The organism is Pseudomonas rubra (genome assembly GCF_028656935.1).
Classification (GTDB): Bacteria; Pseudomonadota; Gammaproteobacteria; order Pseudomonadales; family Pseudomonadaceae; genus Aquipseudomonas; species Aquipseudomonas rubra.
In genome coordinates this window covers 1-57,671 of the sequence record NZ_JAMDGZ010000033.1, presented here as the reverse complement: position 1 = coordinate 57,671, position 57,671 = coordinate 1, and the positions used below count along the sequence as shown (strand labels likewise).

At 63.1% G+C, this 57,671-nt stretch carries 48 protein-coding genes (1 of these 48 running past the window's edge); 25 read left to right on the top strand and 23 right to left on the bottom strand.

Features of this window, described 5'->3' with window-relative positions; translation table 11 throughout:
- On the bottom strand, window positions 1–572 hold the start of the coding sequence (locus M5G17_RS15905) for a hypothetical protein (RefSeq protein ID WP_273893853.1). The gene continues 2,209 nt to the left of window position 1, outside the view; 572 of the gene's 2,781 nt are visible here — the first part of the coding sequence; it begins with the start codon at window positions 570–572; the stop codon falls past the left edge of the window.
- A 189-nt stretch (window positions 573–761) separates the two neighbouring features.
- Between M5G17_RS15905 and nhaB the strand changes: the two genes are divergently transcribed.
- Window positions 762–2,264, top strand: a complete 1,503-nt coding sequence (gene nhaB / locus M5G17_RS15900; RefSeq protein ID WP_273893852.1) for a sodium/proton antiporter NhaB — start codon at window positions 762–764, stop codon at window positions 2,262–2,264.
- Window positions 2,265–2,285: 21 nt separating this feature from the next.
- Here nhaB and zwf read toward each other — a convergent pair whose 3' ends face one another.
- Window positions 2,286–3,788 (bottom strand): glucose-6-phosphate dehydrogenase, encoded by a 1,503-nt coding sequence (gene zwf, locus M5G17_RS15895; RefSeq protein ID WP_273893851.1) that lies wholly within the window; start codon window positions 3,786–3,788, stop codon window positions 2,286–2,288.
- A complete protein-coding gene (gene gnd, locus M5G17_RS15890) occupies window positions 3,785–4,768 on the bottom strand; it encodes a phosphogluconate dehydrogenase (NAD(+)-dependent, decarboxylating) (protein ID WP_420793349.1) in 984 nt (327 codons plus the stop codon). Before gnd ends, zwf begins: the two co-directional genes overlap by 4 nt.
- Before the next feature lie 195 nt (window positions 4,769–4,963).
- On the opposite strand from gnd, the gene M5G17_RS15885 reads away from it, so the two are divergent.
- From M5G17_RS15885 to M5G17_RS15845, 9 genes are all read left to right on the top strand, one after another.
- The gene (locus M5G17_RS15885) at window positions 4,964–5,131 is read left to right on the top strand and encodes a DUF6026 family protein (protein WP_273893850.1); all 168 of its coding nucleotides are present in this window, start codon (window positions 4,964–4,966) and stop codon (window positions 5,129–5,131) included.
- A gap of 106 nt (window positions 5,132–5,237) precedes the next feature.
- Window positions 5,238–5,696, top strand: a complete 459-nt coding sequence (locus M5G17_RS15880; protein WP_273893849.1) for a DUF4440 domain-containing protein — start codon at window positions 5,238–5,240, stop codon at window positions 5,694–5,696.
- Between the two features lie 371 nt (window positions 5,697–6,067).
- Window positions 6,068–7,618, top strand: a complete 1,551-nt coding sequence (gene glgA, locus M5G17_RS15875) for a glycogen synthase GlgA (RefSeq protein WP_273893848.1) — start codon at window positions 6,068–6,070, stop codon at window positions 7,616–7,618.
- Between the two features lie 16 nt (window positions 7,619–7,634).
- On the top strand, window positions 7,635–9,413 hold the full coding sequence (gene treZ, locus M5G17_RS15870) for a malto-oligosyltrehalose trehalohydrolase (RefSeq protein WP_337993340.1): 1,779 nt from the start codon (window positions 7,635–7,637) through the stop codon (window positions 9,411–9,413).
- Window positions 9,406–11,478, top strand: a complete 2,073-nt coding sequence (malQ, locus tag M5G17_RS15865; protein ID WP_273893846.1) for a 4-alpha-glucanotransferase — start codon at window positions 9,406–9,408, stop codon at window positions 11,476–11,478. Before treZ ends, malQ begins: the two co-directional genes overlap by 8 nt.
- Complete coding sequence (locus M5G17_RS15860) at window positions 11,475–14,240, top strand: malto-oligosyltrehalose synthase (RefSeq protein ID WP_273893845.1); 2,766 nt, start codon at window positions 11,475–11,477, stop codon at window positions 14,238–14,240. The genes malQ and M5G17_RS15860 overlap by 4 nt, the downstream gene beginning before the upstream one ends.
- 18 nt (window positions 14,241–14,258) lie before the next feature.
- A complete protein-coding gene (locus M5G17_RS15855; RefSeq protein WP_273893844.1) occupies window positions 14,259–14,489 on the top strand; it encodes a DUF2934 domain-containing protein in 231 nt (76 codons plus the stop codon).
- Between the two features lie 105 nt (window positions 14,490–14,594).
- Complete coding sequence (glgX, locus tag M5G17_RS15850) at window positions 14,595–16,751, top strand: glycogen debranching protein GlgX (protein ID WP_273893843.1); 2,157 nt, start codon at window positions 14,595–14,597, stop codon at window positions 16,749–16,751.
- Between the two features lie 347 nt (window positions 16,752–17,098).
- On the top strand, window positions 17,099–18,169 hold the full coding sequence (locus M5G17_RS15845) for an autotransporter domain-containing protein (protein ID WP_273893842.1): 1,071 nt from the start codon (window positions 17,099–17,101) through the stop codon (window positions 18,167–18,169).
- Window positions 18,170–18,265: 96 nt separating this feature from the next.
- Here M5G17_RS15845 and glgB read toward each other — a convergent pair whose 3' ends face one another.
- From glgB to M5G17_RS15825, 4 genes are all read right to left on the bottom strand, one after another.
- Window positions 18,266–20,476 carry a 1,4-alpha-glucan branching protein GlgB gene (gene glgB / locus M5G17_RS15840; protein WP_273893841.1) on the bottom strand — a complete coding sequence of 737 codons (2,211 nt, stop codon included), beginning with the start codon at window positions 20,474–20,476 and terminating at the stop codon, window positions 18,266–18,268.
- On the bottom strand, window positions 20,477–23,788 hold the full coding sequence (gene treS, locus M5G17_RS15835) for a maltose alpha-D-glucosyltransferase (protein WP_273893840.1): 3,312 nt from the start codon (window positions 23,786–23,788) through the stop codon (window positions 20,477–20,479). It lies immediately after the preceding gene.
- Window positions 23,789–23,801: 13 nt separating this feature from the next.
- On the bottom strand, window positions 23,802–25,805 hold the full coding sequence (locus M5G17_RS15830; protein WP_273893839.1) for an alpha-1,4-glucan--maltose-1-phosphate maltosyltransferase: 2,004 nt from the start codon (window positions 25,803–25,805) through the stop codon (window positions 23,802–23,804).
- Between the two features lie 208 nt (window positions 25,806–26,013).
- Entirely contained in the window at window positions 26,014–27,687 is a 1,674-nt protein-coding gene (locus M5G17_RS15825; protein ID WP_273893838.1) for an AMP-binding protein, read from the bottom strand.
- Window positions 27,688–27,943: 256 nt separating this feature from the next.
- On the opposite strand from M5G17_RS15825, the gene M5G17_RS15820 reads away from it, so the two are divergent.
- From M5G17_RS15820 to M5G17_RS15805, 4 genes are read left to right on the top strand one after another with little or no spacing between them, the layout of a single operon-like run.
- Window positions 27,944–29,107 carry an isovaleryl-CoA dehydrogenase gene (locus M5G17_RS15820; protein ID WP_273893837.1) on the top strand — a complete coding sequence of 388 codons (1,164 nt, stop codon included), beginning with the start codon at window positions 27,944–27,946 and terminating at the stop codon, window positions 29,105–29,107.
- 17 nt (window positions 29,108–29,124) lie between these two features.
- On the top strand, window positions 29,125–30,732 hold the full coding sequence (locus tag M5G17_RS15815; protein WP_273893836.1) for a carboxyl transferase domain-containing protein: 1,608 nt from the start codon (window positions 29,125–29,127) through the stop codon (window positions 30,730–30,732).
- Between the two features lie 2 nt (window positions 30,733–30,734).
- Window positions 30,735–31,553 (top strand): gamma-carboxygeranoyl-CoA hydratase, encoded by an 819-nt coding sequence (locus tag M5G17_RS15810; protein WP_273893835.1) that lies wholly within the window; start codon window positions 30,735–30,737, stop codon window positions 31,551–31,553.
- Window positions 31,550–33,505 (top strand): acetyl/propionyl/methylcrotonyl-CoA carboxylase subunit alpha, encoded by a 1,956-nt coding sequence (locus M5G17_RS15805; protein WP_273893834.1) that lies wholly within the window; start codon window positions 31,550–31,552, stop codon window positions 33,503–33,505. The genes M5G17_RS15810 and M5G17_RS15805 overlap by 4 nt, the downstream gene beginning before the upstream one ends.
- A 113-nt stretch (window positions 33,506–33,618) precedes the next feature.
- Here M5G17_RS15805 and M5G17_RS15800 read toward each other — a convergent pair whose 3' ends face one another.
- Window positions 33,619–34,272, bottom strand: coding sequence for a LexA family protein (locus M5G17_RS15800; protein WP_273893833.1), 654 nt, complete (start codon window positions 34,270–34,272; stop codon window positions 33,619–33,621).
- 130 nt (window positions 34,273–34,402) lie between these two features.
- Between M5G17_RS15800 and M5G17_RS15795 the strand changes: the two genes are divergently transcribed.
- The 4 genes from M5G17_RS15795 (at window position 34,403) to M5G17_RS15780 (ending at window position 38,327) form a co-directional block, all read left to right on the top strand.
- Entirely contained in the window at window positions 34,403–34,735 is a 333-nt protein-coding gene (locus M5G17_RS15795) for a DUF6124 family protein (RefSeq protein ID WP_273893832.1), read from the top strand.
- A gap of 456 nt (window positions 34,736–35,191) precedes the next feature.
- Window positions 35,192–35,704, top strand: coding sequence for a sigma factor-like helix-turn-helix DNA-binding protein (locus M5G17_RS15790; protein WP_273893830.1), 513 nt, complete (start codon window positions 35,192–35,194; stop codon window positions 35,702–35,704).
- A 49-nt stretch (window positions 35,705–35,753) separates the two neighbouring features.
- Window positions 35,754–36,902: a M14 family metallopeptidase gene (locus M5G17_RS15785; RefSeq protein ID WP_273893829.1), complete on the top strand. Its 1,149-nt coding sequence runs from the start codon at window positions 35,754–35,756 to the stop codon at window positions 36,900–36,902.
- A 108-nt stretch (window positions 36,903–37,010) separates the two neighbouring features.
- Complete coding sequence (locus M5G17_RS15780; RefSeq protein WP_273893828.1) at window positions 37,011–38,327, top strand: alginate export family protein; 1,317 nt, start codon at window positions 37,011–37,013, stop codon at window positions 38,325–38,327.
- Here the strand turns inward: M5G17_RS15780 and M5G17_RS15775 are convergent.
- Both M5G17_RS15775 and M5G17_RS15770 read right to left on the bottom strand, forming a co-directional pair.
- Entirely contained in the window at window positions 38,324–38,821 is a 498-nt protein-coding gene (locus M5G17_RS15775) for a PaaI family thioesterase (protein WP_273893827.1), read from the bottom strand. The genes M5G17_RS15780 and M5G17_RS15775 overlap by 4 nt on opposite strands.
- A 64-nt stretch (window positions 38,822–38,885) precedes the next feature.
- A complete protein-coding gene (locus M5G17_RS15770) occupies window positions 38,886–39,527 on the bottom strand; it encodes an ArsR/SmtB family transcription factor (protein ID WP_273893826.1) in 642 nt (213 codons plus the stop codon).
- Window positions 39,528–39,602: 75 nt separating this feature from the next.
- Here M5G17_RS15770 and M5G17_RS15765 point away from each other — a divergent pair, with 75 nt between their 5' ends.
- The gene (locus M5G17_RS15765) at window positions 39,603–40,097 is read left to right on the top strand and encodes a DUF2938 domain-containing protein (RefSeq protein ID WP_273893825.1); all 495 of its coding nucleotides are present in this window, start codon (window positions 39,603–39,605) and stop codon (window positions 40,095–40,097) included.
- Between the two features lie 3 nt (window positions 40,098–40,100).
- Here M5G17_RS15765 and M5G17_RS15760 read toward each other — a convergent pair whose 3' ends face one another.
- The 4 genes from M5G17_RS15760 to M5G17_RS15745 form a co-directional block, all read right to left on the bottom strand.
- Complete coding sequence (locus M5G17_RS15760; protein WP_273893824.1) at window positions 40,101–40,805, bottom strand: anti-sigma factor; 705 nt, start codon at window positions 40,803–40,805, stop codon at window positions 40,101–40,103.
- The gene (locus M5G17_RS15755; RefSeq protein WP_420793348.1) at window positions 40,802–41,329 is read right to left on the bottom strand and encodes a sigma-70 family RNA polymerase sigma factor; all 528 of its coding nucleotides are present in this window, start codon (window positions 41,327–41,329) and stop codon (window positions 40,802–40,804) included. Before M5G17_RS15755 ends, M5G17_RS15760 begins: the two co-directional genes overlap by 4 nt.
- A 56-nt stretch (window positions 41,330–41,385) precedes the next feature.
- Window positions 41,386–41,919 (bottom strand): DUF3455 domain-containing protein, encoded by a 534-nt coding sequence (locus M5G17_RS15750; RefSeq protein ID WP_273893873.1) that lies wholly within the window; start codon window positions 41,917–41,919, stop codon window positions 41,386–41,388.
- Between the two features lie 108 nt (window positions 41,920–42,027).
- On the bottom strand, window positions 42,028–42,315 hold the full coding sequence (locus tag M5G17_RS15745) for a hypothetical protein (protein ID WP_273893823.1): 288 nt from the start codon (window positions 42,313–42,315) through the stop codon (window positions 42,028–42,030).
- A gap of 166 nt (window positions 42,316–42,481) precedes the next feature.
- Here M5G17_RS15745 and M5G17_RS15740 point away from each other — a divergent pair, with 166 nt between their 5' ends.
- Entirely contained in the window at window positions 42,482–42,919 is a 438-nt protein-coding gene (locus tag M5G17_RS15740; protein ID WP_273893822.1) for a hypothetical protein, read from the top strand.
- An 86-nt stretch (window positions 42,920–43,005) separates the two neighbouring features.
- Here the strand turns inward: M5G17_RS15740 and dsdC are convergent, their stop codons facing one another.
- The gene (dsdC, locus tag M5G17_RS15735; RefSeq protein WP_273893821.1) at window positions 43,006–43,938 is read right to left on the bottom strand and encodes a DNA-binding transcriptional regulator DsdC; all 933 of its coding nucleotides are present in this window, start codon (window positions 43,936–43,938) and stop codon (window positions 43,006–43,008) included.
- A gap of 2 nt (window positions 43,939–43,940) precedes the next feature.
- Window positions 43,941–45,293: a D-serine ammonia-lyase gene (locus tag M5G17_RS15730; protein WP_273893820.1), complete on the bottom strand. Its 1,353-nt coding sequence runs from the start codon at window positions 45,291–45,293 to the stop codon at window positions 43,941–43,943.
- A gap of 177 nt (window positions 45,294–45,470) precedes the next feature.
- Here M5G17_RS15730 and fusA point away from each other — a divergent pair, with 177 nt between their 5' ends.
- Window positions 45,471–47,576 carry an elongation factor G gene (gene fusA, locus M5G17_RS15725; RefSeq protein ID WP_273893819.1) on the top strand — a complete coding sequence of 702 codons (2,106 nt, stop codon included), beginning with the start codon at window positions 45,471–45,473 and terminating at the stop codon, window positions 47,574–47,576.
- 4 nt (window positions 47,577–47,580) lie between these two features.
- Here fusA and M5G17_RS15720 read toward each other — a convergent pair whose 3' ends face one another.
- Window positions 47,581–48,489: a LysR family transcriptional regulator gene (locus M5G17_RS15720; RefSeq protein WP_273893818.1), complete on the bottom strand. Its 909-nt coding sequence runs from the start codon at window positions 48,487–48,489 to the stop codon at window positions 47,581–47,583.
- 113 nt (window positions 48,490–48,602) lie between these two features.
- Between M5G17_RS15720 and M5G17_RS15715 the strand changes: the two genes are divergently transcribed.
- Both M5G17_RS15715 and M5G17_RS15710 read left to right on the top strand, forming a co-directional pair.
- Complete coding sequence (locus tag M5G17_RS15715) at window positions 48,603–49,799, top strand: MFS transporter (protein ID WP_273893817.1); 1,197 nt, start codon at window positions 48,603–48,605, stop codon at window positions 49,797–49,799.
- A 9-nt stretch (window positions 49,800–49,808) separates the two neighbouring features.
- Complete coding sequence (locus tag M5G17_RS15710; protein WP_273893816.1) at window positions 49,809–50,204, top strand: nuclear transport factor 2 family protein; 396 nt, start codon at window positions 49,809–49,811, stop codon at window positions 50,202–50,204.
- Between the two features lie 350 nt (window positions 50,205–50,554).
- On the opposite strand, the gene M5G17_RS15705 is transcribed toward M5G17_RS15710, so the two are convergent.
- Window positions 50,555–50,827 carry a DUF1652 domain-containing protein gene (locus M5G17_RS15705; protein ID WP_273893815.1) on the bottom strand — a complete coding sequence of 91 codons (273 nt, stop codon included), beginning with the start codon at window positions 50,825–50,827 and terminating at the stop codon, window positions 50,555–50,557.
- A gap of 224 nt (window positions 50,828–51,051) precedes the next feature.
- Between M5G17_RS15705 and M5G17_RS15700 the strand changes: the two genes are divergently transcribed.
- Complete coding sequence (locus M5G17_RS15700; protein WP_273893814.1) at window positions 51,052–51,279, top strand: DUF6555 family protein; 228 nt, start codon at window positions 51,052–51,054, stop codon at window positions 51,277–51,279.
- Here M5G17_RS15700 and M5G17_RS15695 read toward each other — a convergent pair whose 3' ends face one another.
- The 4 genes from M5G17_RS15695 to M5G17_RS15680 all read right to left on the bottom strand — a co-directional run bounded on the left by M5G17_RS15695 (window position 51,280) and on the right by M5G17_RS15680 (window position 54,590).
- Complete coding sequence (locus M5G17_RS15695) at window positions 51,280–52,197, bottom strand: DNA-3-methyladenine glycosylase family protein (RefSeq protein ID WP_273893813.1); 918 nt, start codon at window positions 52,195–52,197, stop codon at window positions 51,280–51,282.
- 108 nt (window positions 52,198–52,305) lie between these two features.
- Window positions 52,306–52,932 (bottom strand): isochorismate family cysteine hydrolase YcaC, encoded by a 627-nt coding sequence (gene ycaC / locus M5G17_RS15690; RefSeq protein ID WP_130264931.1) that lies wholly within the window; start codon window positions 52,930–52,932, stop codon window positions 52,306–52,308.
- 53 nt (window positions 52,933–52,985) lie between these two features.
- Window positions 52,986–53,672 (bottom strand): hydrolase, encoded by a 687-nt coding sequence (locus M5G17_RS15685; RefSeq protein ID WP_273893812.1) that lies wholly within the window; start codon window positions 53,670–53,672, stop codon window positions 52,986–52,988.
- 27 nt (window positions 53,673–53,699) lie between these two features.
- Window positions 53,700–54,590, bottom strand: coding sequence for a pirin family protein (locus M5G17_RS15680; RefSeq protein WP_273893811.1), 891 nt, complete (start codon window positions 54,588–54,590; stop codon window positions 53,700–53,702).
- A 96-nt stretch (window positions 54,591–54,686) separates the two neighbouring features.
- On the opposite strand from M5G17_RS15680, the gene M5G17_RS15675 reads away from it, so the two are divergent.
- Window positions 54,687–55,595: a LysR family transcriptional regulator gene (locus M5G17_RS15675; protein WP_273893871.1), complete on the top strand. Its 909-nt coding sequence runs from the start codon at window positions 54,687–54,689 to the stop codon at window positions 55,593–55,595.
- A 12-nt stretch (window positions 55,596–55,607) separates the two neighbouring features.
- Here the strand turns inward: M5G17_RS15675 and M5G17_RS15670 are convergent.
- The coding region (locus tag M5G17_RS15670) for a tetratricopeptide repeat protein (RefSeq protein ID WP_273893810.1) at window positions 55,608–57,671 on the bottom strand (2,064 nt) is incomplete at its 5' end.

Here is a 57,671-nt window from a genome sequence, read left to right as displayed (position 1 = left end):
TCCACAATGTCGCCACCCGCCATGCCCAGATAAGGCTCGACGATCGCCATGACCCCGTAGTCGCTGACCTCAAGGGCGGCGATGTTCAGCCCGCCATCACCTCCCGCCACTGGCTGTGCCAGGTTGGGAATGCGCAGTTGGGTCAGGGCCAGGGGCTTGACCACGTGCGGTTCGGGTGCGGCTTCAAGTGCCTGGTACAACGTGACCTGGCAAGGGGGAAATTCGGTGGCTGTACTTTCATCGTCGGTGCCATCGAAACTAACCGCAAGCATCAGGCTGAGCGCGCTCTCGTGGCCAAGGCCTTCCAGTTGCGGACGCGGAACAAACAGGCGCAGGCCGAACTGCACCTGCTGGCGGCTTACCGGTTCGGCTTCGCAGACATACCATTGCACTGGCTCGCCGTCGGGGTCATGACCGAGGCAGCGAAGCCAGAACTTCTGCCCCTCCTCGATACCCGGCCAGGGCACCACCAGCACCGCAATATCGTCGGGAAAAGTATCCAGGTACAGCGCATCACCTAGGGCTTGGGGTAACTCCGGGGGAAGCAGATCAGTTGCAATGAAGCCAGTCATCTTGGACCTCCAGTCACGTACTTCACGAGAAGCGACCGGCCTACCCGGCGCACTGGCGGTTATTGAGCGACAGAAACGGGTGAAGCGAAACTGACAAAAATACTAGGGCCGCCTAACGAAATCGGGCCTTGATCTTGCTGGCCACATGCGGCACTTTGCCCGGCTGTTGAATCATAAGGATACATTTTCATGTCCCGCTCCCTGGCCGGCGCCCTGGCCCACAATTTTCTCGGGCAGTCGCCGCGCTGGTACAAGGCCACCTTGTGCCTGTTCCTGCTGCTTAACCCCCTGCTGCTGTCCACCCTTGGCCCGGTGGTGGCCGGCTGGGTGCTGGTGATCGAGTTCATCTTCACCCTCGGCATGGCGCTCAAATGCTACCCGCTGATGCCGGGCGGCTTGTTGATGGTCGAAGCCCTGCTGCTGGGCATGACCACGCCGCAAGCGCTGTACGAAGAGTTGCAACACAACTTCCCGGTGATCCTGCTGCTGATGTTCATGGTTGCCGGCATCTACTTCATGAAGGACCTGTTGCTGTTCGTATTTTCGCGCATCCTCCTCGGGGTGCGCTCCAAGGCCCTGCTGGCCTTGCTGTTCTGCTTTCTCTCGGCCTTCCTCTCGGCGTTTCTCGATGCCCTGACGGTTACCGCAGTGATCATCAGCGCAGCGGTGGGTTTCTATTCGGTGTATCACCGGGTCGCCTCAGGCGGCAACCCGCGCGAAGACTCGGACCTGGACAGCGACCAGCACATTGCCCACCTGCACCGCGAAGACCTGCAGCAGTTCCGCGCCTTTTTGCGCAGCCTGCTCATGCATGGCGCCGTGGGTACCGCATTGGGCGGCGTGTGCACCCTGGTGGGGGAACCGCAGAACCTGCTGATCGGCCATGAGATGGGTTGGCATTTTGCCGATTTCTTCCTCGAGGTCGCGCCAGTGTCGTTGCCGGTGCTGGTGGCCGGGCTGGTCACCTGTGTACTGCTGGAGAAGTTGCGCTGGTTCGGTTACGGCACCCTGTTGCCGGACAGCGTGCGCCAGGTGCTGGCTGCCTACGCCGCCGAAGACGACGCCCAGCGCACCACCCAGCAACGGGCCGCGCTGCTGGTGCAGGGCCTGGCGGCGCTGATCCTGATCATTTGTCTGGGCCTGCACGTGGCCGAAGTCGGCCTGGTCGGTTTGCTGGTCATCGTGCTGATCACCGCCTTTACCGGTATCACCGACGAGCACCGCCTGGGCCGCGCCTTCCAGGACGCCATGCCGTTCACCTCGCTGTTGGTGGTGTTCTTTGCCGTGGTGGCGGTGATTCACCAGCAGCAGTTGTTTACCCCGCTGATCCAGTGGGTGCTGGCGCTGCCGGCCGATCAGCAACCGGGCATGCTGTTCATCGCCAACGGCCTGTTGTCGGCGATCAGCGACAACGTGTTCGTCGCCACGATCTACATCACCGAGGTGAAACAGGCGTTTATCAACGGTGGCATGAGCCGCGAGCACTTCGAGACCCTGGCGGTGGCAATCAACACCGGCACCAACCTGCCGAGCGTGGCCACGCCCAATGGCCAGGCGGCGTTCCTGTTCCTGCTGACCTCGGCGATTGCACCGCTGATTCGCCTGTCGTACGGGCGCATGGTGTGGATGGCGCTGCCCTATACCGTGGTCATGGGTGGGCTGGGCTGGTGGGCGGTGACTTACTGGTTGTAGTGCCCACAGCCTGATCGCCCCTCACCCAATCGGGTGCCACACCCGCCTGTCGCGGGTCAGCAGTTCATCCGCCGCCGCCGGGCCGTCCTCGCCGGCGACGTAGGGTTGCACCTCGCCTGCGTCCTTCCAGGCATCGAGAAACGGCTGCACCGCCCGCCAGCCGTTCTCGATGTTGTCGGCACGCTGGAACAGGGTCTGGTCACCCGTCAGGCAGTCATAGATCAGCGTCTCGTAACCGGTAGAGGGCTGCATCTTGAAAAAGTCCTTGTAGGCAAACCCCAGTTCGACGTTCTCCATGGCCAGGGCCGGCCCCGGGCGCTTGGCTTGCAGGTCGAACCACATGCCTTCGTTGGGCTGGATCTGGATCTTCAGGTAGTTGGGCTTGAGCCGTTCGACCTCGGTGTCGCGAAACTGCGCATAGGGCGCCGGCTTGAAGCAGATGGCGATCTCGGTGTCGCGCACGCTCATGCGCTTGCCGGTGCGCAGGTAGAACGGCACCCCCACCCAACGCCAGTTGTCGATCATCACCTTGAGGGCAACAAAGGTTTCGGTCTGGCTGTCGAGATCGACCCGTGGCTCGTCGCGATAGCCGGGCACTTTCTTGCGTCCCTGCTTACCCGCTGTGTACTGGCCACGCACCGAGTTCTTCAGGGCCATGTTCTTCGACCAGGGCCGGATCGCACCGATGACCTTGGCCTTCTCGCTGCGCACCGCATCGGCTCCAAAGGCCGCCGGCGGCTCCATGGCAACCATGGCCAGCAACTGGAACAGGTGGTTGGGCACCATGTCACGCAAGGCGCCGGTGCCGTCGTAGAAGGCGCCGCGGCTCTCGACGCCGACAGTCTCGGCGGCGGTGATCTGCACATGATCGATGTAATGGTTGTTCCAGAACGCTTCGAACAGGCCGTTGGAAAAGCGGCTGACGAGAATGTTCTGTACCGTCTCTTTGCCCAGGTAATGGTCGATGCGGTAGATCTGTTTCTCGCTCATGACCTTGAGCAGGCAGGCATTGAGCGCCTCGGCGCTGGCCAGGTCCGAGCCAAAGGGCTTTTCCACCACCACCCGGCGAAAACCGTCGGTTTCGTCGAGCAGGCCGGCGGCGCCCAGGCACTGCACCACTTCGCTGAAAAAGCGTGGCGAGGTGGCCAGGTAGAACACCGCGTTGGCGCTGGGGTTGCTGCGGATACGCTCGGCAATGGCCTGGTAAGTGGCCTCGTCAAGAAAATCGCCAGTCAGGTAGCCGATGCGCTTGGCCAGCCGTGCCCAGAGTTTGTCGTCCAGGCATTTGCTGGCGCCTTGGCTGGCAGCATCGCGCTCGCGCATGAAGGCTTCCAGGCGCGCGGCGAACTCACTGTCGCTGGCCGCATTGTGATCGACGCCGATGATGCGCAAGCCCTTGTCGAGCAAGCCGTCGCGGTTAAGGTTGTACAGCGCCGGCATCAACAGGCGCTTGACCAGGTCGCCATTGGCGCCAAACAGAAACAGGTTGCAAGGCGGTGCCGCTTCGATCTGAGGTGTGCTCATTCGGCTTTCTTCTCGACGTGGCCACCAAAGCCGAAGCGCATGGCCGAGAGCATGCGGTCAGCGTAAGTACCCTGCTGCTGGCGCGAGCGGAAACGGGCAAACAGCGCACTGGACAACACCGGTACCGGCACGGCCTGCTCCACCGCTGCGTCGATGGTCCAGCGCCCCTCGCCGCTGTCGGCGACCGAACCGCTGTAGCCACCCAGTTGCGGATCCGCCACCAGCGCATCGGCGGTGAGGTCAAGCAACCAGGAGGTGACCACGCTGCCACGGCGCCACACCTCGGCGATCTCGGCCAGGTTCAGGTCAAACCGCTGTTCGACCGGCAAGGCGTCGCTGGCCTTGCTCTTGAGCAGGTCGAAACCTTCGGCGTAGGCCTGCATCAGGCCGTACTCGATGCCATTGTGGATCATCTTCACGTAATGCCCGGCGCCGGCGGGGCCGGCATGGATGTAGCCCTGTTCGGCGCGCTCGGCCGGGCCCTGGCGCCCGCGAGTACGGGGGATGTCGCCGACCCCGGGAGCGAGAGTTGCGAACAGCGGATCCAGGCGCTCGACCACGGCTTTTTCGCCACCGATCATCATGCAGTAACCGCGTTCTAGGCCCCAGACGCCACCCGAGGTGCCGACATCGATGTAGTGCAGGTCGCGCTTGCCCAGCTCGCTGGCGCGGCGCATGTCATCCTTGTAGAAGGTGTTGCCGCCGTCGATGATCACGTCGTCGGCATCGAGCAGGTCGGCCAGCTGGGCGATGGTCTGCTCGGTCGGCTCACCCGCCGGCAACATGACCCATACCGCGCGCGGCTTCTCAAGCTTTTGGACCAATGCACCGAGGTCATGGGCGCCATTGGCGCCTTCCTTGACCAGGGCTTCTACCGCCTGGCGGTCACGGTCATGCACCACCGTGCGGTGTCCGCCACGCATCAGGCGCCGCGCAATATTGCCGCCCATGCGGCCCAGACCCACGATTCCCAATTGCATGTGCGATGCTCCCCTTGGAATAAAACTAGGCTCAGGCCTTGAAGATTAGTCCAGGCCGTGCCCACTTGGTTCAGCGACCAACGGCAAGACCGCCAGAAACAAAAAAGTTCCCATGACCGCTAAAAGAATTCAGAATCGCCGCCGATCAAGCAACTACGCTGTTAGAAATACGACCTACCCTATGCGAGGTGTGCAATGGGAACCCTTCTGCCGAAAATGCCTGCCCAGACCCTCTACGTGACGGTTCACCGCGATGAACTGCGCCGCCTCAAAGAGGAGCGCGACCAATTGCAACAGCAAGTTGCCCAACTCAGTCTGCTGCTGCAACAGGCGCAGAATCCCGAGGCACCGGCCCACGTCTGATCGGGGCTATTTGCAGGGGAATCATTGCCTGCTGACCTTGCACGACGGCGCCTTTCTAGACTGCGCCGTCCGACGCTCGATGCGTCTCCTACCTGCAAGGAACCCCATGAAAAAACTCTTTGTGCTCTCGGCCTGGGTGTTGTTCGGCTGCCTGTCAACGGCGGTCAACGCCGAAGAGGTTCAATGCAAGTCCAGCAGCGAAGCAGAGATCCTCGCTCAATTCGAGCGCTGGAACCAGAGCCTGCGCAGCGGCGACCCCGAACAGGTGGCGGCGCTTTACAGCGAAGATGCCATCCTGTTGCCCACACTCTCCAACCAGGCGCGGCTGACCACCGCGCAACGCATTCAGTACTTCAAGTACTTCCTCGGCAACCAGCCTTCCGGGCACCTGGACAGCCATCATCTGGACCTGGGGTGCAACACCGCCGTGCTCTCGGGCCTGTACACCTTCACCTTCGCCAGCAACGGCGAGAGCGCTGCAGCGCGCTACACCTATGCCTATCGCTGGGATGGCCAGCAATGGCTGATTACCAGCCACCACTCCTCGCTGCTGCCCAGCAGCTGAATCCCGTGGCCTGCAGCCTCAGCGCTGCAGGTCATCGCCGATAAAGTGACCGGCGGGTCACACCCTCGCGGTTTTCTCTCCTACACTCGGTACTCGGCCAGACATCGCCCGGAAAACTCGACCGAAAAAAGTCGAAACTTCTGGATTCGCGCCAGGTCAGGAATTAAGTAGGCCATCGATTCCGCTTCAACGGACGCGGCCCACCCACCCTAAATCGTCAACACGCCGTCGGCAGGACGCCGGCTTGCGTAGCGCTTGTGCGCTTGGCTTCGGGGCATGGAACGCAAGGCAAGACCACTCACAGAGAGATGTACTCGCACAGACACAACAACGGGCGCCCACGCCCGCACACCATAGGGACGGAGAGAAGTATGATCAGTGCCGCTGTCGAACCCCATGTAGAGCAATTCAGCCCGGAACATCGTGAGCCGCTTGCGGCGGACTTCACCCCGACAGCCAAAACACTGGGTACCGATCCTAAAAATAAGCGCAAGGTCTTGTTCGTGACCTCGGAAATCGCCGACCTGGTCAAGACCGGCGGCCTGGGCGATGTCTCGGCGGCATTGCCGCGGGCCATGCGCCACTTGCACGATGTCCGCGTATTGATACCCGGCTATCCGCAGGTACTGGAGAGCGACAACCCGATCCACCTGGTCGGTGAGCTGGGCGGCCATGCCGCGCTGCCACCGTGCAAGATCGGACGCATGGACCTGGCAGATGGCCTGGTCATCTACGTGCTGATCTGCCCCGAGCTGTACCAGCGCGAAGGCACCCCCTATGGCGCCAACAACGGCCGCGACTGGCCCGACAATCACATTCGCTTCGCCCGCCTGGGCCTGGCTGCGGCGGAGATCGCCGCCGGCGAAGGCATGGTCCACTGGAAGCCCGACCTGGTCCACGCCCATGACTGGCCCGCCGGCCTGTCCCCGGCCTACATGCACTGGCGCGGCCTGCGCACCCCGACCCTGTTCACCATTCACAACCTGGCCTACCAGGGTGTGGTCAGCCGCGCCTGCTGCCCGGAACTGGCGATCCCTGAACATGCCCTGCAGCAGGAGGGCATGGAGTTCTACGGCAAGCTGTCGTTCCTCAAGGCGGGCCTGGCCTACGCAAGCCACATCACCACGGTCAGCGCCACCTATGCGCGGGAAATCACCACGCCGTCGTTCGGTTGCGGCCTGGATGGCTTTCTGGCCAGCAAGGCCCAGCAAGGCTTGCTCAGCGGCATTCCAAACGGCATCGACGAGAGCTGGGACTCGGCCAGCGACCCGCACCTGGCGCACCCCTTCAGCCTCAACGACTGGCAAGGCAAGGCCGCCAACGCCCGGCAGGTACGCGCACTGTTCGCCCTTGAGCCCTCCAGCGGCCCGCTGTTCGCCGTGGTCTCGCGCCTGGTCTACCAGAAAGGCCTGGACCTGACCCTTGGGGTGGCCGAGTACATCGTTCGCCAGGGCGGCCAGATTGCGATCATCGGCCGGGGCGAACCGGAAGAGGAGCAGGCCATGCGTGAACTGGCCCTGCGCCATCCCGGGCAGATTGGCGTACGTATCGGCTTCAATGAGACCGATGCCCGGCGTATGTTCGCCGGCAGCGATTTTCTCCTGATGCCCTCGCGCTACGAGCCTTGCGGGCTGAGCCAGATGTACGCCCAGCGCTTCGGCTCATTGCCGGTGGCGCGCAATACCGGCGGCCTGGCCGACACTATCGAGAATGGGGTTACCGGCTTTTTGTTCGACGAGTCCACCCTCGAGAGCTACCGCGAAGCCCTGGGCCGGGCGTTCTACGTGTACGACAAACCGAACCTGCTCAACGCCATGCGCTGCCTCGCCATGACCCAGCCCTTCAACTGGTGCCAGGCCGTCGAGCCGTATGCCCGTCTCTACGAGGAACTGGTCGAAAACGCCCGTGTAACCCCACGCTGAATGCGAGGTGGCAGGTATGCCCTTGAGGTCACAGGAACCAGCGACCCACGGGGCCGTAATGATCGACAGCAACAGCGCCCGGTTTGCCCTCTGGGCACCGGACGCGCAGCGGGTAGACGTCGAGTTCACCACCGGCCGGCGTCAACCGTTGCCGGCGCAGGCTGACGGCTGGTTCGTCGGCAAGCTGCCGTGCACAGCCTGCGAGCGTTACCGCTACCGCCTAGACGGAAAACTTGTGGTCGCCGACCCGGCGTCGCGCTACCAGCCTGAAGGCGTGCACGGCCCCAGCGCGCTGGTCGACCCTGCCGCTTACCGCTGGCAGCAGCCGAACTGGCAAGGACGCCCCTGGCACCAGGCAGTCATCTACGAGTTGCATGTCGGCCTGTGCGGCGGCTATACCAGGGTGATCGAACGCTTGCCGGCGCTGGCCGAACTGGGTATCACCGCGATCGAGTTGATGCCCATCGGGCAGTTCCCGGGGACGCGTAACTGGGGCTACGACGGGGTGCTGCCGTTCGCCCCGCAACACAGCTATGGCACCCCGGAGCAGTTGTGCGAACTGGTTGACCAAGCTCACGGCCATGGCCTGATGGTGCTGCTGGATGTGGTCTACAACCACTTCGGCCCGGATGGCAATTATCTCGGCCAGTACGCCAGCGGCTTTTTCCGTGAGGATCGCCGGACGCCCTGGGGCGCGGCGATCGATTTTCGCCGCCGCCAGGTACGCGAGTTCTTCATCGAGAACGCCCTGATGTGGCTGCAGGACTACCGCTTTGACGGCCTGCGCCTGGACGCCGCGCATGCCATCGATGACCCCGATTTTGTCGCCGAGTTGGCACATCGGGTGCGCAGCGAAATCGCCCCGGGTCGCCAGGTATGGTTGAGCGTTGAGAACGAACACAACCAGGCGCACTTGCTCGAGCAAGGCTTCGATGGGCAGTGGAACGACGACGGCCACAATGCCCTGCACGTGCTGCTCACCGGCGAGCGAGAGGCGTATTACGCCGACTACAGCGAATCGACCATCGACAAACTGGCGCGCTGCCTGAGCCAGGGGTTCATCTTTCAGGGCCAGCCCGACCGCAACGGCCGCCCCCGTGGCGAACCCAGCGCTCACTTGCCACCCACCGCCTTCGTGCTGTTCCTGCAGAACCACGACCAGATCGGCAACCGCGCCTTCGGCGAGCGACTTAACCAATTGTGCCCGCCCCAGGCCCTGCGCGCCGCAACCACCCTGCTGTTGCTGGCACCGATGATCCCGTTGCTGTTCATGGGTGATGAGTGGGGGTGTGAGCAACCGTTCGTGTTCTTTACCGATCATCACGATGAACTGGCCGATGCCGTGCGTGAAGGCCGGCGCGCCGAATTTGCCGGTTTCAGCGCCTTTGCCGATGCTGCCTCCCGAGCCCAGATTGCCGACCCCAATGCCGTCAATACCTTCAATGCTTCACGGCCATTGGCGCCCCTCACGCACCAGCAGCCCTGGCGGCTGTTCTACCGGCAATTGCTGGCCCTGCGCGAGCGGCATATCGTCCCGCACCTGCCAGGTATTCGCGCCCTCGGCGCCCAGGTGCTGGGGCCCCAGGCCCTGAGTGCGCGCTGGCAACTGGAGAACGGTGGCGAGCTGCGTATCGACCTTAACCTGGGACCGACGGCGGCAGCGGTCGATCTGCCCGCCAGCAGTGCGCGGCTGTTCAGTTGCAGCCAGGTCAGCATAAGCAGCCAGCAACTGCCGCCCTACAGCGCCCTGGTCAGCCTGACTTCCATCCCCTCCACGGAGCCTGCCCATGACTGACCCACGCTTGCAGCACCTGGCGCAACTGGCGGGCCTTGCGGTGGACTGGATCGACGCCAACGGCCGCGCCCAGCGCGTCAGTGACCCGGCACTGCAACGGGTGCTGGCCGGGCTTGGCCACCCGGCTGGCAGCAGCGATGCGATCGAGGCCAGCATCCAGGCCCTGCTCGACGCCGGCGATGCCCGCCACCTGCCGCCGCTGCTGACCGTCGAGCAGGACCTGGCGCTGGAGCTCTCGAGCTACTTCACGGCTTTTACGCCGTGCACGGTGCGACGCGAAGATGGCGGCGAACAGCTACTACAACTGGATGAGCAGGCCAGGCTCGTCGCAGGTTTGCCGATTGGCTATCACCAGGTGCTGATCGACCAGCGCCAGTTCACCCTGGCCGTCGCGCCCGCGCGCTGCTACAGCGTGGCCGATGCCCTCGGCACGCCAACCCCGCGCTGCTGGGGCCTGAGCGCCCAGCTGTACAGCCTGCGACGCCCCAACGATGGCGGCTATGGCGATTGCCTGGCCCTTGAAGCCCTGGTGCGCAGCGCCGCCGAGCGCGGCGCCGATGCCCTGGCCATCAGCCCGTTGCACGCCATGTTCGCCGGCGACACCCAGCGCTACAGCCCCTACTCGCCATCGAGCCGGCTGTTTCTCAACAGCCTGTATGCCAGCCCCGCCGCATTGCTCGGTGACCGCGCCGTGCGCATGGCCATCGAAGCCTGCCAACTGCACGGCCCCCTTGAGCAGCTTGAACAACTGCCACTGATCGACTGGCCCCAGGCAGCGGCGTTTCGCCAGCGCCTGCTGCGGGCCCTGTACCGTGACTTCATCGCCGGCGAACACCCGTTGTTCGCCGACTTCGACAGCTACCGCCAGCATGCCGGCGCCGCCCTGGAACGCCATTGCCGCTTCGAAGTGCTGCTCGAGCATGCCCTCAAGCATGACCTGGGCCAGGACTGGCGCGACTGGCCCAGCGCCTGGCATGACCCGCACAGCCCGCAGGTCAACGCCTTTGCCCGCCAGCACAGTGACGAGGTGGGCTTTCATGCCTTCTGCCAATGGCTGATCGAGCGCAGCCTGCAACGCGCCCAGGACGCAGCGCGCGGCAATGGCATGCGCATTGGCCTGATTGCCGACCTTGCGGTGGGCGCCGACGGCGCCGGTAGCCAGGCCTGGAGCCGTCAGGACGAACTGCTGGCAGGCCTCAACGTCGGTGCACCGCCAGACATCCTCAACCGCACCGGGCAAAACTGGGGCATCTGCGCCTTTTCGCCCGAAGGCTTGCGGCGCAACGGTTACCGCGCCTTTATCGAAATGCTGCGGACCAACTTCGCCCATGCCGGTGGCTTGCGCATCGACCATGTCATGGGCCTGCAACGCCTGTGGCTGATACCACAGGGCGCCAGCGCGGCCGAAGGTGCCTACCTGCAGTACCCGCTCGATGACCTGCTGCGCCTGCTGTGCCTGGAGTCGGTGCGGCACCGGGCGATCGTGCTCGGCGAAGACCTCGGCACCGTCCCCGAAGGCCTGCGCGAAAAACTCGCCGCCCGAGCGATCCTCGGCATGCGCGTGCTGCTGTTCGAGCAGGACCCACCCGGCCACTTCAAGCCGATTCTCGACTGGCCCGATAACGCCCTGGCCACCACCAGCACCCATGACCTGCCGCCTCTGGCCGGTTGGCTGCAGGCCCGCGATATCGACTGGAACCTGCGCCTGGCCCTGATCGACGGCATCACCGAACGCCACTGGCGCGAAACCCGCCAGCATGAGTGCCAGGGCCTCAAGCGCATCCTTGCGCAGAACTACGGCCAGGCCCTGACAGACAACGACGCGCTGATCGATGCCAGCATCCGTTACCTGGGTCATACCCGCGCGCCACTGGTACTGGTGCCGCTGGAAGATGTACTGGGCATCGACGAACAACCCAACCTGCCCGGCACCGTCGACAGCCACCCGAACTGGCGCCGGCGCTTTGCCCTGCCGGCCACTGCCCTGCTTGACGACACCGATGCGGCGCGGCGCCTGGAGCTGCTGGCGCAAGCCCGCGAACAAGCCTGGGAGCGCGACCGATGAAAGCCCTGAGCGCGACCCTGCGCCTGCAGTTGCATGCCGACTTCAACCTCGACCAGGCTGCGGCATTGGTGCCCTACTTTGCCCGCCTGGGCATCAGTCACCTGTATGCCTCGCCGCTGCTGCGGGCGCGCCCCGGATCCGGCCACGGCTACGATGTGGTCGACCCCGGCCAGGTCAACCCGGTGCTGGGCGGCGAGGCCGCGCTGGAGCGCCTGGTGGCGGCACTGCGCCTGCATGGCATGGGCCTGATCGTCGATGTGGTCCCCAACCATATGGCCGTGGGCAGCACCAACCCCTGGTGGCAGGACCTGCTGGCCTGGGGGCGGCGCAGCCGCTACGCCGAGTTCTTCGACATCCAGTGGCACTCTCCCGACCCGCTGCTCGATGGCCAACTGCTGCTGCCGTTTCTGGCGGCTGACTACGGCGCGATGCTGCAAAGCGGCGAAATCCCCCTGCGTTTTGATGCCGCTAGCGGTCAGTTTCACATCCAGCACCATGAACAGCGCTTTGCGATCTGCCCGGCCGACTATGGCGAGATACTTGCCCATGGCAACGCCGCCCTGCAGTCATTGGCCACACGCTTGAGTGGCTTGCGCAGCGGCGACGATCCCGCCACGCGTGCCAAGCCGCTGCTGGCCGAGCTTGCGGCGCTGTCCAGGCGCCAGCCACTGGACGCGGTGCTCAACGCCTTCGACAGCCGCACGCCCGAGGGCTTCCAGCGCCTGCATGCGCTACTCGAACGCCAGCCTTACCGCCTGGCCAGCTGGCGTACCGCCGCCGACGATATCAACTGGCGGCGCTTCTTCGACGTCAACGAACTGGGTGGCTTGCGGGTCGAGCGTGCACAGGTGTTCGAGGCCACCCACGGCAAGCTCTTCGAGCTGATCGGCCGTGGCCTGATCGACGGCCTGCGCATCGACCATGTTGACGGCCTGGCCGACCCCCGTGGCTACTGCCGCAAGTTGCGTCGGCGGGTCGACGCTCTGCTGGCCCAGCGCCCACTGGAGGCTGCGCTGGAACACGTGCCGATCTATGTCGAGAAGATCCTCGGCGCCGATGAGCACTTGCACCGCGACTGGAACGTCGACGGCACCACCGGCTACGAGTTCATGAACCAGGTCTCGCTGCTGCAGCATGACCCGGCCGGTGAAGCGGAACTGGCAGCGCTGTGGAGCGCACTCAGCGAACGCCCGGAGTTCAGTGAAGAGGTGCGCCTGGCCCGCCAGCAGGTCCTCAATGGCAGCCTGGCCGGCGATTTCGAGTCCGTGGCCCAGGCCTTGCTGCAGGTGGCCCGCGACGACCTGATGAGCCGCGACCTGACCCTGGGGGCGATTCGCCGGTCCCTGCAGGCACTGATCGAGCACTACCCGGTGTACCGCACCTACATCAATGCCTGCGGGCGCCCGGCCGAGGACGAAGGGTTCTTCCAGCAAGCCTTGCGCGGTGCCCGTCAGTGCCTGAGCGAGGCCGATTGGCCAGTGCTCGATTACCTGCAACGCTGGTTGGGTGGTGAACCCTGGCGGCGCTTGCCGCCAGGGCGGGCGCGCAAGCACCTGCGCCACGCTTGTGTGCGTTTTCAGCAACTGACCTCGCCCACCGCGGCCAAGGCGGTGGAAGACACCGCCTTCTACCGTTCGGCGCTGTTGTTATCACGCAACGACGTCGGCTTTGACGCCGAGCGTTTCAGCGCGCCGCGTACAGCCTTCGATCAACAATGCAGCATGCGCCTGGAGCAGTTCCCCGACAACCTGCTGACCACCGCCACTCACGACCACAAGCGCGGCGAAGACAGCCGTGCGCGCCTGGCAGTGCTCAGTGAACGCAGCAGCTGGTTTGCCAGCCGGGTCGAACACTGGCGCGAACTCGCCAGCCCCCTGCGTTGCACCCTGGCCGATGGCGAGGCGCCGGGCGCTGCGGATGAACTGCTGCTGTACCAGAGCCTGCTCGGCAGTTGGCCGCTGACCCTCAGCGAGAACGATCCGCTGGCGCTTGAGGCCTATGCCGAACGCCTGCGCCAATGGCAACGCAAGGCCTTGCGTGAAGCCAAGTTGCGCAGCAGTTGGAGCGTGCCCAACCCGGATTATGAGCAGGCCTGCCTGGACTTCATCGACAGCCTGCTGCTGGAGCGCTCCAGCCAGCAACTGCGCCACTCCCTGGCCGAAGCAGTGCAGGCCATTGCCTGCCCGGGCGCCCTCAACAGCCTGGCCCAGTGCCTGCTGCGCATGACGGTACCGGGGGTTCCCGACCTCTACCAGGGTAATGAGTACTGGGACTTCAGCCTGGTCGACCCGGACAACCGCCGCCCGGTGGATTTCACCTGCCGTCGCCAGACCCTGGGCGACAGCACCCCAATGGCGCAGTTGCTCCAGGATTGGCGCAGTGGCCGGGTCAAGCAGGCACTGATCAACCAGGTGCTGGAGCGGCGCCAGCAATACCCGCAACTGTTCCTGCGCGGCCAGTACCTGCCTGTTCAGGTGCAGGGCAGACACGCCGACCGGGTCCTGGCGTTTGCCCGCCTGACGGCCACAGAGCGCGCCATTGTGGTAGTGCCACGCCTGGCCTGGAGCTTGCTTGCCCAATCACCCATACCCCTGATCCCGGCACAGAACTGGGACGATACCCGGCTGATCCTGCCGTTTGCCTTGTCGCCTGCCAACTGCTCGGGACTTTTTGCCACGGGCGCAGTCACAGCCTCAAAGGCGCTGTGGCTGAGCACCGCCCTCAAAGAGTTTCCGGTCAATCTGTTCATCGAACATGTTTAAGTCCAGAGGAGCGTCGAGATGAGTGTTGAAGAAAAACGAATTCGTGAATTCGCCTACCAGATCTGGGAGTCGGAAGGTCAGCCCGAAGGCCAGCAACAGCGGCACTGGGAGATGGCACGCAAGCTCGCTGAGGCAGAAGCCCTGGCGCCCAGGGTCACACCGCGCAAACCCAGCGCCAAGGCCAAGCCGGCCAGTGCTGCGGCGGCGCCGAAAAAGCCCAGGGCAGCCAAGAAGCCACCGACTGCGTGAATCTGATCGCGGGGCAAGCCCGCTCCCACAGGCTGCACAGCTTTTTAAAAGCTGGCGAGATCCTGTGGGAGCGGGCTTGCCCCGCGATAGCGTCCAAGGAGCCCCATGACCAAGCCAAAGCCCACTGCCGAAGTCCACCTGGAACCCTCGCGCATCCGCGAAGGCCTACCCTTTCCTCTAGGCGCCAGCTGGGATGGACTGGGGGTCAATTTCGCGCTGTTCTCGGCCAACGCCACTAAAGTCGAGCTGTGCCTGTTCGATGCCAGTGGCGAGGTCGAGCTCGAACGCATCGAGCTGCCCGAGTACACCGACGAGATCTTCCACGGCTACCTGCCCGACGCCCACCCCGGGCAAATTTACGGTTACCGGGTGCACGGCCCGTACGACCCGGAAAACGGCCACCGCTTCAACCCCAACAAGCTGCTGATCGACCCGTACGCCAAGCAACTGGTCGGCAGCCTGAAATGGTCCGAAGCGCTGTTCGGCTACACCATCGGCCACCCCGACGGCGACCTCAGCTTCGATGAACGCGACAGCGCGCCCTTCGTCCCCAAGTGCAAAGTCATCGACCCGGCCTACACCTGGGGCCGCGACCAGCGCGTGGGCATTCCCTGGGAGCGCACGATCCTCTACGAAGCCCACGTGCGTGGCATCAGCATGCGCCACCCCGCAGTGCCGCAGGCAGACCGCGGGACTTTCGCGGGGCTTATGTGCGACGAGCTGCTGGGCCACATCAAGCAGCTTGGGGTGTCGTCGATCGAACTGCTGCCGATTCACGCCTTCGTCAACGACCAGCACCTGCTGCAAAAAGGCCTGAACAACTACTGGGGTTACAACAGCATCGCCTTTTTTGCCCCGCACCCACGCTACCTGGCCAATGGCAAGATCGCCGAATTCAAGGAGATGGTCGCGCACCTGCACGATGCAGGCCTGGAGGTGATTCTTGACGTGGTCTACAACCACACCGCCGAGGGCAACGAGCTGGGGCCGACCCTGTCCATGCGCGGCATCGACAACGCCTCCTACTACCGCCTGATGCCGGATGACAAGCGCTTCTACATCAACGATTCCGGCACCGGCAACACCCTTGACCTGAGCCACCCCTGCGTGTTGCAACTGGTCACTGACTCGCTGCGTTACTGGGCCGGAGAAATGCACGTAGACGGCTTTCGCTTCGACCTGGCAACCATCCTCGGTCGCTACCACGAGGGCTTCAACGAGCGTCACAGCTTTCTCGTCGCCTGCCGCCAGGACCCGTTGCTCAGCCAGGTCAAACTGATCGCCGAGCCCTGGGACTGCGGCCCCGGCGGTTACCAGGTGGGCAATTTCGCCCCTGGCTGGGCCGAATGGAACGATCGCTTTCGCGACACCGTGCGCGCCTTCTGGAAAGGTGACGAAGGCCAACTGGCCGACTTTGCCGCACGCATGACCGCCTCCGGCGAGCTGTTCAACCGGCGTGGACGCAGGCCGTATGCGTCGGTCAATTTCATCACCGCCCATGACGGCTTCACCCTGCGCGACCTGGTCTCGTACAACGACAAGCACAACCAGGACAATGACGAGGACAACCAGGACGGCAGCAACAATAACCTGTCGTGGAACCACGGTGTCGAAGGCCCCACTGCCGACCCCGAGATCAACGCTTTGCGCCTGCGTCAGATGCGCAACTTCTTCGCCACCCTGCTGTTGGCCCAGGGCACACCGATGATCGTCGCCGGTGACGAGTTCAGCCGCACCCAGCACGGCAACAACAATGCTTACTGCCAGGACAGCGAAATCGGCTGGGTCAACTGGGCACTGGACGACGATGGTGCGGCGCTGCTCAAGTTCGTCAAGCGCCTGACCAAGCTGCGCCTGGCCTACCCGGTGCTGCGCCGCTCACGCTTTCTGGTGGGTGACTACAATGAGGTAATCGGCGTCAAGGACGTCACTTGGCTCGCGCCGGATGCCAGCGAAATGACCATCGAGCAGTGGCAGCACGCCCACGGGCGCTGCCTGGGCATGTTGCTCGACGGTCGCGCCCAGGTCAGTGGCATTTTGCGCCCCGGCGCCGATGCCACCTTGCTGCTGATCGTCAACGCCCATCACGACACGGTCGCCTTCACCCTGCCCCAGGTGCCCGAAGGCGAACATTGGAATTGCCTGCTCGACACCGACCGCCCCCTCCTACGCAAAGGCGAGCAGCACGACTTTGCCAGCCAGCTCCAGGCCAGCGGGCGTTCCCTGCTGTTGCTTGAGCTGTACCGCGACGACGATGCCTGAGGCCATCGGCCCTTGGCCGTTGAAGTGCAGCTTTAGCAATCATTCGGCATAGCCGCGAACGTGGAAAGAGCGGTTGCGGCTATCAAAGATGAATTTTTGTTTAATTTCAGACGATTGCTTTATCCAATAGCTTGATAACGGTTGATTCACGCTTTCTTGACGCCCGACCGCTCCTCTCCTTAGCTAGAAGTAATGCAGCAACTGCAGATTCCATTCCGAGCCTCTAGCTCGCGCGTTTCAGCGCGTGGCCGGGACCGGTTTGCTGGTTTGGGTCGCCCTCTGGTTTTGCATTACAGCCCGTGACGTCAGGCCAGATCCCTGGCTAGTGAAAACAGAGGAGAACCGCCATGAAAAAAACTGCAAATCCCACGGGCTTTGAGTACGTTTTCTATGCGGTTTCCACGTCGCTGCTTTTGGCAACCCCGTTGGAAACCCATGCATTGGGCCTGGAGGATAACAACCCGCTAAACAACCTGGTGCAGGCTCAACCTGCCCTCTCGCTCATCCCGGTCAGCACCAGTGGCCTGGGCCTGAGCACCCTGGGCGCATTTTCCGAGCGCCTGGCCGAGCGCAACGCCCCGGTCGCGAGCGACACCATTGCCAGCCAGTGGGCGCAGTTTTTCCCGACCCCAGTGCGCACCCCGAGCCCGGAAGCCGACAACCTCAGTGCACCAAACCGCAGCCTGCAGATCAGCCCTGATCTGTTCGTTCGTGAAACCAGTGGCGGCAACGTTCACCGTGCCGGTTTCTTCGTCGGCCACAGCAACCTGCAAAGCGGCTTTGACGGCCTGCGCAAACCTCAGGTCGGCGACCGCAAGACCGCGGTCAATCTCGACGGCGAGAGCCTGGGTGTGTACTGGAGCATGAGCCATGACCAGGGCTGGCACCTGGATGCGGTAGCCATGGGTACCCGCTTCGACATCAATGGCCGCAGCGAAACCGGTCAGCGCCTGGATGGCAACGGTCATGCCCTGACCCTGTCGGTGGAAGGCGGTTACCCCATCAGCCTGGGCAATAACTGGACCCTGGAGCCGCAGGCCCAGTTGATCAACCAGCAGTACTTTCCCGGCAGCCAGACCCAGACCGACACCCAGCAAGCCTTCGATGAACAACCGAACTGGACCGGCCGGGTCGGTGCCAAGTTGTCTGCGCGCTACAATGTGCGCGGCATGCCGATCGAGCCTTTTGTGCGGACCAACGTCTGGTACGACTTCTCCAACGCCGACACGGTGAGCCTGGACAAGGTCGACAAGATCAGCAGCGGGCGTAACTCGGCCACCGTCGAACTGGGCCTGGGCCTGGTGGCGCGGGTCACGCCGAAAGTGGCGCTGTTTGTCAGCGCCGACTACAGCAGCGACATGGATGACAATGACATTAACGGCCTGATTGGCAACCTGGGGATCAGGGTGCGCTGGTGATGCGAGCGCTTCGCACTCGATCGCTGGCAAAGCCAGCTCCCACAAGTTCGGTGTATGCAGGTCACTTGTGGGAGCCGGCCTTGCCGGCGATGGATATCACTGCGGCCGCAAGATCAGCACCCCCAACGGCGGCAAGTTCAACGCCAGCGACAACGGTTGCCCATGGCTGGGCAACGCCTGGCTGGGCACTTCGCCGAGGTTGCCATAATTGGTACCGGCGTAGCCCTCGGCGTCACTGTTGAGCACCTCCACCCAGCGCTCACCGAACGGTACGCCGATGCGATAGCCCTCACGCGGCACCGGGGTGAAGTTGGCCACCACCAGCAACGGCTCGCCACTCGCGCTCCAGCGTAGCCAGGCGTAAACGCTGTTGTGCGCATCGTCGCCGATCAGCCACTGAAAGCCCTGGGGCTGGCAATCCTGCTCATGCAAGGCACGCTCATCGCGATACAGGCGGTTGAGGTCGGCCACCAGCCGTTGCACGCCCAGGTGTTCAGGATATTTGAGCAGGTACCAGTCCAGTTCGCTGTCGTGGTTCCACTCACGCCACTGGCCAAACTCGCAGCCCATGAACAGCAGCTTCTTGCCCGGATGGGTCCACATGAACGTCAGGTAAGCACGCAGGTTGGCGAACTTTTGCCAGCGGTCACCGGGCATCTTGTCGATCAGCGAATGCTTGCCGTGCACCACTTCGTCATGGGAGATCGGCAGGATGAAATGCTCGGAATAGGCATAGATCAGGCCGAAGCTCATTTCGTTATGGTGATAGGTGCGGTGGATCGGGTCGTTCTGGATGTAGTGCAAGGTGTCGTGCATCCAGCCCATGTTCCACTTGTAGGCAAAGCCCAGGCCACCCTGCTGGGTCGGTTGGCTGACGCCCGGCCAGGCCGTGGACTCTTCGGCGATCACCAGCGCACCGGGGGCTTCCAGCGCCACCACATCGTTGAGATGACGCAAGAAGTCGATGGCTTCGAGGTTCTCGCGCCCGCCATGACGGTTGGGTACCCACTCGCCGGCCTTGCGTGAGTAGTCGCGATAGAGCATCGAGGCCACGGCATCGACACGCAGGCCATCGATATGAAAATGCTTGAGCCAGTGCAGCGCCGAGGCCAGCATGAAGCCGTGCACTTCGGTACGGCCCAGGTTGTAGATCAGCGTGTCCCAGTCCTGGTGGAAGCCTTCGAGCGGGTTGTCGTACTCATACAGCGCAGTGCCGTCGAAGCGCACCAGGCCATGGCTGTCGGTGGGGAAATGCGCCGGTACCCAGTCGAGAATCACGCCGATGCGCGCCTGGTGGCAGGCGTCGATAAAGGCGGCAAAATCCTCGGCCGTGCCGTAACGTGCGGTCGGGGCGAACATCGACAGCGGCTGATAGCCCCAGGAACCGCCAAAGGGGTGCTCCATGATCGGCATCAGTTCGATATGGGTAAATCCCAGGTGCTGGACATAAGGCACCAACCGCTCGGCCAGTTCACGCCAGTTGTAAAAGCGCGCGACTTCGCCGTTGTCGTCCAGTTCGCACTGCCAGGAGCCGGCGTGCAGTTCGTAGATCGACAGCGGCGCGTTGTTGGCCTGGCGCTCACCGCGCACCTGCATCCAGCCCTGGTCCTGCCAGTCATGGTTCAGGGGCCCGGCAACCTTCGAGGCGGTGCTGGGCGGCAACTCGGTGGCGCGGGCCAGCGGGTCGGCTTTGAGCGGCAGAATGCCTTCACGGCCGAGCACTTCATACTTGTAGGCCTCGCCGGCCTGCAGGCGCGGCACGAACAGTTCCCAGACCCCGGACGGGTGGCGCAGGCGCATGGGGTGGCGGCGGCCGTCCCAGTTGTTGAAGTCGCCGACCACCGAGATCCGCCGGGCATTGGGCGCCCAGACGGAGAAACGTACCCCGTCGACGCCCTCGACGGTGAGCGGTTGCGCGCCCATGGCCGCGGACAGGTCACGGTGATTGCCTTCGGCGAACAGGTACAGGTCCATATCGCCTAGCAACGGACCAAAGCTGTAAGGGTCTTCGCTGATCTGCTCAGCACCGGCCCAGTTGATCTGCAACAGGTACGGTTGTTGCTCTGCTAAATGCGTGATGAACAGCCCCGGCACCGGGCCCTGTTCCAACTCTGCCAGCACACGACTGTCACTGCGGGCCAACAGCCTCACGTTCAGGGCATTGGGCAGGTAGGCGCGGACAAACAGGCCACCTGCACCATCCGGGTGCGGGCCGAGCACCGCGAACGGGTCGGTGTGTTCGGCTCTGACCAGGGCATCGATATCTCGTTGCCCCAACCCTCCTTCCTCGCGCTTGCGTTGAGTCATCTACTGCTCTCCCCAGGTACTGATCAGACCATGCAGGCCATGCAAAGGCACGGCCAGCCAATGCGGACGGTTTTCGGCTTCGTAGAGGATTTCGTAGGCGGCTTTCTCGAGACTGAACAACGCCAGGGCCGCCTGTTCGCCGCTGCCTTGCTCCCAGGCATGGGGCATGGCCGCACTGGCCAGGCCATAGGCCTCGACAAAGGCATGCCGGGCCTGGTGCAGGTAACGGCGGGCGACGCGTTGACGCGCCTTGTGGGCAGCCTCGCAAAGATCGACACCAGAAGCACTGCGCAGCACCATCGCAGCAGCATAGTCGAAGGAACGCAGCACGCCGCTGACATCCTTGTACGGGCTGTGTTTGGCCCGCCGCTGGTCCAGCGGCCGCGCCGGTTCGCCCTCGAAATCAATCAGGTAGGCATCACCCTGCACCACCAGTACCTGACCCAGGTGCAGGTCGCCGTGCACGCGCATCAGCAGCCCGCCAACTGCCTGTTTGCTCAACTCGCCGACATGCTTGAGCAGGCTCTTGCGTTGCTGTTGCAGGTCGTCGACCAGGGCCTGGCTGTCGCTGTCGAGGCTGGCGCGGTGTTCCTGTAGCAGGTCGAGGGCGCGGCTCAGTTGGGCACCGATCTGCGTTTTCCAGGCCTGGCTGTCGCGGTGGGTGCTGGCCTGCGGCTGGAACGCAGGGTCAGCGCTCGGTGCAGCCAGCAGCAAGTGCATCTCGCCCAGGCGCTGGCCGAGCAAGGCGGCAAAGTCAGCCAGCTCCTGCAACGCGTCAGTGTGCACATCCTGATCCTTGCTCGACGGTTCCATTTCGTCACGGATGGCCCGTTCGAGGGTGTTCTGGGTCCAGTCCCAGGCGTCGCCCTGGTTGCTCAGGTAGCCCTGGGCGATCATCAGCAGGTGCGGCTGCGCCTGGGCGTCGACACGGCTGACCCAGCCCAGCAACGGCGAGATATTGGCAAAGCCGGCAGCCGTCAGGTAGGCGCTCATTTCCAGCTCCGGGTGCACCCCGGGGTTGACCCTGCGAATCAGCTTGAGCACCAGACTGCCACCGACCACCACCGAGCTGTTGGACTGCTCGGCGCTCAGGTAGCGGATTTCAGCATCGTCGCCCAGGTTCAGCGCCACCAGTTGTTCAGTGGCCTCAAAACACAGTTCACCCTCGCTGCACGGCAGGCGCAGGCCGTCCCGGCAACCACTGAGCACGGCGCGGACAAAGCTTTCGAGGACAAAACCATCGGTGATCAAACCCACCTGGCGACCGCGTCGGACCCGGGCCAGGGCCAGTTGCTGCGGCGCAGGGCTAGTAAGGTGGTCTTCACTGATCAAGCCAAATGGCAACTGGTAACGGCTGCGCTGGCCAGCGCTCTGCACGTCGATCTCGCTGAGCAGTACCGGGCTTGTGGCAGCACCAAAGCGCACGCCGTAGACGATCTGCACCTGTTCGATGCCGCTTTGCTTGCCAGCGAACCAGCGTCGCTTGGGCAGGTACTGGGGCAGGATGCTGTCTTGCAAGGTGGCCCGTGCCGGCGCCTCGAGCAGCTCTTCCATACGTTTTTTCAGCACCAGGGTGGTGAACTCCGGCAGGCTCTGGGCCGGCTCCCTGTGCCAGCTGGGCATCTGGTCCTTGTCGGCCAGCAGGAACCAGTAAAACCCATAGGGCGGCAAGGTCAGCAGAAACGGCAACTGGCCGATCGGCGGGAACGCGCTGCCGCCGAGCATCTCCACCGGCACCTTGTCGGCATACTGCTGCAGTTCAAGCTCCGCCGCTTGCGCCGCACGTGAGACGTTGGCCACGCAGAGGATGATCTCGCTGTTGCCATCGCTGCCGGTGTACTCGCGAATATAAGCCAGGATCCGTCGGTTGCTCGGGCTGAGCATCTTCAGCGTGCCGCGACCGAAGGCCTTCTGCTGCTTGCGCACGGTCAACAGGCGCCGGTTCCAGTTCAGCAGCGAGTGCGGATCAAAGGCCTGGGCTTCGACGTTGACCGCCTGGAAGCCGTACAACGGGTCCATGATCGGCGGCAGCACCAGACGCGCAGGGTCGGCACGGGAGAAACCGCCGTTGCGGTCGATCGACCACTGCATGGGTGTACGTACGCCATCGCGGTCTCCCAGGTAGATGTTGTCGCCCATACCGATCTCGTCGCCGTAGTACAGGGTCGGCGTCCCGGGCATCGACAGCAGCAGGCTGCACAGCAACTCGACCCGCCGCCGATCACGCTGCAGCAATGGCGCCAGGCGCCGGCGAATGCCGAGGTTGATGCGCGCCCGGCGGTCTTCGGCATAGTAGTTCCATAGGTAGTCGCGCTCGCGGTCGGTGACCATCTCCAGGGTCAGTTCATCGTGGTTGCGCAAGAAGATCGCCCACTGGCAATTGGCCGGAATCTCCGGGGTCTGGCGCAGGATGTCGGTGATCGGAAAACGGTCTTCCTGGGCCACGGCCATGTACATGCGCGGCATCAATGGGAAGTGAAAAGCCATGTGGCATTCATCGCCCTGGCCCTGGCCAAAATACAGCTGGGTATCTTCCGGCCACTGGTTGGCTTCGGCCAGGAGCATGCGGTCGGGGTAATGGGCGTCGATTTCGGCGCGGATCCTCTTCAGCACCTCATGGGTTTCGGGCAGGTTCTCATTGTTGGTGCCGTCACGCTCGATCAGGTAAGGGATGGCGTCCAGGCGCAGGCCGTCGACGCCCAGGTCGAGCCAATAGCGCATGACGTCGAGCACGGCCTTGAGCACCTGCGGGTTGTCGAAGTTGAGGTCCGGCTGGTGCGAGTAGAAGCGGTGCCAGAAGTACTGGCCGGCGACCGGGTCCCAGGTCCAGTTGGACTTCTCGGTGTCGAGGAAGATAATCCGCGTGCCGTCGTACTTCTGGTCGCTGTCGGACCACACGTAAAAGTCCCGCGCCTTGCTACCCGGTTTGGCACGCCGGGCCTTCTGGAACCAGGGGTGCTGGTCGGAGGTGTGGTTGATGACCAGTTCGGTGATCACCCGCAGGCCGCGCTGGTGCGCCTGGGCGATGAAGCGCTTGACGTCGGCCAGCGTGCCATAGTCGGGGTGCACCGCCTTGTACTCGGCAATGTCGTAGCCGTCGTCGCGGCGTGGCGAGGGGTAGAACGGCAACAGCCACAAGGTATTGACCCCAAGCTCGGCGATGTAGTCGAGCTTGGCGATCAGCCCGGGAAAATCGCCGATGCCGTCATTGTTGGAATCGAAGAAGGATTTGACGTGTACCTGGTAGATGATCGCGTCTTTGTACCACAGGGGATCATCGATAAAGGCCGCTGGGCGGGCGCGCTTGGCCATGCTCGACTCCTTTCTAGAGGGCTTTTTCGATACGCCAGATCGCAAATGGCAGGTGCCAGGGCTCGATGCGCATCCATTGGGTCTTGCCGTGCCAGGTCCAGCGATGGCCGCTCATCAGGTCTTCGCCGAAGGTGTCGGCGTTATCGTCCAGCCCCAGCTCCCATAGCGGCAATTCGAAATGCGTTTCCTGAGCGTTGTGCGGATCGAGGCTGACGGCGATGAGAATGAAGTTGTCGCGCGCGGCGGTGCGCTTGCCGAAGTACAGGATGTTGTCGTTCCAGGCCTGGTAGAAGGCCACGCCCAGGTGCGTCTGCAGCGCCGGGTTCTGGCGGCGGATGCGGTTGAGCTGGGCGATTTCGGCAATGATGTTGCCCGGCTGGGTGAAGTCCCTTGGGCACAGCTGGTACTTCTCCGAATCCAGGTATTCTTCCTTGCCCGGCACCGGCGTCGCCTCGCACAGCTCGAAGCCCGAATACATGCCCCACAGCCCCGAACCCATGGCAGCAAGGGCTGCGCGGATGAGAAACCCGGCGCGCCCGGACTCATGTAAAAAGTACGGATTGATGTCCGGGGTATTGACGAAGAAATTCGGCCGGTAGCAGTAGCGCCACGGCGCCTGGTTGAGCTCTTCGAAGTAGCTTTGCAGCTCGGCCTTGGTGTTGCGCCAGGTGAAGTAGGTGTAGCTCTGGGAATAGCCGACCTTGCCCAGGCGCGCCATCATCGCAGGCTGGGTGAAGGCTTCGGCAAGGAAGATCACCTGCGGGTACTGGCTGCGGACATTGGCAATCAGCCACTGCCAGAACGGCAACGGCTTGGTGTGCGGGTTATCGACCCGAAAGCTATTGACCCCCTCCTTCACCCAGCCCACTACCACGTCGCGCAGGGCCAGCCACAAGGCCGGTACCGAATCTGCGGCGTAAAAATCGACGTTGACGATGTCCTGGTACTTCTTCGGTGGGTTCTCGGCGTAGCGGATGCTGCCGTCCGGGCGCCAGGAGAACCAGCCTGGGTGTTCCTTGAGCCAGGGATGGTCCTGAGAGCACTGGATGGCAAAATCCAGGGCGATTTCCAGGCCATGCTCGGCAGCGGCGGCCAGCAGCCGGCGAAAATCCTCGCGGCTGCCCAGTTGCGGGTGAATTGCCTCATGCCCGCCTTCAACGCCGCCAATGGCATAGGGGCTGCCCGGGTCATCCGGTTCGGCCTGCAAGGCGTTGTTGCGACCTTTGCGGTGGCGCACGCCAATGGGGTGAATGGGTGGGAAGTACAGCACGTCAAAACCCATGTCACGGATCATCGGCAGGCGTTCGTGCACATCATTGAAGGTGCCGTGGCGCTGCGGGTCGTCGGTAATCGAGCGCGGAAACAGCTCATACCAACTGGCAAATTGCGCCTGCAGGCGTTCGACATCCAGCGGGTATTCAGGGCTGCGGCTGAGGTAGGTGCGGTGCTCTGCCTCGGCCATCAGCAGTGCGGTGTCCGGGTGCAGTAGCAAGGCCACTTGCTCCTGGCTGGGCAACCCCGGCAGATGTTGGTACAAGGCCTGCAACTGGTCGCGCAGCGGCCCGTCGCTGCGACCGATATTGTGCTCGATCAACAGCAGCCCTTCCTGCAACTCCAGCTCCACTGCAACGCCTGCGCTGAGTTTCTTCTCCAGGTCATGGCAATAGGTGGCGAACGGGTCGATCCAGGCCTCGATGCTGAACAGGTGGCGGCCCTGCTCGCTGACGGTGAATTCGGCCTGCCACAGGTCATTGCCGGCAAACCGCATCGGCACGCAATGCCAACGCCGGCCATGGGCCTGGCGCCAGTTGAGCATCACCGCCAGGGCGTCATGACCATCGGCATAGACCTTGCTGCTGACCTGCACCGGGGCACCGACCACCGCCTTGACCGCAAACAGCCCGCCATCGAGCACCGGCAGGGTGTTCTCGATCACGATCCGCGGTTCGAGCAAGGCCTGGGAAAGGCTCAGGGCCTGGTCCGGGCGATCGGTTTCGAAGGGCTCATCGCGGGTCATCGAACGTTGCTCCGTTATGAAATGACGGTAAAGGTTCGAGCGGAGCCGCGGCTGGGGGTTCAAAAAATCAGCGATTGGCCGCGGCCATCACCGGTCAAAGCGTAGTATCCAATCGCTGGCAAGCCAGCTCCCACAGGATTATCAGAGCACTCAAGGGCTCCGCTGTACCTGTGGGAGCTGGCTTGCCAGCGATAGCAACGCCACGGACTCAGCGCTTGATCAGTTCTTCAATGCTGATCTCGCGCATGCGGAACTTCTGCACCTTGCCGGTCACCGTCATCGGAAACTCGTCGACAAAGCGGAAGTAACGCGGGGCCTTGAAGTGGGCAATGCGGCTCTTGCACCACTGCTGCAGTTCGATCGCGCTGGCGCTGTGGCCGGGATGGAACTTGATCCAGGCGACGATTTCTTCACCGTAGCGCTCATCGGGTATGCCGATCACCTGCACATCCGCCACCGCCGGGTGAGTGAAGAAGAACTCTTCAAGCTCGCGCGGATAGATGTTCTCGCCACCGCGAATGATCATGTCTTTGTTGCGCCCGGCGATGCACACATAGCCCGCCTCGTTCATGCTCGCCAGGTCACCGGTATGCATCCAGCCGGCCGGATCGATGGCCTCGCCGGTGGCTGCCGGGTTGCCCCAGTAGCCGAGCATCACGCTGTAGCCGCGGGTGCACAGCTCACCCATCTGCCCGCGCGGCACGATGCAGCCGTGCTCGTCGATGATCTTGCTCTCCAACTGCGGCTGGGTGCGCCCGACCGTAGTCACGCGCAGCTCAAGGTCATCATCCGCACCGGTCTGCATCGACACCGGGCTGGTTTCGGTCATGCCATAGGCGATCTGCACCTCGCTCATGTGCATCTCGCCAATCACCCGGCGCATCACCTCGATCGGGCAGGTGGCGCCGGCCATGATCCCGGTGCGCAGGGTCGACAGGTCCATTTCGCGGCGCTGCGGGTGATCGAGCATGGCGATGAACATGGTCGGCACGCCGTACAGCGCCGTGGCTTTTTCTTGCGCCACACAGCTCAAGGTCAGCAGCGGGTCGAAGGCATCGTTGGGGTAGATCATGGTGCTGCCATGGGTGATGCAGCCCAGGTTGCCCATGACCATGCCGAAGCAGTGATACAGCGGCACCGGGATCACCATGCGGTCGTGCTCGCTCAGGCCCAGGCTTTCGCCGACCATGTAGCCGTTGTTGAGGATGTTGTAATGGCTGAGGGTGGCGCCCTTGGGAAAGCCGGTGGTGCCGGAGGTGTACTGGATGTTCACCGGCTGATCGAACTGCAGGCTTTGCTGGCGGGCCTGATACTGCGCCGGATCGGTTTCGCTGGCCAGCCAGGTCAGGCGATCCCAGGGTAAAAATCCCGCAGGCGGCTGCGCATCAAGGCTGATCACTCCGCGCAGTTCCGGCAAGCGCTCGCTGCGCAGTTGCCCGGGTGCTTGCTGAGCCAGGTTCGGTAGCAGTTCGCCAAGCATGGCATGGTAGTTGGAGGACTTGAAGGCACCGGCGCTGATCAGCCACTGACAGCCCGATTGCTTGAGTACGTATTCAAGCTCGCTGGTGCGGTAGGCCGGGTTGATGTTGACCAAGATCACGCCGATCTTGGCACTGGCGAACTGGGCGATGCACCACTGCGCGCAGTTCGGCGCCCAGACGCCCAGGCGATCGCCGGTTTGCAAGCCCAGCGCCATCAGCGCACGGGCATGCAGGTCGACACTGGCGGCCAGTGCCTGCCAGCTGTAGCGCAGCTGTTGATGACGGACCACCAGCGCCTCACGCTCGGCAAAACGCGAGGCCGTCTGGTCGAATGCCTGACCGATGGTCATGGCCAGCAGCGGCTTGTCCTGGCGGCCCTGGGTATAGCTCGGTTGATTCATGGCGGTCCCTTTTTGTGGTTGTTTTGGGAGCTGACTCAAGCGGGTCTTACTCTGGCTGATATTAACGTTAACGTAAAGGTCATGGCGAGATTGACAGTGAACGGTGACAGGTTTACGTTAACGTAAAGGTTACAAGCCAATCGCTGGCAAGCCAGCTCCCACAAGTGCTGAGTGCACTGAACCCTGTGGGAGCTGGCTTGCCAGCGATGAGGCTAGTCAACACACCCTGATCCAAGAACAAATAGAAGGTGCCAGCATGCGTTATCCGACCCTGAACTTCGCCTTGGGCGAAACCATCGACATGCTTCGCGACCAGGTGCAGTCCTTCGTCGCCGCTGAACTGGCGCCGCGCGCCGCGCAGATCGACCAGGACAACCTGTTCCCCGCCGACATGTGGCGCAAGTTCGGCGACATGGGCCTGCTGGGCATCACCGTCGCAGAAGAATACGGCGGCGCCGGCCTGGGCTACCTGGCCCACGTGGTGGCCATGGAAGAAATCAGCCGCGGCTCGGCCTCGGTCGCCCTCTCCTACGGCGCCCACTCCAACCTCTGCGTCAACCAGATCAACCGCAACGGCAATGCCGAACAAAAAGCCAAGTACCTGCCCAAGCTGATCAGCGGCGAGCACATCGGCGCCCTGGCCATGAGCGAGCCCAATGCCGGCTCCGACGTGGTGTCGATGAAGCTGCGCGCCGAGCAGCGCGGCGACCACTTCGTGCTCAATGGCAGCAAGACCTGGATCACCAACGGCCCCGACGCCAACACCTACGTGATCTACGCCAAGACCGACCTGGAAAAAGGCGCCCATGGCATCACCGCCTTTATCGTCGAGCGCGACTGGAAGGGCTTTAGCCGCAGCAACAAGTTCGACAAGCTGGGCATGCGCGGCTCTAACACCTGCGAACTGTTCTTCGACAACGTCGAAGTGCCCAAAGAGAATATCCTCGGCGCCCTCAACGGCGGCGTGAAGGTGCTGATGAGCGGCCTGGACTACGAGCGCGTGGTGCTCTCCGGCGGCCCGACCGGGATCATGCAGGCCTGCATGGACCTGGTGGTGCCCTACATCCATGACCGCAAGCAGTTCGGCCAGAGCATCGGCGAGTTCCAGCTGATCCAGGGCAAGATTGCCGACATGTACACCCAGCTCAACGCCAGCCGCGCCTACCTCTACGCCGTGGCCCAGGCTTGCGATCGCAGCGAGACCACACGCAAGGACGCAGCCGGGGTCATCCTTTATAGCGCCGAACGCGCCACCCAGATGGCCCTGGAGGCGATCCAGATCCTCGGCGGCAACGGTTACATCAACGAATTCCCGGCCGGCCGCCTGCTGCGCGATGCCAAGCTCTACGAGATCGGTGCCGGCACCAGTGAAATCCGCCGGATGCTGATCGGCCGCGAACTGTTCAACGAAACCCGCTGAACTCAAGGAATCGCGCCATGGCTACCTTGCACACCCAGATCAACCCGCGCTCGGCGGAGTTCGCCACTAACAGCACGGCCATGCTCGAACAGGTCGATGCCCTGCGCCGCCTGATCGCCCAGGTTCACCAGGGCGGCGGGCCCAAGGCCCAGGAGCGGCATACCTCGCGGGGCAAACTGCTGCCGCGCGAACGCATCGACCGCCTGCTCGACGCCGGCTCACCGTTCCTGGAGATCGGCCAACTGGCTGCCCATGAGGTGTACGGCGAAGACGTCCCCGCCGCTGGCGTGATCGCCGGCATCGGCCGGGTCGAAGGCGTTGAATGCATGATCGTGGCCAACGATGCCACGGTCAAAGGCGGCTCCTACTACCCGCTGACGGTAAAAAAGCACTTGCGCGCTCAGGCCATCGCCCTGCAAAACCGCCTGCCGTGCCTGTACCTGGTGGACTCCGGCGGCGCCAACCTGCCGCGCCAGGATGAAGTGTTCCCCGACCGCGAGCACTTCGGGCGGATCTTCTTCAACCAGGCCAACATGAGTGCCTTGGGGATTCCCCAGATCGCCGTGGTCATGGGTTCGTGCACCGCAGGCGGCGCCTACGTGCCGGCCATGGCCGACGAGGCGATCATGGTCCGCCAGCAGGCAACGATCTTTCTCGCCGGCCCCCCGCTGGTCAAGGCCGCCACTGGCGAGGTGGTCAGCGCCGAGGAGCTGGGCGGCGCCGATGTGCATTGCAAGACCAGCGGCGTAGCAGACCACTATGCCGATAACGACGAGCACGCCCTGGCCATCGCCCGGCGCTGCGTGTCCAACCTCAACTGGCACAAGCTTGGCCAACTGCAACTACGCGCCCCGGTGGCGCCGCTGTACAGCAGCGAAGAGTTGTACGGCGTGGTCCCCGCTGATGCCAAGCAGCCGTTCGATGTGCGCGAGGTGATAGCGCGCCTGGTCGACGGCTCGGTGTTCGATGAGTTCAAGGCGCTGTTCGGCACCACCCTGGTGTGCGGCTTTGCCCACCTGCACGGCTACCCCGTGGCGATCCTGGCCAACAACGGCATCCTCTTCGCGGAAGCGGCGCAAAAAGGCGCGCACTTTATCGAGCTGGCCTGCCAGCGTGGCATTCCCCTGTTGTTCCTGCAGAACATCACCGGCTTCATGGTCGGCCAGAAGTACGAGGCCGGCGGCATCGCCAAGCACGGCGCCAAATTGGTGACAGCCGTGGCCTGCGCCCAGGTGCCGAAGTTCACCGTGATCATCGGCGGCAGCTTCGGCGCCGGCAACTACGGTATGTGCGGCCGCGCCTACGACCCGCGTTTCTTGTGGATGTGGCCCAATGCGCGGATTGGCGTGATGGGCGCAGAACAGGCCGCCGGGGTGCTGGCCCAGGTCAAGCGCGAGCAGAGCGAACGCAGTGGCCAGGCCTTCAGTGCCGATGACGAAGCACGCCTGAAGCAGCCGATCCTCGACCAGTACGAACACCAGGGCCACCCCTACTACTCCAGCGCCCGGCTGTGGGACGACGGCGTCATTGACCCGGCGCAAACCCGCGAGATTCTTGGCCTGGCGTTGTCTGCAGCCCTCAACGCACCGATCGAACAAAGCCGTTTCGGCATTTTCCGGATGTGACCATGAGCGACTTCACTACCCTTGAGCTGATCAAGGACCCCCGTGGGTTCGCCACCCTGTGGCTGAGCCGGGAAGACAAGAACAACGCCTTCAACGCGCAGATGATCCGCGAATTGATCATCGCCATCGACCACCTCGGCGCCGACAGCAGCCTGCGTTTTGTGCTGCTGCGCGGCCGCGGCCGGCACTTCAGCGCCGGCGCGGACCTGGCCTGGATGCAACAGTCCGCGGCCCTGGACTACAACACCAACCTCGATGATGCCCGCGAACTGGCCGAGCTGATGTACAACCTGGCGCGGCTCAAGCTGCCAACCCTGGCGGTGGTGCAAGGTGCAGCCTTCGGTGGCGCCCTGGGCCTGATCAGTTGCTGTGACATGGCCATCGGCGCCAGCGACGCGCAACTGTGCCTGTCCGAGGTACGCATTGGCCTGGCGCCGGCAGTCATCAGCCCGTTCGTGGTCCAGGCCATGGGCGAGCGCGCCGCGCGCCGCTACGCCCTGACCGCCGAACGCTTCAGCGGCGAGCGCGCCCGTGAACTGGGCCTGCTGGCCGAAGCCTACCCGGCCGCCGAGCTGGAACAGCAGGTCAACCACTGGATCGACAACCTGCTGCTCAACAGCCCGCAAGCCATGCGTGCCAGCAAGGAGCTGTTGCGTGAAGTCGGTCATGGCGAACTGACCCCGGCCATCCGCCGCTACTGCGAAAACGCCATTGCCCGCATCCGCGTCAGCCCCGAAGGTCAGGAAGGCCTGCGCGCCTTTCTGGAAAAGCGCAGCCCGGCCTGGCAGGGCGAACCGTCGAACAAGGAGCCGCGCCCATGAGTCGCCCCCCATTGACCACCCTGCTGGTCGCCAACCGCGGCGAAATCGCCTGCCGGGTGATGCGCACCGCCAAAGCCCTGGGCCTGACCACTGTGGCCGTGCACAGCGCCGTTGACCGTGAAGCACGGCACAGCCGCGAAGCTGACATCCGCATCGACCTGGGCGGCGCCAAACCTGGAGAAAGCTACCTGGACATCGACAAGCTGCTGGCCGCAGCCAAGGCCAGCGGCGCCCAGGCGATCCACCCCGGCTACGGCTTTTTGTCCGAGAACGCAGGCTTTGCCCGCGCCATCGAACAGGCCGGGCTGATCTTCCTCGGCCCGCCGGCCAACGCCATCGATGCCATGGGCAGCAAGTCGGCGGCCAAGGCCCTCATGGAGCAGGCCGGCGTGCCACTGGTGCCGGGTTATCACGGCGAAGCCCAGGACCTGGAAACCTTCCGCGCCGCGGCCCAGAAGATCGGCTACCCGGTACTGCTCAAGGCCACCGCCGGTGGTGGTGGCAAGGGCATGAAGGTGGTCGAGAGCGAGAGCCAGCTCGGTGAAGCCCTGGCTTCAGCCCAGCGCGAGGCGCAATCATCGTTCGGCGATGCGCGCATGCTGGTGGAAAAATACGTGCTCAAACCCCGCCACGTGGAGATCCAGGTGTTTGCCGACCAGCACGGCAACTGCCTGTACCTCAACGAACGCGACTGCTCGATCCAGCGTCGTCATCAGAAGGTGGTCGAAGAAGCCCCTGCCCCGGGCCTGAGCAGCATCCAGCGCCAGGCCATGGGCGAAGCGGCGGTCAAGGCCGCTCAGGCCATCGGTTACGTCGGTGCCGGTACTGTGGAATTCCTCCTCGATGCCCGTGGCGAGTTCTTCTTCATGGAGATGAACACCCGCCTGCAGGTCGAACACCCCGTCACCGAAGCGATCACCGGCCTGGACCTGGTGGCCTGGCAGATCCGTGTCGCCTGTGGCGAGCCGCTGCCAATCAGCCAGACGCAGGTGCCGCTCAATGGTCACGCCATCGAAGTGCGCTTGTACGCTGAAGATCCGGCCAATGACTTTCTTCCGGCCACCGGCCACCTGGCCCTGTACCGCGAGTCGGCGCCGGGCGAAGGCCGGCGGGTCGACAGCGGGGTCAGCGAAGGCGACGACGTCTCGCCGTTCTATGACCCGATGCTCGGCAAGCTGATCGCCTGGGGCGAAACCCGTGAGCAGGCGCGCCTGCGCTTGCTGGCGATGCTCGACGAGTTTGCCATCGGCGGGCTGAAGACCAACATTGCCTTCCTGCGGCGTATCCTTGCCCACCCGGCGTTTGCCGAGGCCGAGCTGGATACCGGCTTCATCCCGCGTTACCAGGAGCAACTGCTGCCTGCGCCACACGCCTTGCCCGCAGCATTCTGGCAGGCGGCGGCCGAAGCCTTCATCCAGAGCCAACCGTTGCAACCGCGTAGCGATGACCGCCATTCGCCCTGGGCCGCCAACAACGGCTTTCGTGCCGGCGTGCCGGCGCAAGTCAGCCTGCACTTGACCTGCAGCGGTGAGGAGCGGGCCATCAGCCTGAGCCAGATGGCGGCGTCGAACTTCAGGCTTGAAGGTGAGCAACTGCTGATCGACGAAAGCGGCCTGCGCCGTCGGCACCTGGCAATCCGCCGTGGCGACACCCTGTACCTGCACTGGGACGGTGAGCTGCACAGCATCAACCGCTACGACCCGATTGCCGAAGCCGATGCCGCGCACAGCCATCAGGGCGGCCTCGGCGCGCCCATGAACGGCAATATCGTGCGGGTGCTGGTGGAGGTTGGCCAGGCGGTGGAAGCCGGTACGCAACTGGTGGTGCTCGAAGCCATGAAGATGGAACACAGCATCCGCGCGCCCCACGCCGGGACGGTCAAGGCGCTGTTTTGCCAGGAAGGCGAGATGGTCAGTGAAGGGGTGGTGCTGGTGGAGCTGGAGGAGGCTTGAGGCATCAGGCTGCTAGCGCAGCCATCGCCGGCAAGGCCGGCTCCCACAGGGTCCAGTGTAAACAGATCCATTGTGGGAGCCGGCCTTGCCGGCGATGAAGGCGACGCGCACCCTCAGAATTTCATTAATGCCTGCACCACCACCCCCAGCAATTCACATTGCTCGGTGCACAAGGCCTTGGGATAGGTCGGATTGAGCGGGCGCAGATAGCGCTGGCCGCCCTCCTCACTCAACTGGCGAAAACTGACGGCCGTGCTGCCTGGCGAACGCGCGATCACCAGCTTGCCGGTTTCGGCCTCAAGCCCGGCATCGATCAGGATCAGCATCCCCTCCGGCACGCTCAAGCCCAGCGGGGCTGTCATCGCATCGCCCTCAACCCTGAGCCAGAACGCCCGCCCCTCTGCCTTGTAGTCGGTAGATTGCAACGGGCAGTCTTCGGTCGGCGCGTCCAGGTTGCCCCACGCCAGTACCGGATAGCGAAAATACAGTTCGTGCTGTAGGCCATCGGCGCCAGCAACCGTCGCCGGATTGCCCAAGACCGTGTAGGAACCGTTGTTTTCCGCCACCTGATGAGGGAAAACCATCTGCAGCGGCGGCAAACCCACCTCCACCAGAATCTGGTTGAGCACCCGCAGTTTCGGCTCGCGCTCCTCGCGCAGCCAATGGCCCACGGCGCCCTGGGTCACCCCGATGCGTTCTGCGAGCGTTTCCTGCGTGACCTTCAGTTCACGCATCCTGGCTTTGACCAGGTCAGTCCATTTATCCATCGCTGGCACGATACGGACTGCCTCCTGGCGCTCAATACACATATTGTAGTATTTAAACAATAGTCATAACTACAAAACGTATTAGCATTGTCGACACCTCTCATCGCTTACCTAGACAGCAGGCAGCCGAATGAACCCGACAATTCCTGATACAGACCTTGGCCTTGATTCCGAATCACTAAGTAACAGCGATGCCGCCCGGCGCGCACTGGACTTCTACCTCAACCCGGCACCGCCTCAGATCGACCCTGATGAGCCGATACTGGTCGCCCGCGAAGGCCTCAGCGATGCCCAGACCACTGCCCAGGCTACAACCCTGTTGCGCTACGCCGCAGCCACCACCTGCGAGTCGGCTGAGGGCCTGCAAGGCACAAAGCGCGACCTGGCCCTGACGTCCTTGCAAATGATCAATAGCGTGCGGAGGATGCTTGAGCGCATGGCAGCCAACAAAGGGCCCGCCTGAGGTCAGTGGCCTTCAACGGAGCATCTTCGTGGGGAGTCGACGGTGCGCGGGGTTGGTGCCCGCCCGTCACGAGGGAGCGCATTCGGTAAAAGATTTTTACGGAATGACAGAAAATTCATTTGACTTGCAAATGATAACGATTATTATTGCTCACAACTGGTCGCGAGACTGGTTGGGTAACCTGAAAGCCCTTAGGTCGGACTCTCAGATTATCTCCTCATCAGGCTAATCACGGTTTTTGACCCGGCTTTTTGCCGGGTCTTTTTTTTTGGTCTTCAGGCTAATGAAGATGGGTGTTGCTTGAATGGCCGCGATGATAGCAAATGAATGTCGCGCAGTGAATGGTTGTAACAGCGCTTTGCTGAAATAGCACTTGAGAATCAATCTCGTTAAGATTAAGCTGTTGCAGCGTCAAGGAAGACGCCCCCACCCCACTGACCAGCAAGGAGCTTGTACATGACCCGTCTGTTGCTGCCCCTTGAACACAACCCCCTTTCCCACGACCTGGCGGACGACGCCCTGCTGCAGCGCTTGAAAAAGCTGCCGCGCCGCGTTCAACAGGTGTTCTTGCTCAGCCGCCTCGATCAACTGCCGTTCGCCAGCATTGCCGAGCGCCTGGACCTGCCCGCCATCACGGTCGAGCGCCACATGAACCAGGCCCTGCAGGCTGCCCGCGACGAGCGTGACGCCCTGGCAAGCATTGCCGGCCAATGGTACGTGCGCCTGCAGAGCCCACAGGTGACCGCCAGCGAACGTATCGACTTTCGCCGCTGGCTCGACAGCGCCGCGCAAAACCGCGAGGCGTTCCACGCCACCGAGTTGCGCTGGCGCTCCCTGCTGGCCCCGGCCCGACAGCTGGGTGAAGACGGCTGGTACCGGCAGGCGCGAGCGGCCCTGTCGCTGGGTGGTTGCTCGGTGGCTATCGGTCTGGGCCTGGCCGCCTTGGCAGCGATCGGTTTCTGGTCCTGAGCCAGGCGTGTAGAGTAGGCGTCACAACAACTCTACATGGAGCCTGGTGATGACCGTGACGCTGTCCCCCCTGCACATCGACTGCGATTTCGATTCCGGCAACATCCTCGTCAAGGATGCCAGTGACCCCGCGCACGTGCGCCTGGATATCCGCACCGATACCCACAGCCAGCATTTTCAGTGGTTCCACTTCAAGGCCGACGGGCTGACCCCAGGCCAGATCCATGGCTTTGCCCTGGAAAACGCCGGAAAATCGTCTTACCACGAGGCTTGGAGCGGTTACCAGGCCGTCGCCTCCTACGACCAGCAACAGTGGTTCCGGGTGCCCACCAGCTACGATGGCAAGGCCCTGACGTTCACCCTCAAGGCTGAACAACCCCAGGCCTGGTTCGCCTACTTCGAGCCCTACCCGCGGGCGCGCCACAATCAGTTGATCGAACGCGCCAAGACCCTGCCAGGCGTCAAACTGCTGGCCACCGGCCGCAGCGTCGAAGGCCGCGACATCCCGCTGCTGCGTGTCGGCAACGGTGAGGCAGGCAAGCGTAAGCTGTGGATCATCGCCCAACAGCATCCCGGCGAGCACATGGCCGAGTGGTTCATGGAGGGAGTGATCGACCGCCTGCAAGGCAATGACCCGGCTATCCAGGCATTGCGGCAGCAAGCCGACCTGTACCTGATCGCCAACATGAACCCTGACGGCGCCCTCCACGGCCATCTGCGCACCAACTTCGCGGGCCAGGACCTGAACCGCGCCTGGCAGGATGCAAGCATCGACAAGAGCCCGGAAGTGCTCTTCGCCCAGCAGCAGATGAAGCTATATGGCGTCGACCTGTTCCTCGACGTGCATGGCGATGAAGAAATCCCCCACGTGTTCACTGCCGGCTGCGAGGGCAACCCCGGCTACACCCCGCGTATCGCCGGGCTGGAAAAGACCTTTCGCGACAGCCTGTGCGAGCGCACCAAGGATTTCCAGCAAGTCCATGGCTACCCGCTTTCAGCTCCGGGTACAGCCAACATGACCCTGGCCTGCAACAGCGTCGGCAATAGTTACGACTGCCTGTCGCTGACCCTGGAGATGCCATTCAAGGACCACGACGACGCCCCCAACCCCGAAACCGGCTGGAACGGCCAGCGCAGCAAGGACCTGGCCAGCGCTGTACTGGACGTCTTCGGGCAGATGGTCAACACCCTGCGCTAACGCTGCTGGCGAGCAGGATCAACCACCCTGGCAGGCAAAGCAAAGACCTTCCGGGGCCTTGCCACCCTAAATGGCGGCCACCCACGCCGCCGTTTAGGAACCCCTGCCATGACCACCCGCCCTGCCCCTTCACTCAAGGCCACTGGCCTGTGCCTGCTGCTGGCCCTGCCACCGGTTCAGGCCTTCGAGCTGTACGCTGACGACGACACCCATCTGAATGCCAATTTCCTCGCCGTGTATGGCCTGTTCAACAGCCGCAAGAACTACGACGGCACCGACGGGGGCGCGACCTGGCGCGAAGGTTTCATTAAATATGGACTGAGCGCCGATCAGCGCCTGGGCGAGCTGGGCACGGTCTACGGCACCGCCAACCTGGTCAGTTCCGCGACCTGGGGCGACGGCGATGCCGCCGGCATCAGCGATGGCAGCGAACGCACCACCAAATTCGACGAAGCCTTCGCCGGCTGGCGCTCGGGCAAGCTGATTCCAGCACTGGGCGAGGATGGCCTGGACCTGTCGTTCGGTCGCCAGGTCATCACCCTTGGCGATGGCTTCATCATCAACGACGATGGCTTGAACTTCGGCAAGGGCCCGGCCGATGGCAAACTCAACCGCGGGGGTGCCTACTACCTGGCCGCCCGCCATGCCTTCGACAAGACCGCGGCGCTGCGCCTGGGCGGCAAAGAGGGTCTGCACGGCAGCCTGCTGTGGATGAAGTCGGACAACCGCGCCCAGGCCAACAGCGAGCTGGCCGCCGGCACCCTGGCCTATAGCGACGCGCCCGGTACCCTGGAGCTGGCCTACATTCGCGGCTTGAATGTCGATGACCGTTATGCCAACGAGCTGCAGAAACAGCGCGAGGGCATGGACATCTACAGCCTGCGCGGCGCCGGTGACGCCGGAATCGAGCATGCCCATTTCGCCTTCGAGCACGCTTGGCAGCACAAGGACGCAGGGCCGGAAAAAGCCTGGTATGTCGAGGCGGGCTACACCTTCGCGGTGCTACCTTGGCGCCCGGACCTGACCTACCGCTACAGCCGCTACTCCGAAGGCTGGGATTCGATGTTCAACGGCATGAACCGTGGCTACGGCACCTGGTTCCAGGGTGAGGTCAGCGGCAACTATTCGGGCCCGTTCAACAGCAACAACGATGTGCACTTCGTTGGTCTCAAGGCCACGCCTGTGGAGGCGCTGACACTGGGCGTGCTGCTGTTCAACTACAAGACCCTGCACGCGCGCGACACACTGAACCTCGATGGCCGTGAGCTCGACCTGTACGCAGAATGGGCGCTGAGCGAGCACCTGATCATCAGCCCGTTGCTGGGCCTGTACCAACCGCGCAAGAGCAGCGATAACGGCGGCAACCAGGTGGGCGGCAATGGCACCAACGTCTATAGCCAGTTGACCATTGCCGTGCCGTTCTAAACCGCGCCGTGGGCCTTGTGTTTGAGCTTTTCGGTGTCGACTCGGACGAACACCGAGTCGGCGGTCACGGTCAGTACGTCACCGGCCCAAACCTCGCAGACTACTCGACTCTTGCGCCCCACCTCACCCTCGACCCGGGCCTTGAGCAACAGCTCGACACCCATCGGCGTGGGCTTTAGGTAAGTCAGGCTGAGCTGGCCGGTAACGCAGTCGATACGCGGTAGGCTGCCGGGCTCACGGCCTTCGGCGCGGTAGTGATAGGCCATGGCGGTCCAATTGGAATGGCAGTCGACCAACATGGCGAGCAAGCCACCATAGACCAGCCCCGGCCAGCCAAGGAAGGTGCTGTCGGGCGAGTGACGGCACAGCAGGTGGATACCGTCGGCGTCCCAGTGGCTTTGCAGGTGCAGGCCGCTGGGATGGGAACAGCCGCAGCCATAGCAGACGCCTTCGGGGGCGGCCAGTTCCTGCAGGGATAAGGCGTGGGTGCTCATAGACTTCCTGATTGTCTGTTTATGGTGGGAAAGCGACCCGATAGTACCGCCTTGCTGCTCGGCGCTACAGACCTTTGTCCGAGATACCGGGCCACTGCTCAATGCCCTGAAGATAGTGCCGCGCCCTGAAGCCGCCGGCCTTGAGCGCCGCTACTGCATCGCGGGAAAACACGCACCAGGGTCCCCGGCAATAAGCGACCACTTCCTGCTGTGCAGGCAATTCACCCAGGCGCTGCTGCAGTTCAGCGAACGGAATGTTGATCGCCCCCGGCAAATGCCCCTGGGCAAACTCCTCGGCCGGGCGCACATCGAGCAGGGTCACGCTGTGATCCTGCAAGCGCTCGAGCAATTCTTCCCGGCTGATCGCTTCCAACTGCTCGGGCGCGCTCAGGCTGTCGCTCATCAAATCACGGATCGCCGCGCGGTTGAACGCCGCCAATTGACCGAGCGCCACCAGCACCTCGGGGATCGGCCCGGCGCTGAGCCGGTAGAACACGCGTTTGCCATCGCGGCGGGTCTGGACAAAGCCCGTGCGGCGTAAATGCTGCAGGTGCTGGGAGGCATTGGCCACCGACAGTTGGCACTGCTGGGCCAGTTGTTCGACGGCAAGCTCGCCGCCGGAAATCTGTTCGAGCAGGTTCAGACGATGGGCGTGGCCAAGAGTCCGCGCCAGATCGGCGATGTGCTGGTGCTGCTGGGTTTTCATGTCGGTCATTGACAGGAAGGTAACATTGGCCAATCATTCAATCAATCTATTGAATGTTATTCGACGAGGTACAGCATGCTCGAAGCAATCGTTCTTGCGCTCTTGATCGGCTTGACGGCCACAGCCCTGGCCGACCTCTGGTCGCTGTTCCAGCAACGGGTGCTGGGCATGGCGGGGGCCAACTGGGCATTGGTGGGCCGCTGGATCGGCCATATGCCCCGCGGCCAGTTCATCCATCACAGCATCGCCAAAGCCCCTGCCTTAGCCGGTGAACGGTTGATCGGCTGGAGCGCGCACTATGTGATCGGGGTGATGTTCGCGGGGTTGCTGCTGGCAGTCTGCGGGGTGGCCTGGGCACGCCAGCCGACGTTTGTGCCGGCATTCGTGCTTGGCCTTGCGACAGTGGCGGCGCCCTACCTGATCATGCAGCCCGGCATGGGTGCCGGCTTTTTTGCCTCGAAAACCCCCAAGCCAAACACCGCGCGAGCGCGGAGTTTGCTGAACCATGGGGTGTTTGGCGTGGCCTTGTACCTGGCCGGGGTGCTCTGGGCTGCGCTGCTGCAACCCTGATCGTCAGAGGACCTTCACCGCCCGGCCGATAAACTGGATCGGCCCGGTCGGCTTACCGGTGGCGGAACCGTTGGGCCCTTCCAGGGTCAACTCGAACAACTGCTCGGACTCCAGTGGCGGCAGGCTGTCGAGCGGCACTTGCAAGGTTTGCCCCGGCTTGACCAGGCCGAGTGACACCGGCGCCTGCCAGTCCTTGCCCTTGGTCCAGAACTGCAGCGCTTTGTCCTGCGGTACTTCGACCACACCCAGCGGAATCAGGCGGATACTCTGTTGGTCGCTGGCCTGGATCACCCAACCGGGGGACTTATCCAGCGGCGCAACCAATACTACAAGGTAGCTCGGCGTGCTGACCGGCACCTCGCGGATCAGCAGCAAGGCGCCCAGTATCAGGGTCGCGGCCAGCCCCGCCGCACTCAGCCCACGCCACAGCGCCAGACGGTTCCACCAGGACGTTGAATCCGGCGCAGTGGATTGGCCAAGGCTGCGCTCGATCCGTCGCCATAATCCGGCTGACGGTGCCTGTGCCGGCGCCAGCGCACCCAATGGCTCAAGCCTCTGCTCCCAAGCATCTACCGCCGCACGCAGTTCGGCATCATGACCCAGGCGCTGCTCGACCTCGGTGCGCGGCCCGGCGGCCAGCGTCCCCAGCACATACTCCGCAGCCAGGGTGTCCAGTTCATCCTGAGCGCCGTCATGTTCGTCGTTCATCCCAAGCACTCCCGCAAGGCGACCAGGCTGCGCTTTACCCAGCCTTTTACCGTGCCGAGCGGCGCGCCCAACTTGGCAGCGATTTCGGCATGGGAAAAACCATCGACATAGGCATGCAGGATACAAGCGCGGCGCTCTGACGGCAGTTGTTCCAGGCACTGGTAGATACGCGTCGACTGCAGGCTGGCCTCCAGGCCCTCGCCCACCTCTTCCAGCAATACCGATTGCGGCGCATCGCGCTGGCGTTTGCGCAGGTCGTTGAGTGCCAGGTGCCGGGTCACACTGAAGATCCAACCCCGCGCGCTGCCACGCTGTGCATCGAAACTTCCGGCGCCGGCCCAGATGCGCAAAAAGGCATCGTGCAGCAGATCCTCGGCAACCGCCGGTTCACGCACAAGGCGCAGCAGCACACCGTACAGCCGCGGCCCTTCCTGCTGGTACAAACGCTGCAGCGCCTGGCGGTCGCCGCGGGCGCAGGCCGCCAGGTGGGCTTCATAGTCGAACAGGTGCTCAGGCAAGGTCACAGGTACTGGCCGTGGTCAGGGGTTCCTGTGCAGCGTAGACGACTTTGCCCAGGCCTTTACTGCGCGGCCCAGAAGATGTAGTCGGCCTGGTAGTTGACCACCTCTCGGCTGCCTTTCTGCGCGGCGCCACAAGGGCTGGTCGGCGCAACCCCACCTTTGAGCGCGACGCGCTGGATATAGGTGACGCCCGTCATTGCACCCTGACCTTCGGCGGGGTTGGCCTTGACCAATTGATACGGCAGGTTGCCTGGGCTGGACGGCGCAACTGCCAACTGCGTACCGGTGACTTTCGAGCCATCCTCGGCCTGCCAGGTGGCGGGTGGCCCGAAGTACCTGCCTACCGCCTTGCCGCTGCGGTCCTTGAGCACCGCGTTGGGGCCGACAAATACCCACTCTGTCTGCTCGGGGCTGTCGGCCTTGGCCCGACACTCGTAGGTGATCTCGCCGATGCCGACAGTTTGCAGGGCGATTTTGTGGCCGTCCGGTACCTTGATGTTGTCTGGTACGGCGCTGTGGGCAGTTGACATCAACAACAGGCAAGTGCCGGCAAGGCAGGCACGGGCCAGGGTAACGATCGGTTTGGCGTTCATCATCGGCTCTCCAGAAGGTAATCAGCTCAGCAGCTTCAAGGGCTGCTACAGGTACTACCCGGCTGAACGCAATCTGGATGCAGAGCGATGAAAATAAATCGGGGTGGCTTACAGGCCCAGTTCTTCGGGGGTGAGCATGTCGCTCTCGAAGGCGATCCAGCCGCCTTCAAGCTCAGCGTGGCCGTTGACGATCGGGCCGTAGTAGGTCAGGCCATTTTCCAGGGTCACGCAGATATGCGTCGCGTTTTCCGGGGCGGCCAGGGTCCCGACAAAGTGCACCTTCTTCAGCGTCTCGGTAACGGCTTCAAGGCCCACCCGAATACCGATGTTTTCCGCCGCTTCAACATCATCATGCTGGTCGTCGCTGACGGTCACGGTGGCAGTGTAGTTGTACATGGTGGAACTCCAACGACAGGAAAAACGGCGTCAGCTGACGCTCGGGGGCGCATAGGGTAATGGAGCCGCTCGGAAAAAGCCCGTGCCCATCGACGAGACGACGCACGAAGGTACCCTCAACCCGCCTTGGCTGGTATTGTGCCCCCGGTAAAAACCCGTCAGAGGAATGACATTGAGTGCTGAACAGAACCTGACCTCGGACATGTTCGAGGTCGACAAGCGCCTGGGGCTCAAGCCCGTGGTGGATTTCAACAGCTACCTGGCGAACGCCTTCGGCGACGGCCCGTGCACCTGCAGCCGTTGCCACGCCAGTGGTGGTGACGAAAGCGGCTACGAGCACCAGCACACCTTCGTTATCGACGGCCGCACGCTCAACCGACGCTTTGCCAGTACCGCGGGCAGCGATGTGCTCAATGCACTGAAGAAAGCCTGGTTGTCGTACACCAAGACCGATCTGCCCGCCCTGGGCGCGCTGGAGCTGACGGCGGTCAAGGGCTTCGTCGAGCCGCAGTTGCACGCACGTGTGTTGCCGTTGTTCCTGGCCAGCGGGCTGGTGCGTGAGGTTGACGGGCAATGGCTGTTGCAGGTTCAGGCTGGGGATTGATTGCGGGAGTTGAGTGGGAGCGGGCTTGCCCCGCGATAGCATTCTTTCAGGCACATCCCTTCGCGGGGCAAGCCCGCTCCCACCATTCAGTTGGCCGCGCACTCACGCAACCACTCGATCATCACCCGTACGCGTAGCGGCAAAGTTTCCCGCAACGGATGCACCAGGTAATAACCCTGCCCCGCCGTCTGGCTGAAGTCCCCCAGGGGCAGGATCAGCGCGCCCTGGTCCAGCAGCGGTTGCACCAGACGCTGGCGCCCCATGGCCACGCCAGCATGGTGGCTGGCAGCGGCGCTGCACAGGTCGGAGCGGTCGAACGTCAGGTGGATTGTGGGCAGGTGCGGCTGCACCGCTTGCTCGCCGGCCCAGCGTTGCCATTCGGCGTCAAAGGCGGCCTGCTCCCAGGCCAGGGCATCATGCAACAAGGTGCACCCCGCCAGGCGCTCGGGGTGGTCAACCAGGCCATGGCGTTCGGCATACTGCGGGCTGCACACCGGGGCGATTCTTTCGTCCATCAGCAGCTGGCTGCACAACCCCGGAAACTCGCCATGACCATACAGCAAGGCCAGGTCCACCGGCCGGGTGCGAAAATCTACCGAGTCGTTGCCGGTGCGAATATCCAGGCTGACCTGCGGGTAACGCTGCTGGAAATCCGCCAGGCGTGGCACCAGCCAGTGCTGGGCCAGCGAAGGCCGCACATACAGGCTCACGGCACCGATGACTTCTTCAGTTGACGGTTGCAGGGCTTCCTGCAATTGCGCTTCGAAGCCCTGCAATACCTGATAGAGCCGCTCACCTTCGGCGGTCAGGCGGATGCGCCGGGTCAAGCGCTCGAACAGGCGTAGCGCCAGGGCCTGCTCCAGGCGGGCAATACGATGGCTGACGGCACTGGCGGTCAGGCACAACTCCTGCGCGGCAAGGCTGAAACTCAGGTGCCGGGCGACCGCGAGGAAGGTGTGCAGGTTGGCGAACTGCGCGCCGCTCAAGCGGGTGCCGAGGCGATCGGGCAGGTTGAGCATGCTCAACGCCCGACCAGTTCGGCACGACCTTGGGCCAGGTAGCGGTCCATCTCGTCACGCGGCACCATACTGCCGCCGGTGCCCCAGACCAGGTGGGTGGCGCGTGCCATACGCTCGTCGCTCAAACCCAGGCGCTGGCGGTAGCCTTGCTGCTCTTGCAGCACCTTGAACATGCCCGACAGCCCGGCCAGCGCCGATGGCTCCAGCTCCAGGCCTTCACAGGCCTGCATTTGCGCCAGCTGGCGATACAGGGTTTGGTCACTGACAGTGTAGTAGCCGTCAATCAGGCGTTGCAGCGAGCGGCCGACAAAACCCGAAGGCCGGCCCACCGCCAGGCCGTCGGCGGCGGTCTGGTTGTCGATGCCGAAATCATACACCGACACTGCGTCGTGCAGGCCTGTGTACACCCCCAGGAACATGCACGGCGAATGAGTCGGCTCGGCAAACACACAGTGCACTGCATCGCCAAACATATGCTTGAGGCCAAAGGCCACACCACCAGGGCCACCACCAACACCACAGGGCAGGTAGACAAACAACGGATGCTCGGCGTCGACCACTATGCCCTGCTCGGTCAACTGATGCTGCAGGCGCTCGGCGGCCACAGCGTAACCGAGGAACAGGTTCAGCGAATTTTCATCATCGACGAAATGACAACGCGGATCGGCCCCGGCTTCCCGGCGCCCCTGCTCCACCGCCACGCTGTAGTCGGCGCTGTACTCGCGAACCTCGACACCGCAGGCGCGCAGGCGATCCTTTTTCCATTGGCGGGCATCGGCGGACATGTGCACCGTGGCCTTGAAGCCCAGGCGCGCACTGATGATGCCGATCGACAGGCCGAGGTTGCCAGTGGAGCCGACCGCGACGCTGTACTCGCCGAAGAACGCCCGGGCCGTTTCACTGTCGAGTTTCGCGTAACTGTCGCCCGGTTGCAGCAGGCCGCCGGCCAAGGCCAGGTCTTCGGCGTGCTTGAGTACTTCATAAATACCGCCGCGGGCCTTGATCGAACCGGAAATCGGCAGCAAGTTATCGGCCTTGAGCCACAGCGCGCCGCTTGCCGGAAGTTGCTGTTCGGCACTGAGCACGGCCTGCAGGGCGGGCAACGGCAACAACGGCGATTCGATGATGCCAGCGCTGGCCACGGTCTCGGGAAACGCCGAGGCAATGAACGGGGCGAAGCGCTCGAGCCGGGCGCTGGCCTCACGGATATCCTCGGCAGTCAGCGCCACATCACCCAGGGCCTCGGCGCTCGTTGCCAGGGCCGGATTGAACCAGCAGGTGGGGCGCAACGCCACCAGGTCGGCAATCAGCGGATGGCTCTGGAACCAGGCATAGATGGATCTTTCCAGCGGCATTGGGCGACTCCATGGGCAAGCGAATAGAAGGATTAAGCGTCAGCACTCCAGGCTTTACAACCGATGGTTAGTCAAGTCATGGATGAACCTGTTTCAACCATGGTGCGCCGTGCAAGCCGCCGCACTTCTGCTACCTTGGGAGTACCCTCTTCATCCGCATCACACAGGTGACCCCTCATGGCGCGCACCACCCCCATCGAGCTGTACCGCAACATCGGCATCGTCGCCCATGTTGACGCCGGCAAGACCACCACCACCGAGCGCATCCTGTTTTATACCGGGGTCAACCACAAGATGGGCGAGGTGCACGACGGCGCTGCGACCATGGACTGGATGGCCCAGGAGCAGGAACGCGGCATCACCATCACCTCGGCGGCGACCACGGCGTTCTGGCAGGGCTCGACCAAACAGTTCCAGGACAAGTACCGCTTCAACATCATCGACACCCCCGGCCACGTTGACTTCACCATCGAGGTGGAGCGCTCGCTGCGGGTGCTCGACGGCGCGGTGGTGGTGTTCAGCGGCGCCGACGGCGTCGAGCCGCAATCGGAAACGGTCTGGCGCCAGGCCAACAAATACCACGTGCCACGCCTGGCCTATGTCAACAAGATGGATCGCCAGGGCGCCGACTTTTTGAAGGTGGTCAAGCAGATCGACAAGCGCCTGGGCCACCACCCGGTGCCCATCCAGCTGTCGATCGGCGCCGAGGAGCACTTCGTCGGGCAGATCGACCTGGTGAAGATGAAGGCCATTTACTGGAACGAAGACGATCAGGGCACCAGCTACCGCGAAGAAGAGATTCCCGCCGACCTGCGCGAGCTTGCCGACGAGTGGCGTGCGCACCTGGTCGAAGCCGCCGCCGAAGCCAATGACGAGTTCATGGAGCTGTACCTCAACGGCCAGGAACTGAGCAACGAGCAGATCAAGGCCGGCCTGCGCCAACGCACCCTCGCCAATGAGATCGTGCCGGCAATCTGCGGCTCGTCCTTCAAGAACAAGGGCGTGCCGCTGATGCTCGACGCGGTCATCGACTACCTGCCAGCGCCGTCGGAAATCCCGGCGATCCATGGCACCGACCCGGACCACGAAGACAAGCACCTGGAACGCCACGCCGACGATAACGAACCGTTCTCGGCGCTGGCCTTCAAGATTGCCACCGACCCCTTCGTCGGCACCCTGACTTTTGCCCGGGTCTACTCCGGCGTGCTCAGTTCCGGCAACGCCGTGCTCAATTCGGTCAAGGGCAAGAAGGAACGCATCGGCCGCATGGTGCAGATGCACGCTAACCAGCGTGCTGAGATCAAGGACGTGTGCGCCGGTGACATCGCCGCGCTGATCGGCATGAAGGACGTCACCACCGGCGACACCCTGTGCGACATCGACAAACCGATCATCCTTGAGCGCATGGACTTCCCGGACCCGGTGATCTCGGTAGCGGTGGAACCGAAAACCAAGGCCGACCAGGAGAAAATGGGCATCGCCCTGAGCAAGCTGGCCCAGGAAGACCCTTCGTTCCGGGTGCGTACCGACGAAGAAACCGCACAAACCATTATCTCCGGCATGGGCGAGTTGCACCTGGACATCATCGTCGACCGCATGCGCCGCGAATTCGGCGTCGAGGCCAACATCGGCAAGCCCCAGGTGGCCTACCGCGAGAAGATCCGCAACACCTGCGAAATCGAAGGCAAGTTCGTCCGCCAGTCCGGTGGCCGTGGCCAGTACGGCCACTGCTGGATCCGCTTCGCTCCCGGCGAGGAAGGCAAGGAAGGCCTGGAGTTCATCAACGAAGTGGTCGGCGGTGTGGTGCCCCGCGAGTACATACCGGCGATCCAGAAAGGCATCGAGGAGCAGATGAAAAACGGGGTGCTGGCCGGCTATCCGCTGATTGGCCTCAAGGCCACGGTGTTCGATGGCTCGTACCACGACGTCGACTCCAACGAGATGGCCTTCAAGGTCGCGGCGTCCATGGCCACCAAGCAACTGGCGCAGAAAGGCGGCGCGGTGCTGCTGGAGCCGGTGATGAAAGTCGAGGTGGTCACGCCGGAGGAGTACCAGGGCGACATCATGGGCGACCTGAGCCGCCGCCGCGGGATGATTCAGGACGGCGACGAGACCCCGGCGGGCAAGGTGGTGCGCGCCGAAGTGCCACTGGGCGAGATGTTCGGCTACTCCACCCAGATGCGCTCGATGACCCAGGGCCGCGCCAGCTACACCATGGAGTTCACCAAGTACGCCGAGGCCCCGGCAAGCATCAGTGAGGCGATTATCAAGAAGCAAGGCTGACGGGCTATAGGAACCCTTTGGCAAGGTAAGCCTTGATGAAGTCGATCCAAGCGCGAACCTTGCGCGGAACGTGGCGGCTGGAGGGGTAAAGGGCATAGACAGTCTGCGGCGCAAAGCGGTAGCCGGGCAGCGCATCGAGCAACTGACCACTGGCCAGGTCATCCGCCACCAGCCAGTCCGGCAACAGCGCCACGCCTGCGCCCTGCAGGGCAAAGGCGCGCAGAATCGACGCATTGTCGGCGACCAGCAGCGGCGTGCCCTGGGGCGCATACAAGCAGTTACGTGCCTGGCTGTCGAGCAACGTCCAGCGATTGTTTTGCTCGAAGCGACTGTGCACCAGTTGCGCCACCTTCGCCAGGTGCCCGGGTGAGTCGATCAGCCGCGGACCATGAGCGGCCAGCAGGCTGGGGGCCAGCACCAGGCGTACGTCGTAGGTCGCCAGGCACACGCCACGGTAATGGGAGTCCTGCGCCTGGCCCAGGCGAATGGCCACATCGAATCGCTCACGCACCAGGTCGACCTGGGCCGTATGGGTTTCCAGGCGCACGCTCAGCTCAGGATGCAAATGGCAAAATGCCTGCAATGCCGGGGCGAGGACTTTGAGCCCGTATTCAACCGTGGAGGTAATACGCAAGCTGCCCTGCAGGCCGCCATGCTCGGCGCGCGCTTCGTCGATGGCCAGGCGTGCGTCCTCAACTACTTGCAGGCAACGCTGGTAGAAGCGCTCGCCCGCTTGCGTCAAGGCGATGCTGCGCGTGGTACGGGTCAGCAGGGTCACGCCCAGCTCCGCTTCCAGCTGCTTGATGCTGAAGCTCACCGCCGCACGGGTTTGCTGCAGGCGCTCGGCGGCGCCAGTGAAGGAGCCGGCCTGGACCACGGCGCAGAACAGTTCGAAGCGGTCGAGGCTGACCATGAGTCGCATTCGCCATTGTCAAAATAATTTGGACAATCTGCCGATTTTTCACACCTTATTCAAGCATCGGCAACCTTTTAGACTGCGCCTTCCTCCAGCCCCTCGGCGTTGTCATGCCCTATCGCTCGAAAGTCACCCTGGTTTACCTGCTGGGTTTTACCCTAGACCTGCTCAATATGTTCGCTCTCAACGCCGCCTACCCAGTGCTAGGCCAGGAGCTGCACGCCTCGGTGGCGCAACTGAGCTGGGTCAGCAACCTGTACATGCTCGGCCTGACCCTGGCGATCCCGCTGGGTAGCTGGCTGGCCACTCGCCTGGGCGAGCGCTCTGCGCTGCTGCTGTCGCTGGCGCTGTTCGGCCTGGGTTCGGCCCTGGCCGGTGGCTCCGGTTCGATCGAAAGCCTGCTGAGCTGGCGCCTGCTGCAAGGCCTGGGTGGCGGCCTGTTGATCCCGGTGGGCCAGGCCATGGCTTATCGCTTGTATGCGCCTGAGCAACGTCACCACCTGACCTCGCTGGTGATGATGGTCGCCCTGCTGGTCCCGGCCCTGTCGCCGGCACTGGGTGGCGTGGTAGTCGACCACGGCTCGTGGCGCTGGATCTTCTATGCCATGCTGCCACTGACCTTGATAACCGGCGCACTGGTGCTGGCCTGGCTGCCGACCAACCAGCCCTTGCCGGCCCCACAGTCGATACTCGACCTGCGACTGCTGGGTCAACCGCTGCTGCGCACGGCAATGTTGATCTACCTGTGCGTGCCGGGGGTGTTCATCGGCGCCAACCTGGTAGCAGCCTTGTACCTGCAACAGCGCCTAGGGCTGAGCGCCACGGTCACTGGTGCGCTGATGTTGCCTTGGGCAGTGGGCGCCTTGGGTGCGATTGCCTTTGTGCGCTGGCGCTTCAACCTGACCGGGCCCAAGTGTCTGCTGAGCGCCGGTATGCTGATTCAGTGCAGCGCACTGCTGTGCCTGGCCTCGCCCTGGGTCGCTACGCACCACGCCTGGCTCACCGTGATCTTCGCCCTGCTCGGCCTGGGCAGCAGCCTGTGCAGCAGCAGCGCACAAAGCCTGGCCTTTCTGGCCATCACACCGCAGCAGATGGGCCAGGCCAGCGCCGTGTGGAACCTCAACCGGCAGCTAAGTTTCTGCCTGGGCGTCGCTGTGCTCGGCGCGGTGCTTAATCAATTGCTGCCCGGCGCCCAGGCCTTCGAACACACCTTCATCCTCGCCGCGCTGCTGACCCTGCTGCCGCTGCCGATGGTGTTGAAATTGCCCGGGGCTCGCGCCCTGGGGCTTACCACCGCAACCACTTGAGCCCTGCCCATGAACCCGACCCATCCCGCTTTCAAGGAAGTTCTCACCGCCCACGTGGCCATCGAACAATGGCTGTCCGGCACGGCCCCGGCTGATCAGTTCGAGGCGTTGATGGCGCGCTTCAGCGCGCAGTTCTCGATGATCAACCTGCCCGGCCAAGTCTTCGATTACCAGGGCCTGCGCCGTCTGTTCGAGCAGGCGCATGGCAAACGCGAGGGACTTGAAATCACCCTCGACGAGTTGCAGCTGATCGCTGAAGGGCCGAGCCTGAGTGTGGTCAGTTATCGCGAATGGCAGGTCGATGGCGCAGGCAATCGCTCGGTTCGGCGCTCCACGGCAGTACTCGAGCGCGACGATGGCGCCCTGCGCTGGCGCCATCTGCATGAAACGCCTGTTGTTGCTTGATACAGCTGGCGCTGCAATAAATAGCTCAGTGGGAGCGGGCTTGCCCCGCGATGAGCATACGTATCTACACATCTCTGGATTGGATGATGACGCAAAGGCGCAGGACTTGAGATGGAATAATGCCTACCAGGTGTAAGCCGCAAGGCTTGTGGGGCCCTTGAGATCGAGCGCCGCCCGCGCGGCGCATCGCGGGGCAAGGCCCGCACACACTTGATGCAACGTGCCATGGCCTGGAAGAGCGGCGTTGTCAGCCTTGGTGCAAGGCGAGAGCGCGCTGAGTCCGGCTCAAAAATGAGCCCTCTGCACCCAGCCGACCTCCATAAAATTGAGAGGAAGATGGCCTGGGTGGCTCAAACCAACGCCTGGGGCCCCATCGGAATCTGGCTGCGCCCCAGGCGCTGCTCTTCGCGCACTTGGGCAACCAGCGCGGCAAGCTCGTGGCAGGTGGTCAGGCTATGCACCTTGACACCGGTGACCGTCAGGCAATCGCTCAGGCATTCGCCCTGGCCCAACTGAATGGTCAGGTGCTCGTTATCGGTACAGGACACAACACAGCGATCAGGCAGGAAGGCCTGTTCAATCAGGTGGCACAACTCCAGCGTGGAAACGCCCATCAGCGACATGCTCCGATCCTCCCATGCAGTGCAGCAGTGGTCTATGGAAGAGCCATGGGGACCTGCCAAGTTCAACGTATGCGGCCCTGCCTCGGATAAACGGCGCGACGTTACCGTCCACCCTGTGCGCACTGACGGGCGCAATCGGATGGAATTTTTCCGCCAGCGCAGTACTCACTAGAGGCATTGAAGGGAATTTCTTGGTCACAGCTCTGTAAGGATCTTCCACAGCCATGAATAACGCGAAACTGTTCGTCATCGACTACCACCTGCACGGCGATCACAAGTCCTTCATCATTCGCGCCGAGACGATGGACAACGCCGAAGCCTGGCACTGGGCAAGTTGCGACGCCGGTATCGGTCGAATAGGCCGCTACGGCCGGGAGAAGGTGAAGAAAGTCAGCAAGCCCCTGGCCGAGCGCTATGGCATCACTGATGTGCAGTGGCGCCAGTCCGGCTGATCAACTCAACGAGCTCCACAGGTGTTGCGCAGCGTAGGCGCGCCACGGGCTCCAGGCCTGGGCACGAAGGGCCAGTTGCGCATCGGCGCCTTCGAGCAGGCGCAGGGCCTTGACCAGCGCCACATCCCCCAGCGGCAAGGCATCGGCTGCGCCCATCTGGCGCAACGCCAGGTACTGGGCACTCCAGGGGCCGATCCCGCGCAAACGGCACAGACGCTCGACCCAGCCCTGTAGATCACGCTCGGCGCGCAGTAACTGCGGGTCGTCAAGCAGCGCCTGGGCCAGGGTCGAGAGGGTCGTCGCCCGCGAGCGCGGCATGCCCAGGCCACTGAGGTCGACCTCGGCAATGGCCTGCGCCACCGGGAACAGGTGGGTCAAACCCGAGTCACGCTGCAACGCGGCGGCTAGCGGTGTGCCGTAGCTGGCGACCATGCGTCCGGCCAGGGTAATGGCGCCGGCGACGCTGATCTGCTGGCCAAGCACGGTGCGCATGGCCTGCTCGAAGGCATCCCAGCCGCGTGGCACACGAAGCCCCGGGCGTTGCGCGATCAGACCTGCCATCAATGCATCAGCACCCAGCTGTGCCTCGATCCGCCGGGGATCGGCCTCCAGGTCGAACACCCGGCGCACCCGGGCCAGCAGCCCTGGCAAGGCCGCAGCGCTGACACCCGATACCGTCACCTGCAAGCGATGCCCACGGGCCTTACGGACCTGGATCACCCCGTGGCGCTGGCCGACGACAAGACTGCGCACATACACCCCAGCGGCAACCCGCTCGACCCCGCCAATCGCCCGGGCAGCGAAAAACGCCAGCAACGATGGCCAGTGCAAGGGCGGCTGATAACTCAGCCAGCAACTGATGCCGGGGCCAGAACGCACACCGCGTCGGTGGCCGCGTAAGGAAGAGGCAGGTTTCATTGAACGATGATTACCCATCCGGGTATCAGCGCGCCAGTGCCAGGGCAACGGCGTTGAAAAAAGAGGGCGTCCGGGCAACAGTGCCCGGCCGCCGATCAGTGCACGGCGTTACTTGCCGTTGGTGAGGGTGTTGTAGCTGGTGATCAGATTGCGGTAGTCAGGGATATGGTTGGAGAACAGCGTGCCCAGGCCTTCGATGTCGTTGCGCCAGTCGCGGTGCAACTCACAGGCAAGACCGAACCAGGTCATCAGTTGCGCCCCGGCTTGCGACATGCGGTCCCAGGCCGAATCGCGGGTCAGGGCATTGAAGGTGCCGGAGGCATCGGTGACCACAAATACCTCAAAGCCTTCCTCCAGGGCCGACAGCGCCGGGAAAGCCACGCACACTTCGGTTACCACACCGGCAATGATCAACTGCTTCTTGCCAGTGGCCTTGACCGCCTTGACGAAGTCTTCGTTGTCCCAGGCGTTGATCTGCCCGGGACGGGCGATGTACGGCGCCTCGGGGAACTGCGCTTTGAGCTCGGGCACCAGCGGACCGTTGGGGCCGGTTTCAAAGCTGGTGGTGAGGATGGTCGGCAGCTTGAAGTACTTGGCCAGATCGCCCACGGCCAGCACGTTGTTCTTGAACTTGTCCGGCTCGATGTCCCGTACCAGCGACAGCAGACCGGTCTGATGGTCTACCAGCAGGACCGCAGCATTGTTTTTGTCCAGGCGCACGTATGGCTTGCTCATGGTCTAACTCCTTGCAGTGGTAAGCCGGTGCCGGAGGCACCAGGCATGAGGGATCAGCGTTGGGAATCGAGCTGTTCGTGCCCGTTGGCCACTTGCTGCGCCTTGAGGTAACTCTCGATCAGCAATTGATAGTGCGGGAACACCGCGCTGTAGGCCTCGGCCCACTGTTGCGCGTCGGCACGGTTCCAGCTGCGCTGTACTTCCGAGCACACCGCAGCGGTGTCCATCGGCACCACGCCGGCTTGCATCACCCGGGCCAGGGTAATTTCCTGGGCCATCTTCGAATAGGTACCGCTGGCGTCGATGACGGCAAACACCTGGTAGCCTTCGGCAACGGCGCTGATGCTCGGGAAGGCCATGCATACACTGGTGATGGTGCCGGCAATGATCAGCTGTTTTTTGCCGGTGGCCTTGACCGCCTCGACGAACTCGGGATTGTCCCAGGCGTTGATTTCACCTTTGCGAGCCACGTAGCGGGCGTGGGGCGCGGCTTCATGAATTTCCGGAATCAGCGGGCCGTTGGGGCCTTGAGGCACGGAAGCCGTGGTGATCACCGGGATGTTCGCAAGTCTGGCGACCTTGGCCAGGGTGATGGCGTTGGCCCGCAGTTCGGTCATGGGCATGTCCTTGACCGTCTGGAACAGGCCGCTCTGATGATCGATCAGCAGCATCGCGGCATTTTCAGGGTCAATACGCGGGACCTGGCCGTTGAAGTTGGCAACGTTGGCAAACGTACTCATGGCATCTTCTCCTTCGGGGTTATGAGACTAGTTGTGGTGACGCGGGCCGACCTGCCCGCTCATCAGGCCGAAGCGCCCGGCGCGAAAATCGTCAAAGGCTTCGGCGATTTCGGCATCGCTGTTCATCACGAACGGGCCGTAACCGACAATCGGTTCCTCCAGCGACTCGCCGCTGAGCAACAACATCGAGACATCGCTTTGCGCTTCGAGCAGCACCTCATCACCGGCGCGGTCGAACAGCACCAGTTGCGCGGCACCGACCTGGCGCTCGCCGTTGACCAGCAACTGGCCACGCAACACCACCAGCGCGGTACTGCGTCCGGCCGCGCTGGGCAAGCGCAGTGGCGCACCGGCCTTGAGCTGCAGGTCCCAAACATCCATCGCAGTGAAGGTCTGCGCCGGGCCCTGGTGGCCGCGAAACGCTCCGGCAATCACCCGCAGGCTGCCGGCACCGTTGCCCAGTGGCACGACCGGGATGTCGTTACTGAGCAAGGTCTGGTAACCGGCCGGCGCCGATTTGTCCTTGGCCGGCAGGTTGACCCACAGCTGGACCATCTCCAGGGTGCCGCCCTTGGCCGCAAATGCCGGTGAATGAAATTCCTCATGGAGGATCCCGCCAGCCGCAGTCATCCACTGCACATCACCCGGGCCGATCAAGCCACCGGCACCGGTGGAGTCGCGGTGTTCCAGTTCGCCCTGGTAGACGATGGTCACGGTTTCAAATCCGCGATGGGGGTGCTGGCCTACACCGCGACGCGCCGTGGTCGGGGTGAAGTCGTGGGGGCCGGCATAGTCCAGCAGCAGGAACGGGCTGATGTGCTGGGCCAGGTTGTCGTAGGTAAACAAGCTACGAACCGGGAAGCCATCACCCACCCAGTGCGGGTGTGGACTGCTGTAGACGCCTTGGATCTTTTTCATCAGATGCCTCCTCTCGTGCATGGCTATAACCATACGAGCGCAACGACATCGGCGGTAGATCGGTTAAACTGCCTTCAGCGTTCCATTTGGAGAACACTGGTGGAAGACCTCAACGACCTGTACTACTTTGCCCAAGTGGTCGATCACGGCGGCTTTGCCCCGGCCGGCCGCGCCCTGGACATGCCCAAGTCCAAACTCAGCCGGCGCATTGCCGGGCTGGAAGAACGCCTGGGCGTGCGCCTGATCCAGCGCTCGACCCGGCACTTTTCAGTGACCGAGATCGGCCAGGCGTACTATCGCCACTGTGTGGCCATGCTAGTGGAGGCCGAAGGCGCCGCCGAGCTGATCGAGCGCAACCGCGCCGAACCCCAGGGCATTGTGCGCTTGAGCTGCCCGACGGCGCTGCTGGATTTCTGGGTCGGGGCCATGCTCACCCGCTTCATGGTCCAGTGTCCGTTGGTGCAGTTGCACATCGAAAGCACCAACCGCCAGGTCGACCTGATCCAGGAGGGCATCGACATCGCCCTGCGCGTGCGCGTGCCGCCGCTGGAAAGCAGCGAGCTGGTGATGAAGGTGATGGCGCGCAGCACCCAGTACCTGGTGGCGGCGCCGTCCTTGCTCGAGCGCTTGCCGCAGCGCCCGGTACCGGCAGACCTGAGCGCCCTGCCCAGCCTGCATTGGGGTTACCCGCAGCGAGACTACCACTGGCACCTGCTCGGCCCCGACGGCGCCCGCGCAAGCCTGCGGCACACCCCGCGCCTGGTCACCGATGACCTGGTGGTGTTGCGTCAGGCGGCGGTGGCCGGCGTGGGGGTGGTGCACCTGCCGCAAGTGGTGATCCGCGAAGAGCTCGAGGCCGGACGGCTACTGCAAGCCACGCCGAACTGGGCCCCGGAGTGCGGCGTGGTACACGCGGTGTTTGCTTCGCGGCGCGGGCTGCTGCCGTCGGTGCGCAGCTTGCTGGATTTTCTGGCGGCGGAGTTTGAGGCCAGTGATATCGCGTAAGTGACTGCAGACTTAGAGCAAGGGGAATGCCAGGAGACGAGCCGTTTCGCTCATCCAGGCAGGAATATGGCCTTTGCGCGTCTCTCGCAATTCGACAAGTTGTGCACGCCAGTGCTCGTCACTTAGACCGAATCTATGGTCACTGAAAGCGTTCAGCAATACGTACTTGTTACGCATCGAAAACTGCTGGGAGAAGTCCAACTTCTCCCAACATTCCTTGGCACGCTTGACTGCTTGCAATGTCGACTCGGAAAACGCCAACAGCCAATGTTGCTCATAGTCCAACGAACGTTGTTTCTGGACATTGCCACCTACAGCGACAGGCCGTCGTGCCTCTTCCTCCATCGAGCCCCCATCCCTTAACCATCGAACGTACGCCCCCCCCAAGCGGCCCTCTTCGAAGGAGTACCGAAACCTCTCAGGATTGCTTTGAACCAGAAGCTCGTACAGCGCCAGCAGTTCTTCTGACAGCGTCACTGAAGCGTCGAAATTTCCCGCCTCCGCCTCTATGACCATACAGTTCGAGAGTGTATCAGCCAGGACCTTGCCGAATCGCTCAGGTTTGGACTCTGCGAGCGCCCGATTGATCGATAGACTCTCCTTGGTCAGCCGTAATGCTTCCTCTATCTCACCGACATCCGATAGACGCGCAGCGTAAGTCATCAATGTCAGCGCAAAGTTCTGCCGATGCTTCTCGGGCTCGCTCTCCATCAATGCGCGACGCAGCCCCAAGCCCTCTTTATTTGCAGCCAACGCCTTGTGAATATGCCCGTTCATCCCCAGGCACCTGGCGTAGATACTCAAGCTGACGGCCAGATCGTTCTGGTTGGATTTGGAAACAGCTCGTCCAACGCTTCTTGTTAACTGAAGCCCTTCTTCACTCAGGTGCAAGGCTTCTTCGGACTTTCCACAATCGGCCAAACAACTTGCACAGATCCCCAATGTCTTCGAGAGCTCAATGCTATCTTTATTTCCATGCGCCGAAATAATCTGCCTACTGAGCCGCAGGGCTTTCTGGGCGCTGGCCAATGCCTCGTCATTTTGACCCTGGACGGTCAGCAACTCCGAATGCAACCTCAAGTGCCAATTCTGCCTCAGGTCATTGTCACGCGAGCCACGAAGCTTTGGTCCGAGCGCAAGTGCTTGCTCAACAACCGCTAATGCTTCGCGTGTCTGCCCATCGTTCTTTAGCGCAAAGGTTAAATGCCCAAGGGCTGCTGCGTAATCCTCAATGCTGCGCGAGGTCTCTTTTTTACTCATTTTCTGGAGGCACCGGAGGACTTGGCTCTGCCGCACAGAAATACTCAGTTTGGCCAACGGTACAATGTCGTAGTTCAACCATTGCATCAGCGCACCCGAAGCCTGCGACTGCAATCGAGGAGGTAGCCCCTGATAGGCGCGCTCAACGACCTCAAGCAATGGACCGGATGTCTCGAGGCAGACTGCAATGCAATCATCGACACATGAAACAAAGTGCCGTCGCAAAACCTCTTCGATTACCGGTAACAGATCTTCGCGTTCGCGCAGCAGACGGGCTACCACTGTCAGGCTGGAACGTCTCAGCGCGTGACTACCGCTAGCCAGTACCTGATCAAGCAGTTCCACTCCACGCGCGCCCAGCAGGCTCTGCGCCACTAACGCCTCACCAATCAGGTCAGGTCGCAAGCCTTGCAGGCCCTGATGGTGATCCGGATACAAAGGGGTAAGCATCCGGTAAAGGGACTTGAGTTCAGTTCGCTCGACGTCCGAAACGTCAAGAATGTCTTCCAGCATGCGCTCGGTAGCAATGCCATTGGCCAAGGTGGAAAGCGTCATCAATACACTCGCCCGATGAACGACTTCCTCTCCCTGATCTGCGGTTGCCCCCAGCATCTTCGCCCAGTACCGCCGCTCATGGTTGACCAACGCTCGTGGCAACGCCTCGGCGGACTTCGGCCGCTCGCCACGCAGGGCCATCAACGCCGCCATCTGGATGTAAAGAGGCCTGGAGAAGTGTGAATCCTCCAGATCCGGTATGTGCTCCGGCGGATGCACTTCCAACTTTTCGGCGAATGCCGCTAAGGATGCTCCGAACAA

Excerpts from the sequence above, each read along its gene's own strand:
- M5G17_RS15885 (WP_273893850.1), top strand. The coding sequence starts at position 4,964 with ATGGGAACCCTTCTGCCGAAAATGCCTGCCCAGACCCTCTACGTGACG.
- M5G17_RS15765 (WP_273893825.1), top strand. The coding sequence starts at position 39,603 with ATGCTCGAAGCAATCGTTCTTGCGCTCTTGATCGGCTTGACGGCCACA.
- M5G17_RS15705 (WP_273893815.1), bottom strand. The coding sequence starts at position 50,827 with ATGTCGCTGATGGGCGTTTCCACGCTGGAGTTGTGCCACCTGATTGAA.
- M5G17_RS15750 (WP_273893873.1), bottom strand. The coding sequence starts at position 41,919 with ATGAACGCCAAACCGATCGTTACCCTGGCCCGTGCCTGCCTTGCCGGC.
- M5G17_RS15715 (WP_273893817.1), top strand. The coding sequence starts at position 48,603 with ATGCCCTATCGCTCGAAAGTCACCCTGGTTTACCTGCTGGGTTTTACC.
- glgA (WP_273893848.1), top strand. The coding sequence starts at position 6,068 with ATGATCAGTGCCGCTGTCGAACCCCATGTAGAGCAATTCAGCCCGGAA.
- M5G17_RS15830 (WP_273893839.1), bottom strand. The coding sequence starts at position 25,805 with ATGACCCGCGATGAGCCCTTCGAAACCGATCGCCCGGACCAGGCCCTG.
- M5G17_RS15805 (WP_273893834.1), top strand. The coding sequence starts at position 31,550 with ATGAGTCGCCCCCCATTGACCACCCTGCTGGTCGCCAACCGCGGCGAA.
- fusA (WP_273893819.1), top strand. The coding sequence starts at position 45,471 with ATGGCGCGCACCACCCCCATCGAGCTGTACCGCAACATCGGCATCGTC.
- M5G17_RS15795 (WP_273893832.1), top strand. The coding sequence starts at position 34,403 with ATGAACCCGACAATTCCTGATACAGACCTTGGCCTTGATTCCGAATCA.
- M5G17_RS15710 (WP_273893816.1), top strand. The coding sequence starts at position 49,809 with ATGAACCCGACCCATCCCGCTTTCAAGGAAGTTCTCACCGCCCACGTG.
- M5G17_RS15745 (WP_273893823.1), bottom strand. The coding sequence starts at position 42,315 with ATGTACAACTACACTGCCACCGTGACCGTCAGCGACGACCAGCATGAT.
- M5G17_RS15845 (WP_273893842.1), top strand. The coding sequence starts at position 17,099 with ATGAAAAAAACTGCAAATCCCACGGGCTTTGAGTACGTTTTCTATGCG.
- ycaC (WP_130264931.1), bottom strand. The coding sequence starts at position 52,932 with ATGAGCAAGCCATACGTGCGCCTGGACAAAAACAATGCTGCGGTCCTG.
- M5G17_RS15680 (WP_273893811.1), bottom strand. The coding sequence starts at position 54,590 with ATGAAAAAGATCCAAGGCGTCTACAGCAGTCCACACCCGCACTGGGTG.
- M5G17_RS15820 (WP_273893837.1), top strand. The coding sequence starts at position 27,944 with ATGCGTTATCCGACCCTGAACTTCGCCTTGGGCGAAACCATCGACATG.
- M5G17_RS15860 (WP_273893845.1), top strand. The coding sequence starts at position 11,475 with ATGAAAGCCCTGAGCGCGACCCTGCGCCTGCAGTTGCATGCCGACTTC.
- M5G17_RS15730 (WP_273893820.1), bottom strand. The coding sequence starts at position 45,293 with ATGCCGCTGGAAAGATCCATCTATGCCTGGTTCCAGAGCCATCCGCTG.
- M5G17_RS15790 (WP_273893830.1), top strand. The coding sequence starts at position 35,192 with ATGACCCGTCTGTTGCTGCCCCTTGAACACAACCCCCTTTCCCACGAC.
- M5G17_RS15700 (WP_273893814.1), top strand. The coding sequence starts at position 51,052 with ATGAATAACGCGAAACTGTTCGTCATCGACTACCACCTGCACGGCGAT.
- M5G17_RS15785 (WP_273893829.1), top strand. The coding sequence starts at position 35,754 with ATGACCGTGACGCTGTCCCCCCTGCACATCGACTGCGATTTCGATTCC.
- malQ (WP_273893846.1), top strand. The coding sequence starts at position 9,406 with ATGACTGACCCACGCTTGCAGCACCTGGCGCAACTGGCGGGCCTTGCG.
- M5G17_RS15775 (WP_273893827.1), bottom strand. The coding sequence starts at position 38,821 with ATGAGCACCCACGCCTTATCCCTGCAGGAACTGGCCGCCCCCGAAGGC.
- M5G17_RS15855 (WP_273893844.1), top strand. The coding sequence starts at position 14,259 with ATGAGTGTTGAAGAAAAACGAATTCGTGAATTCGCCTACCAGATCTGG.
- M5G17_RS15720 (WP_273893818.1), bottom strand. The coding sequence starts at position 48,489 with ATGGTCAGCCTCGACCGCTTCGAACTGTTCTGCGCCGTGGTCCAGGCC.
- M5G17_RS15815 (WP_273893836.1), top strand. The coding sequence starts at position 29,125 with ATGGCTACCTTGCACACCCAGATCAACCCGCGCTCGGCGGAGTTCGCC.
- M5G17_RS15800 (WP_273893833.1), bottom strand. The coding sequence starts at position 34,272 with ATGGATAAATGGACTGACCTGGTCAAAGCCAGGATGCGTGAACTGAAG.
- glgB (WP_273893841.1), bottom strand. The coding sequence starts at position 20,476 with ATGACTCAACGCAAGCGCGAGGAAGGAGGGTTGGGGCAACGAGATATC.
- zwf (WP_273893851.1), bottom strand. The coding sequence starts at position 3,788 with ATGAGCACACCTCAGATCGAAGCGGCACCGCCTTGCAACCTGTTTCTG.
- M5G17_RS15695 (WP_273893813.1), bottom strand. The coding sequence starts at position 52,197 with ATGAAACCTGCCTCTTCCTTACGCGGCCACCGACGCGGTGTGCGTTCT.
- M5G17_RS15810 (WP_273893835.1), top strand. The coding sequence starts at position 30,735 with ATGAGCGACTTCACTACCCTTGAGCTGATCAAGGACCCCCGTGGGTTC.
- glgX (WP_273893843.1), top strand. The coding sequence starts at position 14,595 with ATGACCAAGCCAAAGCCCACTGCCGAAGTCCACCTGGAACCCTCGCGC.
- dsdC (WP_273893821.1), bottom strand. The coding sequence starts at position 43,938 with ATGCTCAACCTGCCCGATCGCCTCGGCACCCGCTTGAGCGGCGCGCAG.
- nhaB (WP_273893852.1), top strand. The coding sequence starts at position 762 with ATGTCCCGCTCCCTGGCCGGCGCCCTGGCCCACAATTTTCTCGGGCAG.
- M5G17_RS15770 (WP_273893826.1), bottom strand. The coding sequence starts at position 39,527 with ATGAAAACCCAGCAGCACCAGCACATCGCCGATCTGGCGCGGACTCTT.
- gnd (WP_420793349.1), bottom strand. The coding sequence starts at position 4,768 with ATGCAATTGGGAATCGTGGGTCTGGGCCGCATGGGCGGCAATATTGCG.
- M5G17_RS15880 (WP_273893849.1), top strand. The coding sequence starts at position 5,238 with ATGAAAAAACTCTTTGTGCTCTCGGCCTGGGTGTTGTTCGGCTGCCTG.
- M5G17_RS15825 (WP_273893838.1), bottom strand. The coding sequence starts at position 27,687 with ATGAATCAACCGAGCTATACCCAGGGCCGCCAGGACAAGCCGCTGCTG.
- treS (WP_273893840.1), bottom strand. The coding sequence starts at position 23,788 with ATGGCCAAGCGCGCCCGCCCAGCGGCCTTTATCGATGATCCCCTGTGG.
- M5G17_RS15685 (WP_273893812.1), bottom strand. The coding sequence starts at position 53,672 with ATGAGTACGTTTGCCAACGTTGCCAACTTCAACGGCCAGGTCCCGCGT.
- M5G17_RS15740 (WP_273893822.1), top strand. The coding sequence starts at position 42,482 with ATGACATTGAGTGCTGAACAGAACCTGACCTCGGACATGTTCGAGGTC.
- treZ (WP_337993340.1), top strand. The coding sequence starts at position 7,635 with ATGCCCTTGAGGTCACAGGAACCAGCGACCCACGGGGCCGTAATGATC.
- M5G17_RS15780 (WP_273893828.1), top strand. The coding sequence starts at position 37,011 with ATGACCACCCGCCCTGCCCCTTCACTCAAGGCCACTGGCCTGTGCCTG.
- M5G17_RS15760 (WP_273893824.1), bottom strand. The coding sequence starts at position 40,805 with ATGAACGACGAACATGACGGCGCTCAGGATGAACTGGACACCCTGGCT.